The 55,594-nt window shown below is 71.0% G+C and carries 56 protein-coding genes and 1 pseudogene (2 of these 57 cut by a window edge); 21 read left to right on the top strand and 36 right to left on the bottom strand.

The genetic code is table 11. From position 1 onward, the window contains the following. The 3 genes from CES90_RS36205 to CES90_RS36195 all read right to left on the bottom strand — a co-directional run. Window positions 1-84 carry the 5' portion of a sugar phosphate isomerase/epimerase family protein gene (locus CES90_RS36205; protein ID WP_189787624.1) on the bottom strand. The gene continues 765 nt to the left of window position 1, outside the view, so only the first 84 of its 849 coding nucleotides appear in the window; it begins with the start codon at window positions 82-84; its stop codon lies beyond the left edge, outside the window. A gap of 76 nt (window positions 85-160) precedes the next feature. Then, window positions 161-1,162, bottom strand: coding sequence for an SCO3242 family prenyltransferase (locus tag CES90_RS36200; RefSeq protein WP_229914378.1), 1,002 nt, complete (start codon window positions 1,160-1,162; stop codon window positions 161-163). A 144-nt stretch (window positions 1,163-1,306) separates the two neighbouring features. Beyond that, on the bottom strand, window positions 1,307-2,719 hold the full coding sequence (locus CES90_RS36195; RefSeq protein WP_189787623.1) for a phytoene desaturase family protein: 1,413 nt from the start codon (window positions 2,717-2,719) through the stop codon (window positions 1,307-1,309). 97 nt (window positions 2,720-2,816) lie between these two features. Here CES90_RS36195 and CES90_RS36190 point away from each other — a divergent pair, with 97 nt between their 5' ends. Further along, window positions 2,817-3,416: a hypothetical protein gene (locus CES90_RS36190; protein WP_189787622.1), complete on the top strand. Its 600-nt coding sequence runs from the start codon at window positions 2,817-2,819 to the stop codon at window positions 3,414-3,416. Here the strand turns inward: CES90_RS36190 and CES90_RS36185 are convergent. Then, window positions 3,352-4,197 (bottom strand): inositol monophosphatase family protein, encoded by an 846-nt coding sequence (locus CES90_RS36185; protein ID WP_189787621.1) that lies wholly within the window; start codon window positions 4,195-4,197, stop codon window positions 3,352-3,354. The genes CES90_RS36190 and CES90_RS36185 overlap by 65 nt on opposite strands. Window positions 4,198-4,335: 138 nt before the next feature. Next, window positions 4,336-6,141 (bottom strand): gamma-glutamyltransferase family protein, encoded by a 1,806-nt coding sequence (locus tag CES90_RS36180; protein ID WP_189787620.1) that lies wholly within the window; start codon window positions 6,139-6,141, stop codon window positions 4,336-4,338. Between the two features lie 214 nt (window positions 6,142-6,355). Between CES90_RS36180 and CES90_RS36175 the strand changes: the two genes are divergently transcribed. The 7 genes and pseudogenes from CES90_RS36175 to CES90_RS36150 all read left to right on the top strand — a co-directional run bounded on the left by CES90_RS36175 (window position 6,356) and on the right by CES90_RS36150 (window position 8,996). Continuing rightward, window positions 6,356-6,820: an SRPBCC family protein gene (locus CES90_RS36175; protein ID WP_189787619.1), complete on the top strand. Its 465-nt coding sequence runs from the start codon at window positions 6,356-6,358 to the stop codon at window positions 6,818-6,820. Further along, entirely contained in the window at window positions 6,817-7,155 is a 339-nt protein-coding gene (locus CES90_RS36170; protein WP_189787618.1) for an ArsR/SmtB family transcription factor, read from the top strand. Before CES90_RS36175 ends, CES90_RS36170 begins: the two co-directional genes overlap by 4 nt. An 85-nt stretch (window positions 7,156-7,240) precedes the next feature. Further along, entirely contained in the window at window positions 7,241-7,681 is a 441-nt protein-coding gene (locus CES90_RS36165) for an SRPBCC family protein (protein ID WP_189787617.1), read from the top strand. Between the two features lie 98 nt (window positions 7,682-7,779). Continuing rightward, window positions 7,780-7,881: pseudogene (locus CES90_RS50300) on the top strand (substrate-binding domain-containing protein); the annotation flags it as partial. A 115-nt stretch (window positions 7,882-7,996) separates the two neighbouring features. Beyond that, the gene (locus tag CES90_RS36155) at window positions 7,997-8,362 is read left to right on the top strand and encodes an SRPBCC family protein (protein WP_189787616.1); all 366 of its coding nucleotides are present in this window, start codon (window positions 7,997-7,999) and stop codon (window positions 8,360-8,362) included. After that, window positions 8,359-8,490: a hypothetical protein gene (locus CES90_RS51405; RefSeq protein ID WP_269801973.1), complete on the top strand. Its 132-nt coding sequence runs from the start codon at window positions 8,359-8,361 to the stop codon at window positions 8,488-8,490. Before CES90_RS36155 ends, CES90_RS51405 begins: the two co-directional genes overlap by 4 nt. After that, window positions 8,487-8,996 carry a DinB family protein gene (locus CES90_RS36150; RefSeq protein ID WP_189787615.1) on the top strand — a complete coding sequence of 170 codons (510 nt, stop codon included), beginning with the start codon at window positions 8,487-8,489 and terminating at the stop codon, window positions 8,994-8,996. The genes CES90_RS51405 and CES90_RS36150 overlap by 4 nt, the downstream gene beginning before the upstream one ends. Here the strand turns inward: CES90_RS36150 and CES90_RS36145 are convergent. Further along, window positions 8,993-9,430: a hypothetical protein gene (locus tag CES90_RS36145; protein ID WP_189787614.1), complete on the bottom strand. Its 438-nt coding sequence runs from the start codon at window positions 9,428-9,430 to the stop codon at window positions 8,993-8,995. The two genes, CES90_RS36150 and CES90_RS36145, sit on opposite strands and share 4 nt — an antisense overlap. Window positions 9,431-9,599: 169 nt before the next feature. Here CES90_RS36145 and CES90_RS36140 point away from each other — a divergent pair, with 169 nt between their 5' ends. Together CES90_RS36140 and CES90_RS36135 are read left to right on the top strand one after the other, a co-directional pair. Further along, window positions 9,600-10,193, top strand: a complete 594-nt coding sequence (locus CES90_RS36140) for a redoxin domain-containing protein (protein WP_189787613.1) — start codon at window positions 9,600-9,602, stop codon at window positions 10,191-10,193. Between the two features lie 21 nt (window positions 10,194-10,214). Then, window positions 10,215-11,108: a cytochrome c biogenesis CcdA family protein gene (locus CES90_RS36135; RefSeq protein WP_189787612.1), complete on the top strand. Its 894-nt coding sequence runs from the start codon at window positions 10,215-10,217 to the stop codon at window positions 11,106-11,108. 112 nt (window positions 11,109-11,220) lie between these two features. On the opposite strand, the gene CES90_RS51400 is transcribed toward CES90_RS36135, so the two are convergent. From CES90_RS51400 to CES90_RS36115, 5 genes are all read right to left on the bottom strand, one after another. Then, window positions 11,221-11,355, bottom strand: coding sequence for a hypothetical protein (locus CES90_RS51400; protein WP_269801972.1), 135 nt, complete (start codon window positions 11,353-11,355; stop codon window positions 11,221-11,223). A gap of 214 nt (window positions 11,356-11,569) precedes the next feature. Next, complete coding sequence (locus CES90_RS36130) at window positions 11,570-12,649, bottom strand: S1 family peptidase (protein WP_189787562.1); 1,080 nt, start codon at window positions 12,647-12,649, stop codon at window positions 11,570-11,572. 264 nt (window positions 12,650-12,913) lie between these two features. Next, a complete protein-coding gene (locus CES90_RS36125) occupies window positions 12,914-13,312 on the bottom strand; it encodes an SPFH domain-containing protein (protein WP_373313596.1) in 399 nt (132 codons plus the stop codon). Between the two features lie 105 nt (window positions 13,313-13,417). Beyond that, entirely contained in the window at window positions 13,418-14,320 is a 903-nt protein-coding gene (locus CES90_RS36120; RefSeq protein WP_189787563.1) for a S1 family peptidase, read from the bottom strand. Between the two features lie 434 nt (window positions 14,321-14,754). Further along, complete coding sequence (locus tag CES90_RS36115; protein ID WP_189787564.1) at window positions 14,755-15,993, bottom strand: DUF5685 family protein; 1,239 nt, start codon at window positions 15,991-15,993, stop codon at window positions 14,755-14,757. 296 nt (window positions 15,994-16,289) lie between these two features. Here CES90_RS36115 and CES90_RS36110 point away from each other — a divergent pair, with 296 nt between their 5' ends. Continuing rightward, window positions 16,290-16,733 (top strand): cell division protein SepF, encoded by a 444-nt coding sequence (locus CES90_RS36110; RefSeq protein WP_189787565.1) that lies wholly within the window; start codon window positions 16,290-16,292, stop codon window positions 16,731-16,733. 73 nt (window positions 16,734-16,806) lie between these two features. Here the strand turns inward: CES90_RS36110 and CES90_RS36105 are convergent, their stop codons facing one another. Beyond that, a complete protein-coding gene (locus CES90_RS36105; RefSeq protein WP_189787566.1) occupies window positions 16,807-17,976 on the bottom strand; it encodes an acyl-CoA dehydrogenase family protein in 1,170 nt (389 codons plus the stop codon). A 258-nt stretch (window positions 17,977-18,234) separates the two neighbouring features. Then, window positions 18,235-19,845 (bottom strand): MFS transporter, encoded by a 1,611-nt coding sequence (locus CES90_RS36100; RefSeq protein ID WP_189787567.1) that lies wholly within the window; start codon window positions 19,843-19,845, stop codon window positions 18,235-18,237. 325 nt (window positions 19,846-20,170) lie between these two features. Between CES90_RS36100 and CES90_RS36095 the strand changes: the two genes are divergently transcribed. Further along, entirely contained in the window at window positions 20,171-21,400 is a 1,230-nt protein-coding gene (locus CES90_RS36095; protein ID WP_189787568.1) for a mannosyltransferase family protein, read from the top strand. 238 nt (window positions 21,401-21,638) lie between these two features. Beyond that, window positions 21,639-22,691, top strand: coding sequence for a phosphatase PAP2 family protein (locus CES90_RS36090; RefSeq protein WP_189787569.1), 1,053 nt, complete (start codon window positions 21,639-21,641; stop codon window positions 22,689-22,691). Window positions 22,692-22,847: 156 nt separating this feature from the next. Here the strand turns inward: CES90_RS36090 and CES90_RS36085 are convergent, their stop codons facing one another. Beyond that, window positions 22,848-23,063, bottom strand: a complete 216-nt coding sequence (locus tag CES90_RS36085; protein ID WP_189787570.1) for an I78 family peptidase inhibitor — start codon at window positions 23,061-23,063, stop codon at window positions 22,848-22,850. A gap of 403 nt (window positions 23,064-23,466) precedes the next feature. On the opposite strand from CES90_RS36085, the gene ctaD reads away from it, so the two are divergent. Further along, on the top strand, window positions 23,467-25,197 hold the full coding sequence (gene ctaD / locus CES90_RS36080; protein ID WP_189787571.1) for an aa3-type cytochrome oxidase subunit I: 1,731 nt from the start codon (window positions 23,467-23,469) through the stop codon (window positions 25,195-25,197). Window positions 25,198-25,242: 45 nt separating this feature from the next. Here the strand turns inward: ctaD and CES90_RS36075 are convergent, their stop codons facing one another. The 4 genes from CES90_RS36075 to CES90_RS36060 all read right to left on the bottom strand — a co-directional run bounded on the left by CES90_RS36075 (window position 25,243) and on the right by CES90_RS36060 (window position 29,315). Continuing rightward, entirely contained in the window at window positions 25,243-26,073 is an 831-nt protein-coding gene (locus tag CES90_RS36075; RefSeq protein WP_189787572.1) for a hypothetical protein, read from the bottom strand. After that, complete coding sequence (locus tag CES90_RS36070; RefSeq protein WP_189787573.1) at window positions 26,070-27,335, bottom strand: glycosyltransferase family 4 protein; 1,266 nt, start codon at window positions 27,333-27,335, stop codon at window positions 26,070-26,072. The genes CES90_RS36075 and CES90_RS36070 overlap by 4 nt, the downstream gene beginning before the upstream one ends. Before the next feature lie 182 nt (window positions 27,336-27,517). After that, window positions 27,518-28,834, bottom strand: coding sequence for an ABC transporter substrate-binding protein (locus CES90_RS36065; RefSeq protein ID WP_189787574.1), 1,317 nt, complete (start codon window positions 28,832-28,834; stop codon window positions 27,518-27,520). Continuing rightward, window positions 28,809-29,315 (bottom strand): hypothetical protein, encoded by a 507-nt coding sequence (locus CES90_RS36060; RefSeq protein WP_189787607.1) that lies wholly within the window; start codon window positions 29,313-29,315, stop codon window positions 28,809-28,811. The genes CES90_RS36065 and CES90_RS36060 overlap by 26 nt, the downstream gene beginning before the upstream one ends. Window positions 29,316-29,786: 471 nt before the next feature. Here CES90_RS36060 and CES90_RS36055 point away from each other — a divergent pair, with 471 nt between their 5' ends. From CES90_RS36055 to CES90_RS36045, 3 genes are read left to right on the top strand one after another with little or no spacing between them, the layout of a single operon-like run. Then, on the top strand, window positions 29,787-30,281 hold the full coding sequence (locus CES90_RS36055; RefSeq protein WP_189787575.1) for a hypothetical protein: 495 nt from the start codon (window positions 29,787-29,789) through the stop codon (window positions 30,279-30,281). After that, complete coding sequence (locus CES90_RS36050; protein ID WP_189787576.1) at window positions 30,281-33,019, top strand: branched-chain amino acid ABC transporter permease/ATP-binding protein; 2,739 nt, start codon at window positions 30,281-30,283, stop codon at window positions 33,017-33,019. Before CES90_RS36055 ends, CES90_RS36050 begins: the two co-directional genes overlap by 1 nt. After that, window positions 33,019-33,657: an ABC transporter ATP-binding protein gene (locus tag CES90_RS36045; protein ID WP_189787608.1), complete on the top strand. Its 639-nt coding sequence runs from the start codon at window positions 33,019-33,021 to the stop codon at window positions 33,655-33,657. Before CES90_RS36050 ends, CES90_RS36045 begins: the two co-directional genes overlap by 1 nt. A gap of 296 nt (window positions 33,658-33,953) precedes the next feature. Here the strand turns inward: CES90_RS36045 and CES90_RS36040 are convergent, their stop codons facing one another. Beyond that, window positions 33,954-34,619: a LysM peptidoglycan-binding domain-containing protein gene (locus tag CES90_RS36040; RefSeq protein ID WP_189787577.1), complete on the bottom strand. Its 666-nt coding sequence runs from the start codon at window positions 34,617-34,619 to the stop codon at window positions 33,954-33,956. Window positions 34,620-35,153: 534 nt separating this feature from the next. Between CES90_RS36040 and CES90_RS36035 the strand changes: the two genes are divergently transcribed. Together CES90_RS36035 and CES90_RS36030 are read left to right on the top strand one after the other, a co-directional pair. Beyond that, the gene (locus tag CES90_RS36035; protein WP_189787578.1) at window positions 35,154-35,924 is read left to right on the top strand and encodes a hypothetical protein; all 771 of its coding nucleotides are present in this window, start codon (window positions 35,154-35,156) and stop codon (window positions 35,922-35,924) included. A 151-nt stretch (window positions 35,925-36,075) separates the two neighbouring features. Then, window positions 36,076-36,426 (top strand): hypothetical protein, encoded by a 351-nt coding sequence (locus CES90_RS36030; RefSeq protein ID WP_189787579.1) that lies wholly within the window; start codon window positions 36,076-36,078, stop codon window positions 36,424-36,426. Between the two features lie 58 nt (window positions 36,427-36,484). Here CES90_RS36030 and der read toward each other — a convergent pair whose 3' ends face one another. The 5 genes from der to aroH form a co-directional block, all read right to left on the bottom strand. Next, the gene (gene der / locus CES90_RS36025; RefSeq protein ID WP_189787580.1) at window positions 36,485-37,945 is read right to left on the bottom strand and encodes a ribosome biogenesis GTPase Der; all 1,461 of its coding nucleotides are present in this window, start codon (window positions 37,943-37,945) and stop codon (window positions 36,485-36,487) included. 109 nt (window positions 37,946-38,054) lie between these two features. Then, window positions 38,055-38,645 carry a lysophospholipid acyltransferase family protein gene (locus CES90_RS36020; RefSeq protein ID WP_229914377.1) on the bottom strand — a complete coding sequence of 197 codons (591 nt, stop codon included), beginning with the start codon at window positions 38,643-38,645 and terminating at the stop codon, window positions 38,055-38,057. Between the two features lie 71 nt (window positions 38,646-38,716). Further along, window positions 38,717-39,394 carry a (d)CMP kinase gene (gene cmk, locus CES90_RS36015; protein WP_229914376.1) on the bottom strand — a complete coding sequence of 226 codons (678 nt, stop codon included), beginning with the start codon at window positions 39,392-39,394 and terminating at the stop codon, window positions 38,717-38,719. A gap of 443 nt (window positions 39,395-39,837) precedes the next feature. Further along, on the bottom strand, window positions 39,838-40,923 hold the full coding sequence (locus CES90_RS36005; protein WP_189787582.1) for a prephenate dehydrogenase: 1,086 nt from the start codon (window positions 40,921-40,923) through the stop codon (window positions 39,838-39,840). Then, window positions 40,920-41,282, bottom strand: a complete 363-nt coding sequence (aroH, locus tag CES90_RS36000) for a chorismate mutase (protein ID WP_189787583.1) — start codon at window positions 41,280-41,282, stop codon at window positions 40,920-40,922. The genes CES90_RS36005 and aroH overlap by 4 nt, the downstream gene beginning before the upstream one ends. A gap of 681 nt (window positions 41,283-41,963) precedes the next feature. On the opposite strand from aroH, the gene CES90_RS35990 reads away from it, so the two are divergent. Together CES90_RS35990 and CES90_RS35985 are read left to right on the top strand one after the other, a co-directional pair. Then, the gene (locus CES90_RS35990) at window positions 41,964-42,362 is read left to right on the top strand and encodes a Rieske (2Fe-2S) protein (protein WP_189787610.1); all 399 of its coding nucleotides are present in this window, start codon (window positions 41,964-41,966) and stop codon (window positions 42,360-42,362) included. 23 nt (window positions 42,363-42,385) lie between these two features. Then, window positions 42,386-43,156: a nucleotidyltransferase domain-containing protein gene (locus tag CES90_RS35985; protein ID WP_189787584.1), complete on the top strand. Its 771-nt coding sequence runs from the start codon at window positions 42,386-42,388 to the stop codon at window positions 43,154-43,156. Here the strand turns inward: CES90_RS35985 and CES90_RS35980 are convergent. From CES90_RS35980 to CES90_RS35925, 12 genes are all read right to left on the bottom strand, one after another. Beyond that, window positions 43,073-43,834, bottom strand: coding sequence for a nucleotidyltransferase domain-containing protein (locus CES90_RS35980; protein ID WP_189787585.1), 762 nt, complete (start codon window positions 43,832-43,834; stop codon window positions 43,073-43,075). The genes CES90_RS35985 and CES90_RS35980 overlap by 84 nt on opposite strands. A gap of 24 nt (window positions 43,835-43,858) precedes the next feature. After that, complete coding sequence (locus tag CES90_RS35975; protein ID WP_189787586.1) at window positions 43,859-44,881, bottom strand: ADP-ribosylglycohydrolase family protein; 1,023 nt, start codon at window positions 44,879-44,881, stop codon at window positions 43,859-43,861. Beyond that, window positions 44,881-45,633 carry an NUDIX hydrolase gene (locus CES90_RS35970; RefSeq protein ID WP_189787587.1) on the bottom strand — a complete coding sequence of 251 codons (753 nt, stop codon included), beginning with the start codon at window positions 45,631-45,633 and terminating at the stop codon, window positions 44,881-44,883. The genes CES90_RS35975 and CES90_RS35970 overlap by 1 nt, the downstream gene beginning before the upstream one ends. 211 nt (window positions 45,634-45,844) lie before the next feature. Further along, window positions 45,845-46,927 (bottom strand): pseudouridine synthase, encoded by a 1,083-nt coding sequence (locus tag CES90_RS35965; protein ID WP_189787588.1) that lies wholly within the window; start codon window positions 46,925-46,927, stop codon window positions 45,845-45,847. Further along, window positions 46,927-47,601, bottom strand: a complete 675-nt coding sequence (gene scpB, locus CES90_RS35960; RefSeq protein WP_189787589.1) for an SMC-Scp complex subunit ScpB — start codon at window positions 47,599-47,601, stop codon at window positions 46,927-46,929. Before scpB ends, CES90_RS35965 begins: the two co-directional genes overlap by 1 nt. Beyond that, entirely contained in the window at window positions 47,598-48,698 is a 1,101-nt protein-coding gene (locus CES90_RS35955; protein WP_189787590.1) for a segregation and condensation protein A, read from the bottom strand. Before CES90_RS35955 ends, scpB begins: the two co-directional genes overlap by 4 nt. A gap of 18 nt (window positions 48,699-48,716) precedes the next feature. After that, entirely contained in the window at window positions 48,717-49,313 is a 597-nt protein-coding gene (locus CES90_RS35950; RefSeq protein ID WP_189787591.1) for a hypothetical protein, read from the bottom strand. Next, window positions 49,298-50,434 carry a ParA family protein gene (locus CES90_RS35945; protein ID WP_149823374.1) on the bottom strand — a complete coding sequence of 379 codons (1,137 nt, stop codon included), beginning with the start codon at window positions 50,432-50,434 and terminating at the stop codon, window positions 49,298-49,300. The genes CES90_RS35950 and CES90_RS35945 overlap by 16 nt, the downstream gene beginning before the upstream one ends. Before the next feature lie 487 nt (window positions 50,435-50,921). Then, window positions 50,922-52,046 carry an alanine dehydrogenase gene (ald, locus tag CES90_RS35940; protein WP_189787592.1) on the bottom strand — a complete coding sequence of 375 codons (1,125 nt, stop codon included), beginning with the start codon at window positions 52,044-52,046 and terminating at the stop codon, window positions 50,922-50,924. Between the two features lie 166 nt (window positions 52,047-52,212). Beyond that, entirely contained in the window at window positions 52,213-54,321 is a 2,109-nt protein-coding gene (locus CES90_RS35935; RefSeq protein WP_189787593.1) for a tetratricopeptide repeat protein, read from the bottom strand. 171 nt (window positions 54,322-54,492) lie between these two features. Beyond that, window positions 54,493-55,119 carry an NUDIX domain-containing protein gene (locus CES90_RS35930; protein WP_189787594.1) on the bottom strand — a complete coding sequence of 209 codons (627 nt, stop codon included), beginning with the start codon at window positions 55,117-55,119 and terminating at the stop codon, window positions 54,493-54,495. A 96-nt stretch (window positions 55,120-55,215) separates the two neighbouring features. Then, a protein-coding gene (locus tag CES90_RS35925; protein ID WP_189787595.1) for a CTP synthase crosses the window boundary here: on the bottom strand, window positions 55,216-55,594 show its end. It continues 1,286 nt past the right edge of the window; 379 of the gene's 1,665 nt are visible here — the last part of the coding sequence; the start codon falls outside the window, past its right edge; its stop codon occupies window positions 55,216-55,218.

Raw genomic sequence — 55,594 nt, 5'->3', positions numbered from 1 at the left:
GACCGCGAGGACGTCGCTCAGCCGGTGGTTGGTGAAGCCGTTGGTGCCGTAGCCTAATCGGAGGGGGGTGGGGGGCGGTTTCATTCCGGGGGCTCCTCCGGCGGAGGTCTCTTCTGGTTCAGCGGAGGTCTGTGCTGGTTCAGCGGAGGTCTGTGCTGGTTCAGGTAGGGGACACGCGCCGGGCGAGCCGCCGGGCCAGGGGGTGTACGACACCGAGGGCGGCTGCCGCGACCGTGGCTCCGCTCCGCGCGGTCAGCGCCGCCTGCAAGGGCATCAGCCCGAGGATTCCGGCCCCGACGGCCCGTCGTACGTTCTCGCCCGAGGGCTCCCGTACGGCGCGGGCCTGGGCTGTTCCGTAGCTTCCCAGGTAGGCGAGGGCACCGGCGGCGACCACGGCGGCGCGGGTGACGGCGGTGGCGCCGGGGCGCCGTGCGGGCCGGCCGACGATGGTGGTGGTGCCCCGTCGGGTGGCGGCGACCACAGTGCGGACAGCGGGGAGTGCCGTCGCGAGGGCGGTGGTCGTGGAGGCGGCGAGGGTCGTGGCGGGCAGCCGAGCGGGGGCGCCCGAGATCTCGTGCCGACTGAGGGCGGTCAGGGTGTAGGTATGGGCACCGACCAGGGCGGCGGGGACGGCGCCGCGCAGCAGAGCCTTGCCGGTGCCGCCCCGGCGGCCTGCGGCCAACGCGCCCGCGAGGACGTCCAGGGCACGGGCCGAGGCCATGGCGGCGGGTCCCGCCGGAGTGGACTTGAGCTTCAGGTCGTACGCCCAGACGGCGCCGGCCAGGGGGAACGCTCCCAGGAGGCTTCGGCGGCCTCCGGAGGCGGCGGCGAGGCCGAGGCCGCCTAGGGTGAGGGCACCGGCGACGGTGAGGGCGGTGCGGCGGGGGACGCGACCCGAGGGGACCGGGCGTTCGGGGCGCTCGACGGCGTCGATCGTGGCGTCGGCGTAGTCGTTGAGGGCCATGCCGGCCCAGTAGAGGCAGACGGACGATCCCATCACGCCGAGGGTCCGCGCCCCCAGCGGATGCCCGGCAGCAGCGGCGCCCGCGAGGACGTCGCCGGGCACGCTTAACGCGGCCGGTGCGCGAACGAGTTGAGCCAGGTCAGCGAGGTCCGGCATGGGCCGGGACCCGGAGCGGAGTTGCGCTCTCCGATCTCTCATGGCCGCAACCTACCGCGTTGCTTGAACATTTATGCACGCAATACGTAAAGACCTTTCTCTGTTCGTGACTTGACTTTGGTCACACCTGAACCGCGTTGGTCATGCTTGAACTTGCTTTGAACACTCTTGACTACGAGGCAGACTTCAGCGCTCCTGGCGCAGCCTCCGCCACACCGCCTTGGCCGCGTTGTGACCCGACATTCCGTGTACCCCCGGGCCCGGCGGGGTGGCGGAGGAGCAGATGAAGACGGCGGGGTGCGGGGTGTGATACGGGAAGAGCGAGAGCTTGGGGCGCAGCAGCAACTGCAGACCAGAGGCGGCGCCGCAGGCGATGTCGCCACCGACGTAGTTCGCGTTGTGCGCGGCGAGTTCGGGCGGACCGGCCGTGGCGCGGGCGAGGACGCGGTCGCGGAACCCCGGGGCGAAGCGTTCCAGTTGCCGCTCGACGGCGTCCGTCAGGTCTCCCGTCCAGCCGTTCGGGACATGGCCGTACGCCCAGAAGACATGCTTGCCCTGGGGTGCGCGGGTCGGGTCCACGAGGCTGGGCTGCACGGTGATCAGGAACGGCGCGTCGGGAGCGCGGCCCCGGCGGGAGGCGTCGTCCAGGGCGGCGCCGATCTCCGCCTTGCTCGCCCCGACCTGCACCGTGCCCGCGCTGCGCGCCTCCTTGGCGGTCCAGGGCACGGGGCCGTCGAGCGCGTAGTCGAGCTTGAAGACGCTGGCACCGTACCGGTACGACTCGTAAGAGCGCCCGAAGCCGGCGATCCGGGCCAGCGCGGTGGGCGAGGTGTCGAAGACGTACGCGCGCGCGGGCGGCAGATCGTCGAGCCGCTTGACCTCGTAGTCGGTGTGGACGGTGCCGCCGAGGTCCTTCAGATACGCGGTGAGCGCGTCGGAGATGGCCTGGGAGCCGCCGCGGGCGACCGGCCAGCCGGCTGCGTGCGCGGCCAACGCGAAGACCAGGCCGACGGCGCCGGTGGCGAGGCCGCCGAGCGGGGCGATGACATGCGCGACGAGCCCGGCGAACAGTGCCTTGGCCTTCTCGTCCTTGAAGCGGCGCATCAGCCAGGTCGAGGGCGGCAGACCGACGAGGCCGAAGCGGGCGAGGGTGACCGGGTCGCGGGGCAGCGCGGACAGCGGCAGTGACATGAAGTCGCGGACCAAGGTGTCCCACTGGGGCAGGAACGGCTCGACCAGTCTGCGGTACGCGCCCGCGTCGCGCGGCCCGAACGAGGCGGCCGTCTCCCCCACCGAGCGCGCCAGCACGGCCGCCGTGCCGTCGAGGAACGGGTGCGCCATGGGCAGGTCGGCGTGCAGCCACTCCAGGCCGTAGCGGTCCAGCGGCATCGCCTTGAACGCGGGCGAGTTGATCCCCAGCGGGTGCGCGGCCGAGCACGGGTCGTGGCGGAAGCCGGGCAGGGTCAGCTCGGCGGTGCGGGCGCCCCCTCCCACGGTGTCCTTCGCCTCGAACACGGCCACGGAGAATCCGCGGCGGGCCAGCTCCACGGCAGCCGTCAGGCCGTTCGGCCCCGCCCCCACCACTACCGCGTCGAGCATCGACGGCACCTTCGGACTCCTTCGTCAGCCGATGGCCATTCGGGATCAGGATATGCCCGGCCACCGACAGTGCCCGGGCACGGGTAGGCTCCGCGAAATGACGCGCCGGTTCCGTTTCACCGATCCCGACGACGACACCTGGTGCTGGTTCGAGGTGGGGGACGACGGGCGGGTGCTGCGGCAGATCGTCTTCCGTGGCGAGGAACAGACGGCCGCTGTCGCCGCCGACACGGCCGAACTCACGCAGGTGGGGCGGCTCGGCGGGGAGCTGGGGCACGAGCTGTACGAGGTCGTGTACGGAACACCGGTCCGGGGACCGGTCACGGAACCACCGGGTGCCCTGCCCGTCACCGAAGAGGATTTCAGCCTCGCCTGGGGCCGTGCCCGCTCGTACCGCCAGTGTGACGTGCGACACGACTCCGGGCCGGTCCCCGTCGGCGCGCGCCTGCCCGGCACGTTCACCGTCTCCCCCTGGGGTCCCGGTGTCACCGGAGTGTTCGTCGATCTCGGACTGCCCCTGCCGGGCTTCGTGGACGCCCTGATCCTGCTGCGGGCGGAGTGCGAGTGGCCCCGGGAGGGCACCCCCGCGGAGTTCGAGGTGATCGACATCCGCGTGAGCGGCTCCTTCCAGCTCAGGCTCCGCCCGACAGCAACCCCACCACCCGGCGAGCCGTGGCCGCGTCCCGTGCCGCGGTGAACGGCAGGGCGTTGCCGCCGGTTATGCGGAACGGCTCCCCCGCCAGGGTCAGATGGGCGCCGCCCGCCTCCTCGACCAGGAGGAGACCCGCCGCGTGGTCCCAGGCGGCCTCCCAGGAGAACGCCGTGGCGTCCAACCGGCCCTGGGCGATGGCGAGATACTCCAGCCCGGCCGAACCGCACGCGCGCGGGGCGACGCCTTCCGTCCAGAGGCCTAGCAGCGCCGCCTTCTGGTCCTCCGTGGTGTAGTCCGGGTGGGAGGTGGCCACTTCGAGGTCACGGCCGGGCTCCGGCGAGCCGGCACGCAGGGGCTCACCGTCCAGGGTCGCCCCCTGGCCCCGTATCGCCACGGCGAGCCGGTCGAGGGCGGCCGCGTACGTCCAGGAGGCGCGCAGGACGCCGCCCTGGGCGAGGGCGACGAGGGTGCAGAAGCCGGGCTCGCCGCGCACGAACTGCCGGGTGCCGTCCACCGGGTCGACGATCCAGACCGGCGCGTCGCCCCGGATCGCGTCGTACGACGCCGGGTTGGCGTGCACCGCCTCCTCGCCGACCACGACCGAGCCGGGCAGCAGCGCCGAGAGCGCCTCCGTCAGATACAGCTCGGCCTTGCGGTCGGCGTCGGTCACCAGGTCGTGCGGGCCGCTCTTCTCGTCGACCTCGTGCGCGGCGAGCTGCCGGAAACGCGGCATGATCTCCGCGGCGGCGGCCTTGCGGATCGCTTCCTCGACGTCGGAGGCGTGCCGGGCGAGAAACTCGTCGATGGTTTCGCTGTCTTCGATCATGCCTCCATGACAGCACGCGCCACTGACAATCCCCGCCCGGCCGGTGTATTTCGCATGGAATCGCCGTGAATGCCTGGGGCCGGCCACATCGGGAAACCGCGGGAATCGCCGAGGGCAGCCAGGGATCGGCCACCCGCCTCAGCGCCCGACCGCGTAGCCCTGCATGCCCCGGGGATTCGCCGCCGCCGACAGCACCCCGGTCTCCGGGTCGCGTGCGACCGCGCAGAGCCGGCCCTCGGACCAGGGCGCGCCCACGGTGACGTCGTGGCCGCGCCGCCGCAGCTCCGCGACGACCTCCGGTGGCGTGTGGGGCTCCACCGTGACGCTGCCGGGGCGCATGCCGCGCGGGAAGAAGGAGCCGGGGAAGCTGTCGTTGTGCCAGTTCGGGGCGTCGATCGCGCCCTGGAGGTCGAGGCCGCCCCGGACCGGCGGGCGCAGGGCCACGGCCAGGAAGAAGTGCAGCTGCCACTGGTCCTGCTGGTCGCCTCCGGGCGTACCGAACGCCATGACGGGCACCCCGTCGCGCAGCGCGAGCGACGGGGTGAGCGTGGTGCGCGGCCGGCGTCCGGGGGTGAGGGAGTTGGGCAGGCCCTCGTCGAGCCAGGCCATCTGCAGCCGGGTGCCGAGCGGGAAGCCCAGCTCGGGCACCACGGGGTTGGACTGCAGCCAGCCGCCGCTGGGCGTGGCCGCGACCATGTTGCCCCAGCGGTCGACGACGTCCAGGTGGCAGGTGTCGCCCCGGGTGCCCCCATGGGACGCGACCGTGGGCTCACCGACCCCCAGGGGATTGAAGCCGGGCTCCGCGAAGCCGTGGCCGGGCTCTGAGGAGGCCACCACGCGCGCGTGCGCGCTCAAACTCGGGGTGCGTCCGCCGGGACTGCCGGGGCGCAGCTCGTACGACGCCGTGTCACCGACGAGCGCCCGCCGCCCGGAGTTGTACTCGACGGACAGCAGCTCCGCCAGCGGTACCGGCGCCGCGTCCCCGTACCAGGCCTCCCGGTCCGCCATGGCGAGCTTGCAGTTCTCGACGAGGAGGTGCGTGTAAGCGGCGGACCCGTACTCCGGCAGTTCGGGCGGCAGCAGGGCGAGTTGCTGGAGGAGCACCGGCCCCTGGCTCCAGGGGCCCGCCTTGCACAGGGTCCAGCCGTTCCAGTCGTACGTCGCCGGGGTCTCGTAGGAGGCGGACCAGGCGGCCAGGTCGGCCATGGTGAGCGTGCCGGTGTGCCGTTCGCCGCTGGTGTCCATGGTGGGCCGCCCGGCCTGCCGTACCAGGGCTTCCGCGATGAAGCCGGAGCGCCACACCTGACGCGCCGCCTCGATGCGGGTCTCGCGGTCCCCCGCCCCCTCGACCTCGGCGAGCAGCCGCCGCCAGGTCGCGGCGAGCGCCGGATTGCGGAACAGCTCGCCGGGGCGGGGTGCCTTCCCGCCCGGCAGATACACGTCCGCCGACGAAGTCCACTCCTCCTCGAAGAGGACACGCACCGACTCGACGGTCGCCCCGACGTTCTCCACGGGCGCGTGCCCGTCCTCCGCGTACCCGATGGCGTACTTGAGGACGTCGGCGAGGTCCTTGGTGCCGTGATCACGAAGGAGCAGCATCCAGGCGTCGAACGCGCCCGGCACGGCCGCCGCCAACGGTCCCGTACCGGGTACGAGATCCAGGCCGAGGCCCCTGTAGTGCTCGATCGACGCCCCCGCGGGTGCCACGCCCTGTCCGCACAGGACCCGGACCTCGCAGGCCGCCGGGGCGAGGATGATCGGCACCTCGCCCGCCGGGCCGTTGAGGTGCGGTTCGACGACGTGCAGGACGAAGCCCGCGGCGACGGCCGCGTCGTAGGCGTTGCCGCCGTCCTCAAGGACGGCCATCGCCGACTGCGACGCCAGCCAGTGCGTGGAGGACACCATTCCGAAGGTTCCCTGCAGGGTGGGGCGGGTGGTGAACATACGGCCTCTCTCTGCATACGTGTGCCTGAGCACATGGAATCGTCCTTCGGTGCCGCTTGTCACTGCCAGGGTTTCGCCCCAATTCCTGGGCTGCCCCGGCCGGGCGCTGAGCGCCGCGGCTGCCGACGAGCCATTAGAGCAACCAATGGTTGCGCGTTCTGAAGGATTGCCCTAACGTCATACGCAACCAAAGGTTGCGAACAGAGGAGGCGGAATGGAGTACGGCAGCATCGAGCGGGAGATCCACATCGACGCCACGCCCGAGGTGGTCTACGAGGTCATCAGCACGCCGGAACACCTGCGGGAGTGGTGGCCCGACGAAGCAGAGCTCGAGCCGGTGCCCGGCGCCACCGGGGTCATCACGTTCGGCGACCGGACCGCACCGGATGCGCAGGTCGCACCACTCACGGTGGTGGAGGCCGACCCGCCCCGGCGGTTCTCCTTCCGGTGGGTGTACGACGAGGACGAGGCCGCGACGCCGGCCAACTCGCTCCTGGTGACCTTCGAGTTGGTCCCGTCGGGTACGGGCACCCTGTTGCGCTTCACGGAGACGGGCTTCCGGGAGAAGGGCTGGGAGGCGGCCGTGCTCGAAGAGCAATACCGCGATCACGTCAACGGATGGGACTACTTCCTGCCCCGCCTCGTCACCTACGTCGCCCGGCTGGTGTCGACGCGATGAGCGTGACCGTGGACGACGAGCTCTGGTCGGCCGTGGGAGACCCCATCCGGCGGCGGATGCTCGACCTGCTGCTGACGGGGGGCGGCGGAACGGCGACCACCCTGAGCGAGCAGTTGCCGGTCACGCGGCAGGCGGTCTCCAAACACCTCGGTGTACTCGGCCGGGTCGGGCTGGTCCACGTCACTCCGTCCGGACGCGAGCGCCTTTACCAGGTCGACGAGGCCCAGCTCGCCCGCGCGGTCGCGCAGTTGTCGTCGGTCGGGGCCGCCTGGGACGCCCGGCTGCAGCGCATCAAGCGGATCGCCGAGGCGATCCAACGCGGCCAGGAGGGCTGATCCGCACGAACGCACGTCGCCCCGTCCGAGGCGGCGCTGCTGAACCGCGCCCGCATACGGGCGCCTGCATGAGAGAGGCATAGAGATGGTGGACATCCTGCACAGGATCGGAGTCACGTCGTCTCCCGACGACGTCTACACAGCCTTGACCACGATCGACGGGCTGGCGGGCTGGTGGACGCGGGACACGGACGGCGACACCGACATCGGCGGAGTGATCAGGTTCCGCTTCGAGCCCGGCGGGTTCGACATGAAGGTACTGGAGACCCGGCCCGCCGAGCGCGTGCTCTGGGAGGTCGTCGACGGTCCCGAGGAGTGGATCGGCACACGGATTCGCTTCGACCTCAAGCAGGAGGACGGCTTCACGATCGTGCTGTTCCGGCACGAAGGGTGGAAGGAGCCCGTGGAGTTCATGTACCACTGCAGCACCAAGTGGGCGATCTTCCTGATGAGTCTCAAGAACCTGGTCGAAACCGGCAAGGGCGAGCCCGCGCCGCACGACGTCAAGATCAGCAACTGGCACTGATCAGTGCTGTGACCGAGAAGGTCTGCCAGTGTGGCGGGGCCTTCTCGGTGGCCGCTGCGAGATGACGGCGGCCGTAGTCGGCGAGTGCGGCTGTTGGGGCTGTCCGGGGTGTCGCGTCCGGGGCGCTTCAGGCTCGGCGGGAGGCGGGTCGGCGAGTGCCGGACGATGTTGCGCTGACCGGCTTCGCGGACTCGCCGATCGGGGAGTCCGCGTGGGGCGGGGCTCGTAGGTGCTCGGCCAGGCGTTGTCGTACCCCCGGTGTAGCGTCCAGGCCGGAAGTCAGGCTCATGCTCTGCGGTTGACGGAGGCGCGCGGATGACGAGTACGACAGGCGAGTCCGTGGTGGTGTCCCGCCGCATCGGGGCCCCGGCGGGGGACATCTTCCGGATCCTGGCCGATCCGGGACGGCACGCGGACCTCGACGGCTCGGGGATGCTGCGCGGTGGCGTCTCGGGCGCTGTGGTCTCGGGCGTCGGGGACGTCTTCGTGATGCGGATGCACTACGAGCGCTACGGCGACGACGAGATGCACAATCACGTCGTCGAGTACGAGCCGGACCGCCGCATCGGCTGGGAGCCGAGGCCCGTCGCGGGCACCCCGACGCCGCCGCGTCCGGGGCCGCGTGGGGCCACCGGTGGATCTTCGACCTGGTCCCGGACGGGGCCGGGGCGACGGTCGTGACCGAGATATTCGACGGTTCGCGCATGCCGGAGGACAGACGCGCGGAAGTGGACAGCGGGCGCGCCTGGTGGCAAACACAAATGGAGAGCACCCTGGAACGCCTCGCCGAACTGTGCGCCGCCCGGTGAACGCGGAACTGGACGCCCCCAAGGGCGCCCTGGACCGCCAGCGCGAGCACGTCCTCGGGATCCTCGAAGGGCTCTCGGAGGAGGATTTACGGCGGCCGGTACTGCCCAGCGGCTGGAGCTGCCTGGCATTGCTGCGCCACCTCACCCTGGATGTCGAACGCTTCTGGTTCCTCGGCGTGATCGCGGGCGAGCCGGATGTGGCCGGACAGCTCACGGCAGGCGCGGAGACGCACTGGTACGTGCCCGAGGGGATGAGCGCCGAGGAGGTCTTCGCCGACTACCGTGCGGCCATCGCGCGCGCGGACGCCGTGCTCGCCACCCCCGCGCCCGAACAGGAGCCCGCCGCTTGGCCCGTGGAGATCTGGCCGACCTGGCGGATGCCTGACGTGCGGCACATCGTGATCCATGTGCTCACCGAAGTCGCCTGCCACAGCGGACACCTGGACGCGGCGCGCGAACTGATCGACGGCACCACCTGGCTCGGCGGAAGCCCCTACGCCGGCTAGGGCGTGTTGCGAAAGTCCCGCCTGCAGCCCGACGCCTGGCACGCTCCTCCCCCACTCCCGGCGTCTCCCCCACTCCCGGCTTCGCTCGAGCGGGAGGGGCCCCCATGAGCGGGAGAGGCCCCCACCGCCGCACCGGGCACAGGAAGGGCGCAGATGCGCGGCACTTGAGCGATGTCCGGGTAGTCGCTCTGCCGTACGCCTCCCCCGCTCCGGAACGCCTCGGTCAGCTGCTCGTACGGTGCCAGGGCGGCGGGCATCATCTGGTGGACGCCGTCGAGGAACATAGGCCCTTTCTCGTCGGCCAGGGCGGGAGCGTGCTCGGCGGGAAGGGTGAAGCGCCCGGGTTCCGGTTCCTCCAGACAGCCCGCGGCCGTCAGACCGCGCAGCCGCTCGCGTACGTACCTCTCGTTCAGGTCCTGGGCGAGTTTGCCCAAGGGCTCGCGCCGGCCGTCGTGCTCGGACTGGCTTACGGTGCCGGGTGGTGGACCGTCGGCGACTCAGGGACGCGTCGGCTGACGTCACGAAACCGTAAGCCCACCGCACCCTGCCCGCCGGGCTCATCGGCTCTAGAGTCGCAGCCGGTCCAGACCCACAGGAGTCCCCATGCGTGCCCGCACTCTCCTCCCTGCCGTCCTGGCAGCCACGCTGCTCACCGTCACCGGCTGCGGCGCCGACGCCGGTTCCGATTCCGGCAGCGACGGCCAGGCCGCACCGCCGAAGGCGACATCCTCCGTCCCGGAGTCCGCTGGCTCGGGCGAGGGCGAGGGCGAGGGCGAGGGCGGGTCGCAGGTCCCCGAGGCACTGAACTTCACCGGAACCACGGTGGACGGCAAGCCCTTCGACGCGACGACGCTCGCGGGCAAGCCCACCGTGCTGTGGTTCTGGGCCCCGTGGTGCCCCAAGTGCCGCGCCCAGGCCGGCGAGACCGCCAAGGTCGCCGCCGACTACACGGGCAAGGCCAACGTCCTCGGCGTCGCCGGCCTCGACAAGAACGACGCCATGAAGGAGTTCGTCTCCCAGACGGGCACCGACGCCTTCCCCCACCTCTCGGACGAGACCGGCGAGGTGTGGAAGCGGTTCGAGGTCACCGAGCAGAGCCGCTACGTCATCCTCGACGAGGACGGCAGGACCGTATACGAGGGCGTGCTGCCCGGTGGCGAAGGGCTGGCCGAGAAGGTCGCCGGGCTCACCGGCTGACCGGCTGACCGGCTGACCGCCATGACCGATCTGCCTCTGGCTCTCGCGATCGGCGCGGGCATGCTCGCCGCCGTCAACCCGTGCGGCTTCGCCCTGCTCCCCGCCTACCTGTCGCTGCTCGTCCTCGGCGACGACTCCCCCAGCCGTGTGGTCGCCGTCGGCCGGGCACTGACCGCCACCGCGGCGATGACCGCCGGGTTCGCCGCGCTCTTCGGCGTCTTCGGGCTGGCCGTCCAGCCCGTGGCGGGGCAAGTGCAGGAACACCTGCCCTGGTTCACCATCGTCTTCGGGCTGCTGATGGCGGGCGCCGGGGCTTGGCTGTCGGCCGGGCGTCAACTGCCCACCCTGGCACCGAAGCCGCGCCGCGCCCCGGCCGTGACCCGTTCGCTGCCCGCCATGGCGCTCTTCGGAATGGCGTACGCGACCGCCTCCCTCGGCTGCACCATCGCCCCGTTCCTCGCCATCGTCGTCTCCGCCTTCCGCAGCGGCTCGACCGGTGAGGGCATCGCCCTGTTCGCCGCGTACGCCGCCGGGATGGGCCTGATCGTGGGTGCCGCCTCCCTGACCGTGGCCCTCAGCCGTGCGACCGCCGTGCCCCGCCTGCGTCGACTCGGTTCCGTGGCGCCCCGGCTCGGCGGCGCGCTGCTCCTGTGCGTGGGCGCGTACGTGGCGTACTACGGCTGGTACGAGATCCGCGTCCAGCGCGATCCCACCGTCCAGGATCCGGTCGTCGACGCGGCCGGCACCGTCCAGCGCGCCATCGCGGAGTTCCTGGAGACTGTCGGCCCCGCCGCCGTCGCGGTCCTGCTCGCGGTACTGCTGGTCACGGCGGCAGCCATCACCGGCCGACGGCGGGCACGCCGGGCACGCGCCACGGAAACCGGCGGCCGACCCGCGCCCGGCCGCTCCTCCTGACGCGCTCGGCGAAAGTCATGGTCACAAGAGCTGCCGCCTGCTCCGGCTCGGCCGTCGATGCGCCCCACGCTGCGTACACCCGACGAGCCGAGCCGGCGAGATGGCCGATACATCAGACGGCGAGGGTCGTGCCGTCGAACCGGCTGAGGGTGAACACGGCATCCTCCAGGGTGACTTCCTTCGCCTCGCGCAGCACGCCGATGGCGATCTCCTCACCCAGCCGCACCGCCTCCGTGAAGTCGGTCACTTCCCCCAACCTCACCCCGGGAAGCTGCCCACAATCAGCCGAGATCACTCAACGTAACGAAGCACTACTAGGGCCTGTCGTTTGGATCACGCCGGCTTCGGGCTACGGCGCCTCGATGCCCCGCGACCCGGGCAACGGCGGGGGCCGCCATCACCGGGGTGATGGCGGCCCTGACGAAGGAGCCGGAGGGCCGGGCCTTCCGGCTCTTCGGAGCTCAGCCGATCTGTGTGCCGGTCGCCGACAGTGCCTCGGTGACGGGCTGGAAGAAGGTCTCGCCGCCCGAGGTGCAGTCGCCGCTGCCGCCGGAGGTGAGGCCGATGGCCTTGTCGCCCGAGAAGAGCGAGCCGCCGCTGTCGCCGGGCTCGGCGCAGACGTCGGTCTGGATGAGGCCGTTGACGATGTCACCGTTGCCGTAGTTCACGGTGGCGTCGAGGCCGGTGACCTTGCCGCTGTGGACCTGGGTGGTCGAGCCGCTGCGGGTGACCTCCATGCCGACGGTGGCCTCGGCGGCGCCGCTGATGGCCTGGGCGGAGCCGTTGTAGAGGTTGACCTCGCTCGGGTGGTCGACGTCGGCGGTGTACTTGACCAGGCCGTAGTCGTTGTCCGGGAAGCTGGAGACCTCGTTCGCGCCGATGACCTGGCCGTCGGCCGACCACTCGGAGATGCCCTCAGTGCAGTGACCGGCCGTCAGGAAGAACGGCTCGCCGCCCTTGACCACGTTGAAGCCGAGGGAGCAGCGGCCGCTGCCGCCGGTGATGGCGTCACCGCCCGCGACGAAGGGCTTGAACTCCCCCTTCGTGCGCCTGAGTTCGGCCTTGGCGCCGAGGTCGTCCACGACCTTCGTGAGTCTCGCCAGCTCGGCCTTGGAGACGGTGCGGTCGGCGGTGACGACGACCTTGTTGGTGGTCGGGTCGGTGGCCCAGGCGGTGCCGGGGATGGCGGCGTCCTCCTTGAGGGTCGTCCGGGCGCTCTTCAGCTCACCGAGGGAGTTCTCGACGATGCGGGCCTTGGCGCCGGCCGCCTCGACGGTCTCGGCGGCGGCCTCGTCGAGCACGTTCACGACGAGGAGCTTGCTCTTCGCGTCGTAGTACGTTCCCGCCGCGTCGGCGCCGAGGTCCGCGCCGAGGGTCGAGGCGAGCTTTCCGGCCGCCGTGATCGAGAGCGCTTTCGGCTCGGCGGTCGGCGCGGTCTCACTCGCGTTCGCAGTCTGGAAGGTCACTCCCGCGGCGACGAGTGCGGCGATGCCCGCACCTGTCACGACGGCACGGCGCCTGGTTATGCGTCGGTGCTTCAACTCACGTCCTCCTGTGGGGGGTTGGCCGGAGAGGGTGATGGGGACCCCCGCCGGCCGGAAGGCGTACGGGCAAGGAGGCGACGGACAACAAAAACGCCGCGTCCATGCCAACTCTGCGGCGCCAACTATTCCTAGCCGCACAGGGGGCACACAAGGTCGACTTCAGGCCCCGCATCCGACCGCGAGCGCCGCGCCGGCGCACGCCCCCGCATTGTTACTGTCCGGTATCGCGCCATGTGAATTCGCACTTCGGACCAGGCGAATTCACACTGCAAACACGCGACGCGACGACCCCCTCAGCAGCGGGTGAGGTCTAGTCCTGTCCGAAATCCAACCCCTCAGGATCCGAATCCAAACGGGGCGCCCGACACGGAAGTTGCTCCTGCACCGGTTGCCGGTCGACAGTCGGCTGCGGCGGGGGACCTGCTGAGCCTGCCGCGAGGGTGCCTGCTGGGCCCGCTCCAGGAACCGCAACAGCTCCACCGGGAAGGGCAGTACGAGCATGGGATTCTTCTCCGCCGCCACCGCCACCACCGTCTGCAGCAGCCGCAGTTGGAGTGCGGCGGGTTGCTCGGACATCCCCTTGGCGGCTTCCGCGAGCTTCTTCGACGCCTCCACCGCGGGGCTGTCCGCCGCCCGAACGAGGGCGAGCCCCTCGCACACCTGGTGTGCGAGGGGCTCGCCTGCTGCCGGCCGCAGCTGTGCTCGGGGCGGGGTGCCGGGAGGAAGAGCACCGGCTCCGAGTGGAACTGACGGTCAGTAGACCTGTCAGTAGACAGCGACGCCGTAGGCGCTCAGTGCCTCCGTGACGGGCTGGAAGAAGGTCGTGCCACCGGACGTGCAGTTGCCGCTGCCGCCGGAGGTGAGGCCGTACGCCACACCGTTGCTGCCGTAGAGCGGGCCGCCTGAGTCGCCGGGCTCGGCGCAGACCGTGGTCTGGATCATGCCGTAGACGATGTCGCCGCTGCCGTAGTTCACGGTCGCGTTGAGGGCGGTCACGCGTCCGGTGCGGGTACCGGTGGTGGAGCCGGTGCGGATGACATTGGTGCCCACGCTCGGGGTGGCGGCGCTGGTGATGTCCACGCTGCCCGCGGTGCCGTCCTTGGGGATGGACGTGTTGCTGTAGCGCACGATGCCGTAGTCGTTGGTCGGGAAGCTCGACCCGGCGGTCGGGCCGAGGACCGTCGTACGACCGGAGTTGGAGTACCAGGTGCCCGCGCCGTCCGTGCAGTGACCGGCGGTCAGGAAGGAGTAGGTGCTCCCGTTGCGGACGTTGAAGCCGAGGGAGCAGCGCCAGCTACTCGCATAGATGGCGTCGCCGCCCTTGATCAGCTTGTTGAACTTGCCCGGGGTCCGCTTGATCGTCAGGGCGCCGGCGTTGTCGCCCGCCGCCTTCTTGATCTTCGCGAGCTCCGCCTGGGAGACGGTGCTGTCGACGGTGACGACGACCTTGTCCGTCGCCGGGTCGATCGCCCAGGCGGTGCCCGGGACATCGGCCTTGAGCACCGATGAGCTGGCGCTCTTCAGCTCGGCCGCGCTGAAGGTCTGGGTGCCGGCCGCGCTGGCGGTGGGGACCGTGACGGCGGCTGCGGCCACGAGTCCGGTGGTCACGGCGATCAGCCGGGTCCGTCTCGTTATGCCACTGCGGGGGGTGGTGCGCTTGATCCTCACTGTTCGTTCCCTCCTAAAGGGAAGTCGGGGGCCCGCGTGGGGTCGGGGCCCGTGAGGCGCAGATCAGGGGCACTGGTCAGGATTCCGAACACGCCGTGCCCCTGACAAGGCGCTGCCGGGAAGTATTCGGTGGTACGGCCGATGCCCGCAAGAGGGCCTTTCGGTCGCACGAAATCCAACCGGCGTGCCACCCAGGGCGGTTGATCCCATCAGGGGGTATGTGCGGGTTCTGTGTGAATCCCGAGGGCGTTCTCGGCGTCGGCCGCCGCCGACCTGTCCAGGCCGAACGCCGGCTCCCCGCCGACGGCCGTCCGCCCTTCGCGTCGGCCGCCGACAGCACCGTCGGATACTTCGCCTACTGCCCGGCGATGTCCGGAAGTCTCCCCACCGGACGGTCCACAAGCCGGGGGCGACGGGGCGATCCGGCCGACGCTTCAGCAGTTGCAGTCGCAGCCACAGCAGTCGCACCCCTCACAGCAGTCGCAGTCACAGTCCCGACAACAGCCCTCGCGCCGCTTCCGGGACCACGGGCCTTCGTACTCCTCGGCGCAGCACAACTGGCAGGTGCAGCACAGCAGCGAGAACATCCCGCAGCCCGCCCAGAACCCCCGCCGCTGCGGCGGCTGCGGAGACGGCACCCCACCGAAACCGCCGGACCCGCCACCGCCGGATCCGCCACCGCCGGACCCGCCACCGCCGTACGCCCCACCGCCCCCGGCGTACGGGTTTCCGCCACCTCCGGCGTACGGATTCCCGCCACCCGCATACGGATCGCCCTGCTGCGGCGGCCCGCCGTGCTGATGGGACGCGCACACCGGCACCGTCCCGAAGGTCCTGTCCACCGAGCGCCGCAGTTCGTGCGCGAGGAGCAGATGGGCCAGCTTGCCGTCCACGAACTCGACCTCGCGCAGCGCGAGCCGGATCCCGTGCAGGGCGTCGTCGGCGAGCCGCCGGGCCTCGGCCAGGGAGGTCCCGGTCGTAGTCAGAAGGTTCCACGCGCCTGCGGTGGCGTCGGCGGCCTGGTCCTCCACCGCGTCCAGCAGATGGGCGAGCCGGCCGAAGAGCCGGCCGGCCTCGGCGAGCGGTCCGGCGTTGCCGGGGCGTCCGGCCAGCACCGCCGTATGCGCGAAGGCGGCGGCGGTCGCGGTCTCGGTCGGCTCGGTGACGGTCAGCAGCGGCGTCCCCGGGCCGGCGAGCGCCTCGATACCCAGCTGCCGGTCCACCGCGTCGACCAGCACCGCCGTGTCGAACCCGACATCCGATCCCGTACGAGCGCCCGCGCGCCCCCAACTCGCCGCGACCCGGCGCGCGGTCGGCGCCACCAGCCCCCGGGCGAGCAGTCCGTCCCCGTCGGCCACGTGGTCGCGCACCTTGGCCGAGGCGAGCACCAGCGAGACGGCGGCGGCGAGCCGCGCGCCCTCGCCCCGCGCGACGGACGCGGTGCGCATCCCGCGCAGCGGACAGGGCCCGGCGGTCCGCCGCCACCCCGTGGTCCGCTCGGCCTGAGCCTCCGTCAGAACGGAGACGAGCAGGCCGTCATAGTTGGTCACGACCCGGGCGAACTGCCCATGGTCCCCGCGCAGCGCGAGACAGAGCCCGCACAGATGTGCTACCCACTGCGCCCGCAGCCCCTCACCGAGTCGATGGCTGCAAGGCCTCACTACTCCGAACAACGACACTCCCCCGTGTCCGCCGCGCAAGCACGCGCGGCTGTGGCCGCATCGTAACGCCGGACGTTCACCCGGACGCCCGACACTCACCCAAACGCCGTGAACAATATTATTTCACTCCTAGTCAGCGGACGTGTACGGCACAGCCCTTGGGGCACACGGACTCTCGACGAATTCGTTCTGCACCAGTACCGTCACGAAACCCCCGTGCGGCGTCTATCCACTTGGCGAGACATCCGCATCATGGACGACGATAGGGATGCGGAAAGAGACAAAGACCGCTGTGAGAGGAGGCGTCCATGGGATCGGTGCGCAAGGCGAGTGCCTGGCTTGGCCTCGTCGACGACAACGATGACGAGCGTTACTACGACGACGACTACGCCGATGAGCGGGAGTCCTCGTCCGGCGAGGCCTGGGTCACCGACCCCCGCGTGAAGGTCGCGTCCGAGTCCGCGCAGGAGCAGGGCCGCCGGATCGGCACGGTCACGCCGGACAGCTTCCGCGACGCCCGGCACATCGGCGAGCTCTTCCGGGACGGCGTCCCGGTCATCATGAACCTCACGAACATGGAGCCCGCCGACGCCAAGCGTGTCGTCGACTTCGCGGCCGGCCTGATCTTCGGTCTGCGCGGATCCATCGAGCGGGTGTCCAACCGTGTGTTCCTGCTGACACCCGCCGACACGGAGATCGTCAGCGGCGAGGCCGCGGGCCGTCAGGCCGACGGCTTCTTCAACCAGAGCTGAGGCAGGGCGGCTCACCCGCCCGCCTCCCGGTGTTCACCAGGTTCACGACGTCACTCGTCGAACATGTTCGTGGTCACCGGAAGGCGTCGAGACCGGTGAGCGCCTTGCCCAGCACCAGTTGGTGCATTTCGACGGTGCCCTCGTAGGTGAGCACGGACTCCAGGTTCGTCGCGTGCCGCATCACGGGGTACTCGAGTGAGATCCCGTTCGCGCCGAGGATCGTGCGGGCGGTACGGCAGATCTCGATCGCCTCTCGTACGTTGTTCAGCTTGCCGAAGCTGATCTGCTCGGGACGGAGTCGTCCCGCGTCCATGCGCCGCCCCAGATGGTGGGCGAGCAGAATCCCCTTGTGCAACTCGACCGCCATGTCGGCGAGTTTGGCCTGGGTGAGCTGGAATCCACCGATCGGCCTGCCGAACTGCTCCCGGGTCCTGGCGTATTCGACGGCGGTCTCGAAGCAGGTGCGCGCCGCTCCCATCGACCCCCACACGATCCCGTAGCGGGCGTGAGAGAGACAACTCAGCGGCCCCTTCAGCCCGGTGACCTCCGGCAGTACGGCATCGGCGGGCAACCGTACGTCGTCCATGACGAGTTCGCTGGTGACGGAGGCGCGCAGGGACCACTTGTGCTTGATCTCCGGCGCCGCGAACCCGGGGCTGTCGGTCGGCACGACGAACCCCCGGATGCCGTCGTCGGTCCGCGCCCACACGACGGCGACCCCGGCGACGGACCCGTTGGTGATCCACATCTTCCGCCCGTTGAGCACCCAGTCCCCGCCGTCGCGCTCGGCGTACGTCCGCATCGACGCCGGGTCGGACCCGTGGTCGGGTTCGGTGAGCCCGAAGCACCCAATGACCTCACCGGCGGCCATGCGCGGCAACCACTCCTGCTTCTGCGCCTCGCTCCCGAACCGGTGAATGGCGTACATGGCGAGGGAGCCCTGCACGGAAACGAGCGACCGGATCCCCGAGTCGGCGGCTTCGAGTTCGAGACACGCGAGCCCGTACTGCACGGCGCCGGCCCCGGCACACCCGTACCCGCTGAGCGACATCCCCAGCGCCCCGATGGCCCCCAACTCCCGCGCGAGCTCCCGGATCCCGGGCAACTCCCCCGTCTCGTACCACTCGGCGACATTCGGCAGCACCCGATCCGCCGCCCAACTCCGCACGGTGTCACGGACGGCGAGGTCTTCCGGCTCCAGCAGATCATCGAGGCCGAGCGGGTCGGTAGGGTCGAAACTCATGGCAGCCTCCGGCTCACGAAAACTAGCAACGCTAGTTACGATTCGACGTCGACGTTATCGCCACGCTCAGCTGTGGGCAATCGTGCCGCTGGGGCGATGGGGGCACCTCCCGCTCATGGGGGCACCTCCCGCTCGAGCGGAGCCGAGAGTGGGGGAGAAGCCGAGAGTGGGGGAGGGTGGGCGCAGCGGCACCCGGCAAGCGCCGGTGAGCGAAACCCCGCCCCGAGCTCAGCCCCGGCGCCGGGCGCCCCACACCACTCAGCGAACCGACTCCGCACCTACAGCCGGCGCGGCCGTCGCCTCCCGAGGTCCCGGCACATCCGCGGAGGTCCCACACTCCATCGCCCGAGGCAGCCGCAGCGCCATCACCGCCCCCATCACCAACAACCCCGCACTCACCAGCAACGTCACATGCAGCCCATGCACGAACGAGTCACGGGCGGCGTGCCGCAGGGCCTCACCCGAGGAACCCCCCAGCCGCCCCGCCACCTCGTACGCCTCGCCCAGCGAATGCCCGGCCGCGTTGGACGCCGAGGCGGGAACGCCCGGCACCGAGGACAGCCCGGGCGCGTACGCCGCGTTCATGACGCTGCCGAGGAGCGCGATACCGATCCCCGCGCCCAGCTGGTAGGACGTCTCGCCGATCGCGGCCGCCCCACCGGCCGAGGACGCCGGCGCCTCGCTCAGCATCGACTCGTACGCACCGAAGAGCGTCGTCTCCAGGCCGAACCCCAGCAGGACGAACCCGGCGAGCAGCAGCCCCGCGTTGTCGTGGCGCCCCATGGCCGTGAGCAGCACGACCGCCAAAGCGGTGAGGCAGAAGCCGAGCGACACCATGCGGCGCGGCCCGAAGCGGTTCAGCAGGTGGGAGCCGACGAGCCCGGCGGCCATCGCGGCGATGGTCAGCGGCAGCAGCCGCAGGCCCGTCTCCAGCGGGGACAGCCCGAGGACGAGTTGCAGGTACTGCGCCGCGATCAGTTCGAGCCCCACCAGCGCGAGCATCGCCAGCACGATGCAGCCGACCGAGGTGCTGAACGCGGGGCGTGCGAACATCCGCAGGTCCACCAGCGGATTCGCCCGCCGCCGCTGGCGTCGTACGAACGCGGCCAGCAGGGCGCCGCCCAGCAGCAGGGCCAGCACGGTGCCTGGGGCGAACGACGGGTGGCCGCTGCCGAGCCGCTTCACGCCGAGGACGATGCCGAAGAGACCGGCGGCGGCCATGAGCGCGCCGACCACGTCCCAGGGACCGTCGCGATCGCCCGTCGACTCGGGCAGCAGAAGTCGCCCGACCGGGAGGCTGACGAGCATCAGCGGGATGTTGACGAGAAAGACCGAGCCCCACCAGAAGTGCTCCAGCAGGAATCCGCCGAGCAGCGGGCCGACGGCCGCGCCGACGGCGGCGACGGCGCTCCAGACGCCGATGGCGAGCGCCCGCTCACGCCGGTCGGGGAACACCTGGCGCAGGATCGACAGCGTCGCAGGCATGATCATCGCGCCGCCGACGCCGAGCAGGGCCCGGGCCACGATCAGGAGCTGGGGGTTCTCGGCGAAGGCCGCGAGCCCGGAGGCGACGCCGAAGAGGGCGTACCCGAGCAGCAGGATCCGTCTGCGGCCGACACGGTCGCCCAGCGTGCCGAAGAGGATCAGCAGCGAGGCGCAGACGAGCGGGTAGACGTCGACGATCCAGAGCAGCTCGATGGCGCCGGGCTTGATGTCCTCGGTGACGGCGGGCACCGCCACATGCAGGACGGTGGCGTCGACGGCGACCAGCAGCAGGCTGACGCAGAGGACGACGAGGACGACCCAGCGGTTTGCACCGGCCCCGGCCTCCCGACGGCATCGCGTAGCGGCCGTGGTCGTCCCGGACATGTACGTACCTCCCAGATGCTCTCGCGTTTCGGCGGAACCGGCGGGGTGGGGACTCCCCGCGGCCTCGGCCCGGGAGGAGCGGTGTCCCGGACCCGCGCAAGGAAAGGCGAGTGAGCGGTCAGCGTACGCGAGTTCCGGCCGGTGAAGCGTGGCGGGCGTCTCATGAAAGCTTCATACGGCATGTGGTGTACGCCACGCCGCCGCCCGTCCACGGCTCCTCCATGACTCCTTCATCACTCGTGCGTGGCCCTTCCGTCACGGTCCATCACCGACCATCACGTACGCGCGTCCGGCCCGGTTCCTGGCTCCGCCGATAATCGAGCGCGTGACCGATCTTGCTACGCGCCCGGCGCCACCCCTGCTGAGCCGGGCCGCCCCCGCACTCCTCGGGTACGCCGCCGTGCGCGCCCTGGGGCTCGTCGTACTGGCCCTGTGGAGCGCGGCGCGCGACAAGAGCGCCCTGACGCTGCTGTCGGCCCGCTGGGACTCGCTCTGGTACACACGCGTGGCGGAACTCGGCTACGGCTACGAGGTGCGCCTGCCGAACGGCGACGTCCACTCGAACCTCGCCTTCTTCCCGCTGCTGCCGTGGCTGGAGCGGGCGGTGTCGGCGGTGACGCCGCTGTCGTACGCCCACGCCGGTCTCGTCGTGAGCACGCTGGCCTCGCTGGCAGCGGCCTGGGGGATCTTCGCGGTCGCCGATCATGTGTACGGACAAAAAGAAGAAGGCGCGGAGCGCGGCCTTGGAAGGGTGGTGGCGGGAGACGGGCGGGCGGGAGTCTGCGCCGTGCTGCTGTGGGCGGTGCTGCCGGTCGGGATCGTGCAGTCGATGGCGTACACGGAGTCGCTGTTCACCGCGCTGGCCGCGTGGGCCCTGTACGCCGTCCTGACCGGCCGCTGGGTGACCGCGGGCACCCTGGCCGCCCTCGCCGGGCTGACCCGTCCGGTGGGGCTCGCGGTGGTGGCGGCGGTGTGGGCAGCGGCGATCGTGTCGTACCGGCGGGACGCTCCACCCTGCGCGGGGAACCGGAGCGCGACGGCATCAGATGGCACGTCCTTCTGGATGCGCGCCCTCGGAATGCTTCTCGCGCCCCTGGGTACCGCCGGTTACGTCCTGTGGGTGGGGCACCGCACGGGCAAGGGCCCCCTCGGTTATCTCGACGTCCAGGCGGGCTGGCGCAACGGCTTCGACGGCGGGTACGCCTTCGCGCGTTTCGTCGCCGACAAGTTCACGTCGTTTCCGTCGGCCCTCGCGGGTGTCGGGCTGATCACCGGCGTCGCGCTCCTCATGTGGCTGTATGTGGTCTGTGTACGGCAGGGTCAGCCGCTGCCCTTGCTGGTGTACTCGGGGGTCGTCACCGCCCTGGCGCTGTGCGCGTCGAGCTACTTCGGCTCGAAACCACGTCTGCTGATGCCCGCCTTCCCCCTCCTGCTGCCCCTCGCCCGGGTGCTGGCCGGGGCACGAACGCGCAGGTCGGCGGCGATTCTCGGCGGTGTGGCGGTGGTCTCCGCGAGCTACGGGGCGTTCTGGCTGAATGGCTCCGGTCCCCCGTGACCGGCCCCCGGCGGAGGAGAGCGGGCGGGTAATTCCGCGCTAGCATTCGGTGAACGAATTCAAAAGGGCCGCAAAACAAGTGCTCAGCATTGGGTCATGGAATTGAAGGCCAAGCCCCACGGCGATTCGCCATTCGACAGAAATAAACATCATTCTGAGAGGAATCCCACATCACGGCGTCATCACAAAGCCGGTGATTCACGTCGCGTCGGAGCTCACTCGCTGTAACGTCGATTGAGTGCGTACCGAACCAAAGCCGACCCGTCTGGACCGGGTCTTCTCCAGACTGGACCGTGAGCCGGAACGACCGGCTCACATCGATGTCCCCGTAATGACCCGGCACCGGGTGGTGCTGTTCGCCTCCACGCTCGTCTTCTACGCGGCCATCGTGTGGGCCGTCGTCATCACGTCGTGGCTGGTGCGGCTCGACTGGCAGATCATGTTCTTCCGGCCATACCAGCAGTGGCAGGAGATCCACGCGTTACTGGACTACTACGTCGTCCTGGGCCAGCGTGGTCCCACCGCCGTGATGGTCGCCGCCTGGCTGGGCTGGCGCTCGTGGCGGCAGCACACCCTGCGTCCGATGCTCGCGCTCGGTGTCTCGCTGCTGCTGCTCAACATCACCGTCGGCGCCGCGAAGATCGGCATGGGCCGCCTCGGGCCGCACTACGCGACCGAGATCGGCTCCAACGAGATGTGGCTGGGCGGCGACATATTTCCTTCGGGACACACCGCGAACGCCGTGGTGACCTGGGGAATCCTGGCCTACCTGGCGTCGACACCGAGGGCCAGACGCTGGCTGTCGGCGCTGTCCGCCGTGATCTCGCTCGGCGTCGGCCTCACCACGGTCTACCTCGGTACGCACTGGCTGAGCGACGTCCTGCTGGGCTGGGCCGCGGGTCTGCTGATCATGCTGGCACTGCCCTGGTTCGAGCCGCTGATCGCCCGCGCCGAGGCCTGGATCTTCTCGCTGCGGGACTCCTGGCGCGAGCACCGTGCGACGCCCGTACCGGCGACACCGGCCACACCGGCTCCGACAGCCGTGGGCGCGTCCACGCTGCGCGCGCCCGGCGAGGAGCCGGCGAACCCCCGCGACACGGGCATCGCGGCCCGCACCGCCCACCCCCCGATCGTGCCGTTGCACCTGGCCCACGGAACCCATCCGCCCAGGTCGGAGCGGACTCCGGTCGCCCCGATCGCCCCGATCGCCCCGCTCGGCTCCCGCCGACCGCCGCACGCGGACCGGGTCTCGCGGAGCACGACCCCGTCCCGGCCGCTCGCGGGCGGCTGACACGAGGCAGCGGGGCCGGTACGCACACCCACCCGCGCAGGGCGAAGGCCCGGCTCGCCACGAGCCGGGCCTTCGCTCTGTCCAGAGGCGATGAGCGGGAGCTGATGAGCGGGAGCTGATGAGGGGGAGCTGATGAGCGGGCGGAGTCTCAGCGCCTCAGCCCTTCCAGGCGCGCTTCACCCGGCCGTCCTCGACCTCGAAATTCAGTCGGCCGAACCGGTACTCCATGGTGATGATCGCGCCCGGCGGCAGCTTTCTGACGGTCGACCAGCCGTGCTCGCGGGCGCGGCGCTCGGCGCTCGGCGCCTCCAGTCCGACGTATGCGTCGGGGTTGTCCCGGGGTTCTTCGGGCGGGTTGGGAATGGGTGCCATGACGGCCACGTTAGGCGGCCGGAGGGTCCGTTGTCCTCCCGTAGTCACGCTTCTGTCACAGAACCACGACACGCGTTTCGATCACCCCGACATCAGCCGTCGGCGCAGTAGGCCGTCACCCGAACGAGGGGTTCCGTATGACTTCCGCGCGCGCTCGAACGTAATTCTGGGCTGGTTCGGCACCATCGCGAATAGCCCGTCGGAATGCACGCCGGGGGTCGTATGTCCGGTGCTTGTCCGGTCTTTTCCCGCTGATTCCCGGACGGCTCACGGAAGCCGACAGCTCACGGGAAATGCACATTTCCAGCACACTTTCGGCGTATGCCCTCTGTCGGAGCGGGTGGGGCCGCGAGCATCATGGCGTGCGTCACGGGCCCAGGACGCGGCAGCGAAGGGGCGAGCGATGGGGACCGAGACCGTACAGGCGCCGAAGCGACCTGTCGGGGACGAGCCGCGGGGGCGGCTGGTGGTCGACTGGCTGACCACCACGGACCACAAGAAGATCGGCCATCTGTATCTGGTCACCTCGTTCCTGTTCTTCCTCGCCGCTGGCCTGATGGCGCTGGTGATGCGCGCCGAACTGGCCCGACCGGGCACCCAGATCGTCGACAACTTCCAGTTCAACCAGTTGTTCACGCTGCACGGCACGATCATGCTGCTGCTCTTCGCGACGCCGACCTTCGCCGGGTTCGCCAACGAGATCATGCCGCTGCAGATCGGCTCGCCCGATGTCGCCTTCCCCCGGCTGAACATGCTGTCGTACTGGCTGTTCCTGTTCGGCGGTCTGATCGTGCTGGGCTCGCTGCTGGTGTCCTCGGGGCCGGCCGCCTTCGGCTGGTTCGCCTACGCGCCGCTCAACAGCCTGGACCGGTCGCCGGGCATCGGCGCCGACATGTGGATCATGGGGCTCGCGCTGGCCGGCTTCGGCACGATCCTCGGCGCGGTCAACTTCCTCGCCACCATCATCGGGATGCGCGCGCCCGGCATGACGATGTTCCGGCTGCCGATCTTCACCTGGAACACGCTGTTCACCTCGATCATGATCCTGATGGCGTTCCCGGTGCTCGCGGCCGCGCTGCTCTGCCTGGAGTCGGACCGCCGGTTCGGCTCGCACATCTTCGACGCGGCCAACGGCGGCGCGCTGCTGTGGCAGCACCTGTTCTGGTTCTTCGGGCATCCCGAGGTGTACATCATCGCGCTGCCGTTCTTCGGGATCATCACGGAGATCATCCCGGTCTTCAGCCGGAAGCCGATCTTCGGCTATCTGACACTGATCGCGGCGACGATGGCGATCACCGGGCTCTCGATGGTCGTGTGGGCACACCACATGTTCGCGACCGGTGCCGTCCTGCTGCCGTTCTTCTCGTTCATGAGCTTCCTGATCGCCGTGCCGACGGGCGTGAAGTTCTTCAACTGGACGGGGACGATGCTGAAGGGCTCGCTGTCCTTCGAGACACCGATGCTGTGGGCGACCGGCTTCCTGGTGTCGTTCCTGCTGGGCGGACTGACCGGGGTGATCCTGGCCTCGCCGCCGATGGACTTCCACGTCACGGACTCGTACTTCGTGGTGGCGCACTTCCACTACGTCGTCTTCGGCACGGTGGTCTTCGCGACGTTCGCGGGGTTCTTCTTCTGGTGGCCGAAGTTCACGGGGAAGCTGCTCGACGAACGGCTCGGCAAGATCCAGTTCTGGACGCTCTTCGTCGGCTTCCACACCACGTTCCTGGTGCAGCACTGGCTGGGCGCCGAGGGGATGCCACGGCGGTACGCGGACTATCTGGCCGCCGACGGCTTCACCGCGCTCAACACGGTCTCGACGATCGGCTCGTTCCTGCTGGGTCTGTCGACGCTGCCCTTCCTCTACAACGTCTGGAGGACCTCCCGGTACGGCGTGAAGGTCGACGTCGACGACCCCTGGGGCTACGGCCGGTCGCTGGAGTGGGCGACCTCGTGTCCGCCGCCCCGGCACAACTTCGTGACGCTGCCCCGGATCCGCTCGGAGTCCCCGGCGTTCGACCTGCACCATCCGAAGTTCGCGGCGATCACACCGCCCCAGACCCGCGAGGGCCAGGAGCGCACCCCCCACCCGCGTTTCGGCCAGGAGCGGCCGACAGGCGGTCCCGAGGAGTCCTGAAACGGCGGTTGAGGACCGGGAATGTCCCCAACCGCCCTGCCTTCCTCAGCCCACCGCGGTGACCGTGACGGACAGGTCGTTGTCGCCCGTGTAGTGGGGCTGGGCCGTCACGGGGCCGTGCTCCGTCTCGACGCGGACCGTCGGATAGACGAAGACCGGGTTCTTGTCGACGACGTCGTCCAGCAACCGCGCGATCCGCACGCGCGGCCCCGCCTCCCCCTCCGGGCGCAGCCACAGATCCCAGGTGCCGGGCCGCAGGGCGCCGTAGGACACCGTGAAGCGGAAGGTGCCCTCCTCCGAGGTGAGTTCGGCCCGTACGAGGGGGACGTTCTCCGCCCGGTCGGTGAGTTCGGCGTACGCGTCCGGGGCCGGCTCACAGCCGTACGCCCTGGCGGTCACGGTCAGCTCGTCGGTGCCGATGTGGAGTTCGCCGGCCTCGGCGTGCGGGGAACGCTCCCAGCCGCGGACGGAGAGGTTGCCGTACTTGGTGCTGTACGGGATACGGACGGCGACGCGGTCGGCGGAGGGCGTGGGCGTGCGGTCGACGAGGGAACGCAGGTCGTTGAGGCCGGGGGCGAGCCGGCGGGGTTCACCGCCCGCCACCTGGAGGTAGGCGTCCCAGCGGCCCTCGGGGAGGTCCACGCCAACGGGCAGCGCGGCCCGCAACCGGCCGCCCGCGACCGGGGTGAGCGGCAGGCGCACCTCGTCCTCGGTGCCCCGGAGGTAAAGGAGCAGATGGGCGGGGCCGGACTCGCCGCGGTCGGCGATGTCGAAGGTCAGGCCGCCCGTGGAGTCGGCGACACAGTCGGCGCGCGGGGCCGTCGCCCTGTCCTCCCCGTCGTTGCGGTGCGTGGGCTGCTGCTGAGCCAGCGTCATGATGCGGTGCGCCCCTTCTTGAAGACGGAACGTCCGGCGTCCCGAACGGCATACGCGCCGCCGAGGAGCGCGCCCCGGGTCCGGTGGAGCGAGCCGCGCATACGGCCCACCGGTGAGGCGCCGCCACGGGCGATCAGGTCGGAGAAGAGCGTCTCGTAGCGTTCGGCGATGCGGGTCGGGTCGAAGCGCTCGGAGTCCTTGAGCGCGGCGGCCGCCATCCGCTGCCGCTTGTCGTCGTCGTTGATGAGCTCGAGGAGACCGCCGGCGATGGCCTTGACGCTGCCGACCTTGACCAGGCGGCCGTCGACGCCGTCGTCGATGATCTCGCCGGGGCCGTGCGGGCAGTTGGTGGAGACCACCGGAAGGCCGCAGCGCATGGCCTCGACGATCGTCATGCCGAACGACTCCATGCTGGAGGTGACGGCGGCGATGGAGCCCTTGGCCCACTCGGGCTCGATCGGGTTGGCGGGACCCATCAGGTAGACGTGGTTGTAGAGGCCCAACTTGTCGATGAGGGCGCGCAGTTTGTCCTTCTGCTTGCCGCCGCCGTAGATGCGCAGACGCCAGTCGGGCCGCTCTTCCCGCACCTTGTCGAAGGCCTTGACGAGCAGGTCGTAGCGCTTGACCGGCGCGAGCCGGCCGGCGGCCACGACCCACTTGCCGGTCCCCTCGGCCGGGTCGATGCCCGGCGCGGGCACCGGGTTGGGCACGGCCTGCAGGCGGACGCCGGGCAGCCGCATCTTCGAGCCGTACGAGCGGGCGTCGGCCTCGGTGGTGGTGGTGAGCGCGTCGAGCCGCGGGTACACGCCGCGCAGGGTGGCGCGCAGGGCCGGGGAGTGGCTGTCGAGCGTGAGGTGCTCCTGGCCGACGCGGATCGGGCCGCGGCGGGTCTGCCGGGCCATGTGCACGTTCAGCCCGGGCCGGGTGCCGACCAGGACGTCGGCGTCGACCGCGGCGAGGTGCTCGGCGATGCGCCGGTCGGTCAGGGCGCTGTACTGCTCGTAACGGCCCTCGGCACGCGGGAAGACCTTGGCGGGGCGCTGCAGGTCGGCGTGGTCCTTGTCGGCGCCGCCCTCCCGTATGTCGACGAGGGCGCGCAGCCGTACCTTCGGGTCGACGGAGAAGACGGGCTCGTCGCGGTGGCGGAAGACGGAGACGATCTCGACGTCGTGCTGTTCGGCCAGGGTGTTCGCAAGGTTGTACGTCGTGCGGATCGTCCCCCCGATCCCGTACGCGTTGTGTATGAGGAAAGAGATGTGCATGCGTCCCCCGAACTCCCTGTCTTCCCTGGTTTCCCTGATGGTCCGTCAACAAGCGGTTCTGGTTCACCGCTGGATGGTCAGACCCGGAATTCGGGGGAATGGTTGGGCTTCATCATCAACTTGTTCTGCAACAGTTGCCCGATCGGTAGCCGGACGAGGGAACCGTTCCGCCTCGAAGCGCCTCAGGGCCGGTAGGGAAGCTGCGGTACGTGGAAGCAGTTGTCGTTCATGTCCCCCTGGCTCACCCATCCCTTCTCGTCCTGCCAGCGGGCCACCGACAGACACGTTCTGCGGGTCTTCGGGGGTTCGGCGAGCCGTTCGAAGCGGACGGGGACGAGCAGTCCGTCGGCGGTGTAGGGCTCGTCCCGGTTCATGAACCGGTCGACGCACGCGCGCGTGACACCGTCTTCGGTGCCGGCGCAGGATCGCGCCGCGTCCGTGAACCACATGGCGGCCGCCCAGCCCTCCAACTGCCACTGGGAGTGCGTCTTCAGGTCCTTCGTCGCGTCCCGGAACTCCCGTACGGCCTCGTCGCCGGTGTCCGCGTGGTTGCGGCTGGAGCCGGTGGCCCACAGGGCGTTGCGGCAGCGCGGGGCGTCCTTGTAGTCCTCGGCGACCGCGGAGGTCCAGTTCTGCACGTTGGTGACCTTGGCGGTCACCTCGGCGCCGACCTCGTCCATCGCCTGGCAGAGCCGGGCGTTGCCATGGCTGTCGATGGCGTCGAAGACCAGGTCGGCGCCCTGTTCCTTGATGTCGGCGGCGGCCGCGCGGAAGTTGGGCAGCGCGAAGTCGACCTGCTCGGTGACCACCTCGTACCCCTCGGCCTTCAGCCCCTGGACGACCAGACGGGCGTACGCGGCCGACGCGGACTGGTTGTACGCCACCACGGCGGCCGTACGCGCCCCGTGCTCGCGCTTGAAGTAGCGGTAGACCTCGGTGCCGCCGTACTGCTTTTCGTCCCAGCCGGTCGTACCGTTCCGGGGCGCGAGGCTGCCGTAGATGCTGTAGAGGTGCGGGTAGGTGTCGTACGCCGGGCCGATGGGCTGGCCGCCGATGTCGGGCACGCGCGCGTGGGCGACGCGTGAGGCGCCCGCGTAGTCGAGGGCGGTGGTGGCGACGAGGGCGACGACCTCGTCCTCCTCGACCAGCTTGTGCACGCACTCGTTGTTGCCGACGCCGCTGCCGCCGTCGTCGCACTCGCGGACCTCGACCTCGCGGCCGTCGATGCCCCCGCGCGCGTTGAGGGCGTCGAAGTAGGCCTTCGCCCCGTCGCGCGGCCCGGTGAACGCGGCACCGCCGACCGGGCTGGTGACGCTGGTGATGATGCCGACCCGCAGCGGCTCACGGCTCTGCGGGGCGGTGGGGGTTTCGCGGCGCTCGAAGTCGCTCTCCGGGAGCCGGCTGCCGCAGGCCGTGGCCAGGAGGAGCAACAGGCCTGCGGCGACAGCCTTGGCCCGCGGGGCGGCGCCGGCCTCAGCAGCCCGGAAGCGGTGACTCATTGCCGCTCAGCGCGACCAGCCCGCACAGCGTCTTGACGGAGACCTTCCAGGTGCCGTCCTCCTCGACGGCCGTCCCCGCCGCGTCGGGCAGGGCGGTGGCGCCCTCCAGGAGCAGTGTGTACGTCACGTTCGCCTCGGTCGGTGAGGTGAACTCGACCTTCTCGACCTCGGCCTGTACCTGTCCGCCGCGCTCGTCGCCGCTGAACGCCGCCAAAACCGGGCCCATCAGCTCACCGTTCTCCAGAACGGCCTGCTTGTCCTCGGTGGAGGTCTTCGGGTCGAAGAACTTCCGCCAGTTCTCCCTGATCTCCTTCTCGGCCGCCGCCGTGTCCGCGGGCCCGCTCGGGCTCTCCTCGGCCGGCTCGCCCGTCGTCCGCTCGATCGACGGGGTGGGGGGCGTCGTGCCGCCGCCACCGCCGCCGTTGTCGTCGCCGCATGCCGCGAGGGCCGGGGCGAGGAGGAGAAGCAGGGCGGCGGCCAGTGCCGTGCCCCGTCCTCGTGTCCTGGGGCGTGTCGCGAAAGTCCCGTCGTCCGCCCGAAGGGCGGGCCGAGCGGCGTCATGGGGGTCCCCCCGCTCGAGCGAAGCCGAGAGTGGGGGAGCGTGCTCTCGGCGTGCCGGGCGGAAGGCCCCGTAGATGGACCGGATGTACTTGGGCTTTCGCCCGGTGCGGCGGTGAGGGCCCCTCCCGCTCGAGCGAAGCCGAGAGTGGGGGAGCGTGCCAGGCGTCGGCAGGCAGGCGGGACTTTCGCGACACGCCCCAGGGCCGCGGCCCCGCCGTTCGTCCGCCCGCCGTTCGTTCGCCCGCCTGAGGTCGCTCCCGAGAACCATCTGGCTCACCACCGGGTGTCGGTCCGGGCGGTAGGCGCCCGGTTCTTTCAGGGTCAGCTTCCAGAAGGCATAGTGCAAGCCAACGGCCGGCATGCACAGACACACGACGTGTGGGAGCCCCGGATGCGGACAACCCGACTGCGGACCGTGCACCCCGTCCTCTGGGCCGGCTGGGCCGCGCTCGCCGGCGGCGCCGTGCTGTGTGTCGTCGGCTGGTACGGCATCTCCGGCGAGCGTTTCGCGGAACGGCAACTGCCGTACCTGGCCTCCTGCACGATCCCCGGCGCCGCCCTGATCATCGCGGGCGCGGTCCTCCTCACCCAGGGCAGGAACGCCCTGGCCGCCACGCGTGTCGAGGAGTTGTACGGCCTGCTGGTCGCCACCGAGCCCGCCGGCGCCGACGAGTCCGGGCAGGCGGCGGCCGCGCCGCTCGCCACCAGCGGCAAGCTGCTGATGGTGCCCGGCGGCACCCTCTGGCACCGCGCGGACTGCCCGTTGGTGGCCGGCAAGGCGGAGGCGGTGCCGGTGGACTCCCGGGTGCTGGCGAGCGGGGAGCTGCGGCCGTGCCCCGTCTGTGAGGCGCCTGCCTCGGGCTCCGGTGAGCCCGAGGAGGGCTGATGGCGTCGCTGACGTACGACCTCACGCTGGCCGGGCTGTCTGTCGGCAGCGCGGCGGCCCTCACCGGAATCGGCCTGATCGTGACGTACCGGGCCACCGGTGTGCTCAACTTCGCGCACGGGGCGATCGCGATGGTGTGCGCGTATCTGCTGCGCCAGTTCACCGTGGAGTGGGGCCGGCCGCTCTGGTTCGGTGCCGCCGTGACCCTGCTGGTGGTGGCCCCCGCGATCGGACTGGTCCTGGAACGCTTCGTCTTCCGCCCGCTCGCCGTGCTGGGCGGCGACCCGGCGCAGACCCTCGTGGCCTCCCTCGGCGTCTTCGTCCTCCTCGTCGGCGGGGCCGCGCTGCTGTGGGGCCAGGGGGCGCGGGCGGACGCGCCGACGCTGGTGGCGGCGGACCCTTGGGGGCAGCTCGCGGTGGCCGTGGCCATCGCGGCGGCCGTGGGCGCGGTCACGCGGTGGACCCGCTTCGGGCGCGAACTACGAGCTGTCGTGGACGACAGATCCCTCGCCGTCCTCGGCGGCATCGACGCCGACCGGGTCGCCGCCGCGGGCTGGGCGTTCGGCTCGTTCACGGCGGGCCTGACCGGCGTACTGCTGGCCCCTTACGTGCGCCTCGACCCGTACGGCATGCCGCTGCTCGTGATGGAGGTGGTCGCCGTGGCGGTCGCCGCCCGGATGCGCAGCCTGCCGGTGGCCGTGGTGGTGGCGCTGGGCATCGGCGTCGCCCAGAGCCAGCTGACCAGGCTGCACCCCTCGGGCTGGGCGGAGCCGTTGGTCCAGGCCGTGGGCGCCAACCTCTTCGTGGTGGCGCTGCTGATCGCGGCCCTGGTCCTGCCCGGCGTCGGCACACGGGACGCCCTGCCGCGTACGGCGACCGCGCGGGCCGAGACGCCGGCGGGTGCCTGGACCGTGGCGGTGATCCTGTTTCTGATCCCGCTCGGCTTCGCGGGCCGGGACCTGCACACGTCCGTCCAGGTCCCGGCCCTGGGCGTGATCCTGTTGTCCCTGGTCGTGGTGACGGGCCGGGGCGGCCAGATCTCCCTCGGCCAGGCGGCGTACGCGGGCCTGGGCGCGCTGTTCACGGCGCTGCTGGCGGCCGGCCGTTTCCCGTTCCTGCCGGCGCTGCCCGAACTGACCGCGCTCCTGGCGGCCGTACTGCTCGTGGCTCCCCTTGGCCTGCTGACGGGCTGGCCCGCGATCAGCCGCCACGGCCTGGCGCTGGCCCTGGCCACGTTCGCGGTGGGTGTCGGGGTGAGCCGCTTCGTCTTCGCCCAGCCGTACGCGACGTCCGGTCTCACGCTGTCCCGCCCGGCGGGCTTCGCCGGCGACCGCGCGTACTACGTCCTGGAGTTGGGGTTGCTGGCATGCGCGCTGACGGCCACCGGCCTGCTCCGCCGGGGCCGCACCGGCCGGGCCCTGGCGGCCATGCGGGACCACGAGTCGGGGGCCTCCGCGGCAGGCGTACCCGTCCCCTCCCTCAAGCTGACGGCCTTCGTCGCGGGCGCCGCCCTGGCCGCCCTCGGCGGCGGCATGCTCGCCATGGGCGTCCGCGCCTTCGACCCCGCCGCCTACGACCCCGTCCGCGGCCTCCTCTGGTTCGCCGCGATCGTCGTCCTGGGCGCCGACAACACACTGGGCGCCCTCGCCGCGGCCGCCCTGCTGGTGGGCCTGGACGCGGGCGCCAGGGGCGGCGTGGCAGCCGCGCTGATCGGCGTCCTGGCACTACTGGTGGGCCGCTTCCCCGCCGGACCGTACGAGACGGTACGCGCGGCGGTCGTACGGCTGCGGTCGGGGCGCCGCGGGGTGTTGACGCCGCTGGGGGCGGGGGTACGCGGCAGGCTCCGGGCACGGGAAGCCGCGGCGGGCGCGGGTGCGGAGCCGCCGCGCCCCGCATCCGGTGCCCCAGGACCGCTGGAGCCGATGGAACACGCCGACCAGAACGACGGTTCGCCGGGCACGGCGCAGTACAGCGGTCGAAGCAGGGGACTGTTTCCCTCACTTTCTTCTCCCCCTCCCCCTCCCCCTCCCCCTCCCCCGCACACCCTCCGCGCGCGCCGGCTCCGCGTCGCCTACGGCGGTTTCACCGCTCTCGACGGTGTTGATGTCGACGTCCTCCCGGGCCGGGTCAGCGCGGTCGTGGGGCCCAACGGGGCCGGGAAGAGCACACTGTTCCACTGTCTGGCCGGGACGCTGCGGCCCGATCAGGGGTCGGTCCGCCTCGGGGAGCGGGATGTCACGCGGCTGTCCGCGCATGCCCGTACCCGGCTCGGTGTCGCGCGGACGTTTCAACAGCTGGCCGTTTTCCCCTCATTGACCGTGGCCGAAAATGTTCGGGTGGGCGCTGAACAGGGGTGGGTCGCCGACCCCGGGGCCACCGAGCGGGCACTGCGGTTGTTCGGGCTCGACGGGCCGATGCGGGCGTCGCCCGCGGCCGGGCTGCCGACCGGGACGCTGCGACGGGTCGAGCTGGCGCGGGCGTTCGCCGGGAGTCCGCGCGTGTTGCTGCTCGACGAGCCCTCCGCCGGGCTCGACACGGGTGAAGTGGCCGCCCTCGCCCGCGTGTTGCGTGCCCTCGCGGCGGACGGGACGGCCCTGCTGGTCGTCGAGCACGACCTCGACCTCGTCGCGGACCTCGCGGACGTCGTGCACGTCATGACGGCGGGCCGGATCGTCACCTCCGGCCCCGCCGACCAAGTTCTGCGCACGCTCGACCCGCGCGACACGGCGGTCGAATGATGACCCTCGTCTCCCTCCGGCACGCCCGCGTCCGCTACGGACCTCTGGAGGCCCTGCACGGCGTCACTCTCGCCGCGCCGGGCCCCGGCCTGACCGTTCTGCTGGGCCGCAACGGCTCCGGCCGTACGACCGCGCTGCGCGCCCTCGCCGGCACGGTGCCGCTCTCCGGCGGGGCCGTGGTGTGGGACGGGACCGACGTCACCCGGGTGCCCGCGTACGAGCGGGCCCGGCGTGGCCTCGTCCTCGTCCCCGAACGGCGGGCCGTCTTCGGCTCGCTCACCGTGCGCGAGAACCTCGAACTCACCGCGCCGGACTTCTCGTACGCCCTGGACGCCTATCCACCGCTCGAACCGCTCCTCCCCCGCCGCGCCGGCACCCTCTCCGGCGGCGAGCAGCGCATGCTCGCGCTGTCTCGCGCCCTGCCTGCACGCGCGCGTGTCGTGCTCGTCGACGAGCCCACCCAGGGCATGTCGCCGATGGTCGCGGCCCGCACGTACGAACTACTGAGGGGACTCGACGCCTGCGTGGTCGTCGCCGAACAGCGCCTGCCACCGGGGCTGCGCGGGGCGTCGGCGCTCGTGTACGAACTCCGGCGCGGGACGGTGGCGTTCAGTGGCGAGGCGGCCGAGCTGCCGTGAGGTCCGGATGACGGACGCGGGTCCCACCCGGTCGGGGAGCCGGGTGGGACCCAGGGGGTGTGGTGAGAGTCCTGTGCGGTGCCCGCGCCCGCCGCGGCAGCGGCTGGCGTCACAGCCGGTGCGTGCCCTCGGCGTGCCGGACGAAGGCCCTCGATGGGGCCCCCGCTCGAGCGAAGCCGAGAGTGGGCGACAAGCTACTTGGGCGTTTGGCCGGTGCGGCGAGGGTGCCTGCCGGGCGCCGTGGGTGCTGTGCGGGACTCTCACCACACCCCCTGGCCCGGGCGTCGGAGGAGCGCTCAGAGGTCGAGTCGCTGCCCGGGCACGATCATGTGGGGATCAGCGCCGATGACGGCCCTGTTGGCGGCGTAGACCTGCCGCCACGTGGTCCCGCGGCGGGCGGCGATGCCGCTCAGTGTGTCGCCCTGGCGGACGGTGTAGTCGCCGCGGGACGAACTGCGGTCCGGGTGGCCGGTGGAACGCGACGGAGCCGACCTGGTGGACTCGGTGGACTTGCCGGACCCCGAGTCGGTGGCGGGCGCGGCCGGTGCGCTGCCGTACGCTCCGGCGCGCGCGGCGCACACGGGCCACGCGCCCCAGCCCTGGCCGCGCTGGACTTTCGTGGCGATCGCGATCTGCTGGGACTTGGAGGCCTTGTCGGCGGTGGCCGCGTAGGCCGTGCCGCCGTAGGCGCGCCAGGTGGAGGCGGCGAACTGGAGGCCGCCGTAGTAGCCGTTGCCGGTGTTGATGTGCCAGTCGCCGCCGCTCTCGCACTTGGCGATGCGGTCCCACACTCCGCTGTCGGCGGCCGCGGCGTTGCCGGTGACGGTCAGTAGTCCGAGCGGGGCGAGCAGCGCCGCCCCGGCGAGGACCGCCGTCGTACGCATCCTTCGGACGTCTTGCGTCCTGCGGGCGCCCTGCGTCTTGCGAATGTTCTCGCGTGCGTTTTCGGCACATGCGAACATGCGTTTCCCTCTCGAAGGACTCGGGGTCCCCCAGGGCGGGGCGCGACTCCCGTCGCACAGGACGCGGGTGACGCGCTCGGCCCCGTCCGTCGGCAGTGGTGCTTGAGCTGGCTGTGGTGCGGCCGGCGGACGTACCCGAGCGGTGCTCGTTGCACACGGCTGGGAATCTATGGAGCTTGACTGGCCGTCAGCAACCAATCGCTTGTCGTTCGAGGCCAGTTCGCCGTTACCAGAAGTAGCGACCATTTCCGGCCACCCACTTCATTCCCTGATTTCGGGATTTGTCGACCAGGCGCCCGGACAATCTGTGACCCACCTCACCGGTCCAACTTCCTCGGAAATCCGAGAAGTTGGCACGGAGTAACTGATTCCGCGTACGGACTCACCCTGTGCGTCGGTTGGTTCGATTCCCTTGCTCGCCGGGCGTGACCCCGGCCACAGATCGCCGTTGTCCTTTTTATGAGCCGGAACCTCCGCGCTCATGGGCCGGGAGCCACCCGGCTCCGACACGCACCGCATCCCGAGGAGCCACCCGTGCCGCGCATGCTCGAGGTCAGCGACGAGGTACGCGCCGAGATCGGCAACGAAGAAGCCGACCGGCTGCTCGCCGGAGAGAACGCCCCCGGCGGCTACGACTGCACGTCGTGCCGCACCCCCGGCGACTCCGAGCAGGAGCGCACCAGCACCGTCCTGTTCGTCGGCGACGAGACAGCCGTGCTCGCCTTCGCCCACGCCACCTGTCTGCCCTCCCAGGTCGTCCAGGTCACCGAGGAGCAACTGCAGGGCGCCGCCCGTTCCATCGCCGGCGACACCCCGGTCCAGGCCGCACCCGAGCAGGCCGTGCTCGGTGTCACCAGCGGACTGATCCTACTCAGCGGCGAGTTGCACCCCGCGCTCGTCGTGGAGCCGACCGCGCCGATCGCACGGCCGGGCACGACCGGCGCCGGTGACGACTTCCTGCCGCTGCTCATCGAGCAGGGCTTCATGCCGCTGCCCCAGATCGACTCCGTACCGCCCGTGCTGCACGGCTGGTCCGTCCTGCTCGCCATGGGCCAGCTGCACGCCATCCTGCAGCCGGGTACCTCCGGTGGGTCGCCGGTCGCCTGGTGGCAGGCGCATCAGGCGCTTCAGGTCGCCGACAGTTGGCGGGCGGCCGCGAACAAGCACCAGCAGGTGTTGATGTTCGCGGCGCCGGTGGGGTCGATCGGGCGGCAGCCGCGGGAGGATCTGCTGCGGGAGGCGCTCGACAAGGCGGCCGCCTCCGGCAAGTTGGTCGCGGCTACGTTGCCGCTGGCCGGCACCTGAGTTCCTCACATCGCACAGCTCCCCGCGCCCCTTCAAGGCGACCGGAGGCTGAATGGTGTACCCAGCGCATCCGTTGGGCCGTGGGGTCGTTGGCAGAGACGTGCACGCATATGACGTTCCCCGCCGCCAGTCCTACCAGTCGCTCTCCTCCATGCGGCCGACTCAGGATCCTTCGGGCGGCCCATCGGCCACGCCGATCTACGACACGCTCTACGCCGAGTGGGTCCGGAACTACCGGGCCCTGCCGGGCGACCGGAACGGTGAGGAGGAGCTGGGCTTCACGGGTTTCGGGAACCTCAGCCACGGTTCGGGCGGTCGCGGAACGGGCTCGTACAGCGCCCGGCACGCGGCGGGGCACCTCGCCACCCAGCGCGAGTCCCAGTCCGGCACCACGGCCACGACGACCACCGGGTGGCAGCCGGTCGGGCGGATCCCCACCGGGCACACGGGGATGCACCACATCCCGTCCCCGCTGACACCGAACCCGCGCCGGGGTCTTTGAAGCGGGCACACGAAGAGGCGGCCACCCGGAAACCGGGATGGCCGCCTCTTCGTTCGCGCTACTTCTTCTTGCCGCGCTTCTCGCGCACCCTCACCGAGATATGGATCGGCGTCCCCTCGAAGCCGAACTCCTCGCGCAGACGGCGCTCGATGAAGCGGCGGTAGCCCGCCTCGATGAAGCCGGAGGCGAAGAGCACGAAGCGCGGGGGCTTGGTGCCGGCCTGGGTGCCGAAGAGGATACGGGGCTGCTTGCCGCCCCGGATCGGGTGCGGGTGGGCGGAGACCAGCTCGCCGAGGAAGGCGTTCAGGCGGCCCGTCGGGACACGGGTCTCCCAGCCGGCGAGAGCCGTCTCGATCGCGGGGACCAGCTTCTCCATGTGCCGGCCGGTACGCGCCGAGACATTGACCCGGGGCGCCCAGGCGACCTGGCCGAACTCGGTCTCGATCTCCCGCTCCAGGTAGTAGCGGCGCTCCTCGTCGAGCGTGTCCCACTTGTTGTACGCGATGACCATCGCCCGGCCGGCCTCGACGGCCATCGTCACGATGCGCTGGTCCTGCACCGAGATCGACTCGGAGGCGTCGATGAGGATGACCGCGACCTCGGCCTTCTCGACGGCGGCGGCCGTGCGCAGCGAGGCGTAGTAGTCGGCTCCCTGCTGGAGGTGGACGCGCTTGCGGATGCCCGCCGTGTCGACGAACTTCCAGGTGACGCCGCCCAGTTCGATCAGCTCGTCGACCGGGTCACGGGTGGTGCCCGCGATCTCGTTGACGACGACGCGTTCCTCGCCCGCCACCTTGTTGAGGAGGGAGGACTTGCCGACGTTCGGGCGGCCGATGAGGGCGATGCGGCGCGGACCGCCGACCGCCGTGCCGAAGGTCTGCTCGGGGGCCTCGGGGAGGGCCTCCAGAACGGCGTCCAACATGTCGCCGGTGCCGCGGCCGTGCAGCGCCGAGACGGGGTGCGGCTCGCCGAGGCCCAGGGACCACAGGTAGGACGCGTCGGCCTCGCCGCTCGGCCCGTCGACCTTGTTGGCGCACAGCACCACGGGCTTGCCGGCCTTGCGCAGCAGTCGTACGACGGCCTCGTCGGTGTCGGTGGCGCCGACCTTGGCGTCGACGACGAACACGACGGCGTCGGCGGCCTCGATGGCGTACTCGGCCTGGGCGGCGACGGAGGCGTCGATGCCGAGGACGTCCTGCTCCCAGCCGCCGGTGTCGACGACCTTGAAGCGGCGGCCCGCCCACTCGGCCTCGTAGGTGACGCGGTCGCGGGTGACGCCGGGCTTGTCCTCGACGACCGCCTCGCGGCGGCCGATGATGCGGTTCACGAGCGTCGACTTGCCGACGTTCGGGCGGCCGACGACGGCGAGGACGGGCAGCGGGCCGTGGCCCGCCTCCTCGATCGCGCCCTCGACGTCCTCGAGGTCGAAGCCCTCTTCCGCGGCGAGCTCCATGAACTCCGCGTACTCGGCGTCGCCAAGCTCTCCGTGCTCGTGCTCGGAGGGAAACTGGTCGTTCATGAAGTCCGTACCTCTGTCGTTCATCGTGGTGATCGGTGGAGCACCCGGCTTCTCGTCCGGCTGATCCACTACTCAGTGTCGCCCGGCGCCCGTTCGGACGCCCAGCGTTTTACGTGCGGCCGGTGAGCCGCCTGGCGTTTTCCAGGTGTGCGCCAAGGTGCTTCTGGATGCGCTCGGTCGCCTCGTCGAGGGCCTTGCGCGTACGTCGTCCGCTGCCGTCGCCCGCCTCGAACGGGTCACCGAAGACGACGTCGACGCGGGAGCGCAGCGGGGGCAGCCCCTTTATCAACCGGCCGCGCCGGTCGGAACTTCCCAGTACGGCGACCGGGACGATCGGTGCGTTGCCGCGTACCGCGAAGTACGCGAGCCCGGCACGCAGTGAGGCGAAGTCGCCCTCGCCCCGGGTGCCCTCCGGGAAGATGCCCAGCACACCGCCGTTGTGCAGGACGGCCAGCGCCTGGGTGATGGCGGTGCGGTCGGCGGTCGAGCGGTCCACCTTCACCTGGCCCGTGGCGCGCATGAAGGAGTCGAGCGGACCGACGAACGCCTCCTTCTTGACCAGGAAGTGCGACGGCCGGGGCGCCACGCCGATGACCATCGGGCCGTCGATGACGTGGGAGTGGTTGACGGCGAGGATCACCGGGCCGGTCGCGGGGACCTTCCAGGCGCCCAGGACACGCGGCTTCCACAGGCCGTACATCAGGCCGACGCCGATACGCCGGCCCACCTCGGCACCCCGTGCCGAAGGAGCCTGGACCGAAGAGGTCTCACTCACTTCGCCGCCCGCTTCTCCTCGATGAGCGTGACCACGCACTCGATGACCTGCTGGAGGGTGAGGTCCGAGGTGTCCACCTCGACCGCGTCGTCCGCCTTGGCGAGCGGCGAGGCCTTGCGGCTGGAGTCGGCCGCGTCCCGCTTGAGCAGGGCCTCGCGGGTCGCGTGGACGTCGGCGCCCTTCAGCTCGTTGTTGCGGCGGGCGGCGCGGGCCTCCGGGGAGGCGGTGAGGAAGATCTTCAGGTCCGCGTCCGGCAGCACGGTCGTCCCGATGTCGCGGCCCTCGACGACGATGCCGTTCTCGGAGCCCGAGGCGATGGAGCGCTGGAGCTCGGTGATCCGCGCCCGCACCTCCGGTACGGCACTCACCGCGCTGACCTTGGAGGTGACCTCCTGGGTGCGGATCGGCCCGGCGACATCCGTGCCGTCAACGGTGATGGTCGGCGCGGACGGGTCGGTCCCGGAGACGATCTCCGGCTTCCCGGCCACGGCGGCGATCGCCGAGGGGTCCTCTATGTCGATGCCGTTGTTGACCATCCACCACGTGATCGCCCGGTACTGGGCACCCGTGTCCAGATAGCTCAGCCCGAGCTGCGCGGCCACGGCCTTCGAGGTGCTCGACTTGCCCGTGCCGGAGGGGCCGTCGATGGCAACGATCACTGTGGCGCGTTCCACTGGGGAGCACCTTTCCTGGTCCGAGGTGGGTGAGGCGGGACGGAAAGCGCCCCGGACAAGGGTACTGGGTGCCGGTCACTCGTCCGGCCGCACCATCCAGCCCGTCCGGCGTCTGAGGACGAGGCCGTTCAGGCCGAAGCGGGGCCTGGGGACTCACCCCCCCAGAAGCGGGGTCGAAGGGGCGGCGGAGGCGAGAAACCCCCTCTCCAGCACGGCCCGCCCCGTCACTGCCGAATCGCCCAATCCCGCTCCCGCAACGCCCCCGTCAACACCGGCACCGCCTTCGGCTCCACCATCAACTGCACCAGACCGGCCTGCTGCCCGGTGGCGTGCTCGATGCCCACGACCAATCCTCGACGCCCCCCTCACACCGCTCGGCGCGAGGGCGCCTCCCGGGCTTCGGGACGGCTGCGGCGGCCTCCGACCGCCCCAGACACCCGGCACTACTGCCGAATCGCCCAACCCCGCTCCCGCAACGCCCCCGTCAACACCGGCACCGCCTTCGGCTCCACCATCAACTGCACCAGACCGGCCTGCTGCCCGGTGGCGTGCTCGATGCGTACGTCCTCGATGTTGACGCCGGCCATCCCCGCGTCCGCGAAGATGCGGGCCAGCTGGCCGGGCTGGTCGTCGATGAGGACGGCCACGACCTCGTAGACCCGCGGAGCGGACCCGTGCTTGCCGGGGACCCGGATCTGGCCGGCGTTGCCCCGGCGCAGGACGTCCTCGATGCCGGTGACGCCCTCGCGGCGCTTGACCTCGTCGGAGGCCTGGAGGGCGCGCAGGGCCTGGACGGTCTCGTCGAGGTCGGCGGAGACGTCGGCGAGCAGGTCGGCGACCGGGCCGGGGTTGGCGGAGAGGATGTCGATCCACATGCGCGGGTCGGAGGCCGCGACGCGGGTCACGTCCCGGATGCCCTGCCCGCACAGCCGTACGGCCGACTCCTCGGCGTGCTCCAGGCGCGCGGCGACCAGGCTGGAGACCAGGTGCGGCATGTGCGAGACCAGGGCGACGGCGCGGTCGTGGGCGTCCGCGTCCATGACCACCGGTACGGCCCGGCAGTGCGAGACCAGCTCCAGGGCCAGGTTCAGGACCTCGGTGTCGGTGTCCCGGGTGGGGGTGAGCACCCAGGGGCGGCCCTCGAAGAGGTCGGCGGTGGCGGCCAGGGGTCCGGACTTCTCACGGCCCGACATCGGGTGCGTACCGATGTACGCCGACAGGTCGAGGCCGAGTTCCTCCAGCTCGCGGCGCGGGCCGCCCTTGACGGAGGCGACGTCGAGGTAGCCGCGCGCGACGCCCCGGCGCATGGCGTCGGCGAGCACCCCGGCCACATGCGCGGGCGGGGCGGCGACGATCGCGAGGTCCACCGGGCCCTCGGGTGCCTCGTCGGTGCCGGCGCCGAGCGCGGCCGCCGTACGGGCCTGCTCCGGGTCGCGATCGACGAGGTGGACGGTCACGCCGCGCTGAGCCAGGGCGAGGGCGGCGGAGGTGCCGATCAGGCCCGTGCCGATGACGAGTGCGGTTCTCACTGGGCGATGTCCTTGCGGAGTGCGGCCGCGGCGCCCAGGTAGACGTGCGCGATCTCGGAGCGGGGCTTGTCGGATTCGATGTGCGCGAGGATCCGTACGACCCGGGGCATCGCGCCCTCGATGTCCAGTTCCTGGGCGCAGATCAGCGGCACGTCGACGATGCCGAGCTTGCGGGCGGCGGCGGCCGGGAAGTCGCTGTGCAGGTCCGGGGTGGCCGTGAACCAGATGCTGATCAGGTCGTCCGGCGTGAGGCCGTTGCGCTCCAGGACCGCGGTGAGCAGCTCGCCCACCTGCTCGTCCATGTGCCCCGACTCGTCCCGCTCGAGTTGGACGGCGCCCCGGACCGCTCGTACCGCCACGGCTGTGCTCCTCGCTGATGTACATCCCGACGCTTTGCACATCCAGCCTAGTGAGCCGGTGTCGGGCGGGTGCGCGGCGCCCGTCTGCCGAGACGCCCGGACCCGCACCCGCCCGCGCCCCGGTGCCTTCGGTATCCGGCCTCAGATCCTGACAATGTCACGCGAACGCCACTGTCCTGCCACTTGGGGTGAAACGCCTCCGTGCACCTCCGGACGTCCCGCGTGTCCGCTTGCATGGGGGAGGCCGTCCGCGCCACGCCTCGGGGGAGGCTCGTATGAAGCGCTCCGGACCACTTCTCACGCTCCTGGTGGTTCTCACGCTCCTGGTGGACTTCTGCCGGCCCTGGTGACGCTGTCGCTCAACGCGACGACAGGGACACGCTCCACTCATCGCCGTCGCCCAGCCCGACGCCCGCCCCGCCGCCGAACGCCGACTACGCGGGCCGTACCGACGACGACTCGGCGGCGATCGCCGTGTCGCTGCGCGACGGCAAGGCGGTCGCGTATTTCTGCGACGGCCGCGACAAGGAGTCCTGGCTCAAGGGCGACGTCGAGGACGACGGCGGCATGAAGCTCACGAGCAAGGACGGCGCCGAGCTGAACGGCACGCTCAACGGCGGGAGCGTTCGCGGCACACTGGACATCGGCAGCCAGGAGTACGGCTTCACCGCGGACAAGGCGATGGGTTCGACGCGGCGCACGGTTCTGGCGACCGGGGCGGCGGCCACGGCGGCGCTGCTCGTGGGGTGCGGCGAGTATGGGGACGAGGGCGGCGACACCGGCGGCGACACCGGCGAGGAGCTGGCCGGCACGGCCGACATCCCGGTCGGCGGCGGCACGATCTTCAAGGACCGGAAGGTCGTCGTGACGCAGCCCGAGGAGGGCGACTTCAAGGCCTTCTCGGCGGTCTGCACCCACCGCGGCTGCATCGTCAGCAGCGTCTCGGACGACACGATCAACTGCGCGTGCCACGGCAGCAAGTTCAGCATCACCGACGGCGCGGTGGAGAACGGTCCCGCCACCGCGCCGCTGCCCGCCGAGCAGATCACGGTCTCGGGAAATTCGATTCGGCTGGCCTGAGCCCACCCCGTACGCTCCCGGGCATGCAGCCCCCGCAGCCCGTGCAGCCGCACGCCCTGGTCCTCGACCACACGATCTACGCCTGTGTGATGGGTTCGCGCGCCTTCGGTCTGGCAACGGACGACAGCGACACGGACCGGCGGGGTGTCTTCCTGGCCCCCACCCCGCTGTTCTGGCGGTTCGAGAAGCCGCCGACGCATGTGGAGGGGCCGGCCGAGGAGCAGTTCAGCTGGGAGCTGGAGCGCTTCTGCGAGCTGGCGCTGCGCGCCAACCCGAACATCCTGGAGTGCCTGCACTCCCCCTTGGTGGAGCAGGTCGACGTCACGGGCCGCGAACTGCTCTCCCTGCGCGGGGCGTTCCTGTCCCGCCAGGCCCATGAGACGTTCGCCCGCTACGCCCTCGGCCAGCGCAAGAAGCTGGACGCCGACGTCCGTACCCACGGCGCCCCGCGCTGGAAGCACGCCATGCACCTGCTCCGTCTGCTGATGAGCTGCCGTGACCTGCTGCGCACGGGCGAACTCACCGTCGACGTCGGCGATCAGCGCGAGCCCCTGCTGGCGGTGAAGCGCGGCGAGGTGCCGTGGGCCCGGGTCGAGACCTGGATGGCCCGCCTCGCGGCCGAGACCGAGGAGGCCGCGGCCCGCTCCCCGCTGCCGCCGGAGCCGGACCGGGCCCGGGTCGAGGACTTCCTCGTCCGGACCCGGCGCGCCTCAGCCCTTCGGTCCGTCGAGGCGGACCCGGACCACGAAGTCGTGCAGGGCATCGTGGGCGGACGTGTTCTCCGGCAGCACTGACAGGGCCTGCTCCTCGTCCAGCACACCCTGGAGCCGCTCCACGTCCTCCGCCACCCGCTCCTGGTCCACGTCGGCGGCGCCGTGCTCCCGCTCCGCCTTCGCGGCGATCAGCTCCGGCAGATACGCGGGGGCCTCGGCGATCTCCGGCAGCAGACCGGGCAGATGGGCCTGAACCTCGCCGCTGCGCATGAGATGGATGCCGGTCAGCAGCACCCGGAACGTGTAGAGCAGCGGCTTGAGTTCACCGGTCTTCTCGAAGAGCCGCCACTGCGTGATGGCGAACCCCCGGTAGTGATGGGCATGGTGGCGGGTGAGGACTCCGGGGGCGAGCGCGATGAGCTCGCGGTGCGCCTCGCCGGTGTGCACGACGAGCGGGGAGAGCAGCTGCTCCAGCACATAGCCGTTGCGGCGCAGCATCAGCCGTACGAACTTGCGCAGGTCGTGGGTGACGAGGTCCATCTCGACGCCGTCCCGGTCCCACATCCTCGACCGGGTCTCCTCCGGCTCGCGCAGCCCGACCAGTTCGGCCGTGGGCAGCACGTGCACGCCGCGCAGGTCGACGTCCGAGTCACGCGAGGGGAAGCCGTACAGGTGGGCTCCGGAGACGGTCGCGAACAGCAGGGGGTCGGGCTGTTCGGCGACCACCGGGGTGAGGTCGATGTCGAGGGCGTCCGTCATCCCTCAAGCGTCCCAGAGGAGCCCTCAAGCGTCCCAGAGGGCTCCCAGCGACACGAGGTCACCCTGGTATTCGATGCGGTCGGCCCACTCGACGGGCCAGGCGTCCGGGCCGTGGTAGGCGCCCGCGAAGGCACCGGTGAGGCAGGCGATGGAGTCGGAGTCACCGGAGGTGCAGGCGGCACGGCGCAGCGCGGTGACGGGTTCGTCGACGAAGAGCAGGAAGCACAGCAGCCCGGTGGCGAGGGCCTCCTCGGCGATCCAGCCCTCCCCGGTGGCCAGGCAGGGATCCGTCTCGGGCGACGGCTGTCGCAGTGCCTGCTGGAGGCGGTCCAGGGCCCCCAGGCACTCGTCCCAGCCGTGGGAGATGTACTGCTCGGGCGAGGGGTCCTCGCCGTAGGTCCACAGGTCGCCGAGCCAGCGCGCATGGTAGCGGGCCCGGTTCTCGTACGCGTACGACCGCAGCAGGCCGACCAGGCCCATCGGTTCGGCGCCCTGGGCGAGCAGCCGTATCGCGTGCGCGGTGAGGTCGGCGGCGGCGAGCGCGGTGGGGTGGCCGTGGGTGAGGGCGGCCTGCAACTGGGCGGCGCCCGCGCGCTGTTCGTCGCTGAGCGGGCCGATGAGGCCGAGGGGCGCGACCCGCATATTGGCGCCGCAGCCCTTGGAGTACATCTGGCTGGCGAGCTGCCAGGGCCGGCGCTCCGACTCGAGGTGGCCGCAGGCGACCATGCAGGTGACGCCGGGGGAACGGTTGTTCTCCGGGGAGCGGGACCACTCGACGAACTCCTTGCGGACGGCCCGCTCCAGGGCCTCGGGGCCGAGCGACCCGCGGTCCATGGCCGTCCGCAGCCCGTGCCCGAGCGCCAGTGTCATCTGGGTGTCGTCGGTGACGATCGCCGGCCGCGGCAGCTCCATCCTCCGCCAGGGGCCGCACTTGGCGAGGATCGACGGTACGTCGTTGAACTCCGTGGGGAAGCCGAGGGCGTCTCCGAGGGCGAGGCCGAGCAGGGATCCGGTGGCGGAGCGCTTCGTACGTAGTGTCATGGTCATCAGGGCCGTCCTTCCGTGGTGGGTCGGAGCAGAGGCGGGTGCAGGGCGGTGGCCCCACCCGCGCGGTACAGCGCGGCGGGCTTGCCGCGGCCGCCGGTCAGTCGGGCGGCGCCGGGCACCTGTTCGACGAAGCCCGGCGTGGCCAGCACCTTGCGCCGGAAGTTGGGCCGGTCGAGCGGAGTGCCCCACACGGTCTCGTAGACCTGCTGGAGCTCGCCGAGGGTGAACTCGGGCGGACAGAAGGAGGTGGCGAGACAGGTGTACTCGAGCTTGGCGCCGACGCGTTCGTGGGCGTCGGCGAGGATGCGGTCGTGGTCGAAGGCGAGCGGGCCGATGGCGTTGAACCGCAGCCACTGGGCCTGGGCCGCGTCACCACCGCCGTGCGGAACGGGCGCGTCCGGGAACAGCGCGGCGAACGCCACGGTGACGACCCGCATCCTCGGGTCCCGCCCCGGCTCGCTGTAGGTCCGCAGCTGCTCCAGGTGGAGCCCGGGGACGTCCGTGACACCGGTCTCCTCCGCGAGTTCGCGCCAGGCGGCCTCCTCCGCGGACTCGTCCGGCAGCACGAACCCGCCGGGCAGCGCCCAGCGTCCCGCGTACGGCTCCTGTCCGCGCTCGACGAGCAGCACCTGGAGGGTGCCCGCGCGGACGGTGAAGACGGCCAGGTCGACAGTGACGGCGAAGGGTTCGTAGGCGTACTTGTCGTAGCCCTCGGGCGCGTTGCCGTTCGATGCGCCGACGGGTGCGGTCATGTCCGCCACCCCCTTAACAGTCACCCCGACTAACAGTCACCCCGACTAATAGTCACTACGACTAATAGTCACTACGACCATAAAGGGGGTGGGCTCCGGGGTACAACCCTTTTACGGGGAAAGGAACGCCAAGAGCGGGGCCGGGAACGGCAAAGGGCCGGCCCCGAAGGCAAAGCCGGGGTCGGCCCACTGCTCGAACGTGGCGGAGGCTCTAGAGGTCGACCTCCTGCATCAGCATCCCGACCTCGGTGTTCGACAGGCGACGCAGCCAGCCCGACTTCTGGTCGCCGAGGGTGATCGGGCCGAAGGCGGTGCGGACGAGCTTGTCGACGGGGAAGCCGGCCTCGGCCAGCATCCGGCGCACGATGTGCTTGCGCCCCTCGTGCAGGGTGACCTCGACGAGGTAGTTCTTGCCGGTCTGCTCGACGACCCGGAAGTGGTCCGCGCGCGCGTACCCGTCCTCCAGCTGGATGCCGTCCTTGAGCTTCTTGCCCAGGTCACGCGGGATCGGACCCACGATGTGCGCCACATACGTCTTCTTGACGCCGTACTTGGGATGGGTCAGCCGGTGCGCCAGCTCGCCGTGGTTGGTGAGCAGGATGACGCCCTCGGTCTCGGTGTCGAGGCGGCCCACGTGGAAGAGCCGGGTCTCGCGGTTGGTGACGTAGTCACCGAGGCACTGCCGGCCCTCGGGGTCCTCCATGGTCGACACGACACCGGCGGGCTTGTTGAGGGAGAAGAACTGGTACGACTGCGTGGCGACGGTCAGACCGTCGACCTTGACCTCGTCCTTCTCCGGGTCGACGCGCTTGCCCTGCTCCAGGACGATCTCGCCGTTGACCTCGACACGGGCCTGCTCGATCAGCTCCTCGCAGGCGCGCCGGGAGCCGTAGCCGGCCCGCGCGAGCACCTTCTGCAGCCGCTCGCCCTCCTGCTCGGCGCCCGGGAAGGTCTTGGGCAGCTTGATGTCCTTCTTGCCCGCGTACCGCTCCCGGTTACGCTCCTCCGCCCGCGCGTCGTACTCGCGCGAGGTCGCCGGAGCCGAACGGCCGCGCCCTCGCGGCTGCTGGGACTGCTTGGGGCCACCCTTGGCACCGCCGCGCGCGGAGGCACCGCGCCCGGACTTCGGCCCGTCCTGCGTCGCCCCGGGCCCCACGTCGTAGCGGCGCTCCTCGGGACGGGGCTTACGGGGACGCCCCTGTCCGCCGCTCTGCTTCTGATCCCGGTTGTTGCCGGCACCGCGATAGTTACCGCGCCCGCCGCTCTTGCCACTACCGCTGCCGCTGCTTCGCATCAAAGTTCCGTCGTCGTCGTGTCAGTCATGGCCGACGTGGGACCGTCGTCCGCGTCCGGAGCATCCGGATCGAACGAGGGTACGGCTTCCTGGGTCTCGGCCTCGATCGCCTCCGCCTCGGGGAGGAAGGGCGCGAGCTCCGGGAGCTCGTCCAGGCCGCGCAGGCCCATCCGCTCCAGGAAGTAGTTCGTCGTCCTGTACAGGATCGCACCTGTTTCGGGTTCCGCGCCCGCCTCCTCGACCAGCCCGCGCTGGAGGAGGGTGCGCATGACCCCGTCGCAGTTGACCCCGCGTACGGCCGAGACCCGGCTACGGCTGACCGGCTGCCGGTACGCGACCACGGCCAGCGTCTCCAGCGCGGCCTGGGTGAGCCGGGCCTGCTGCCCGTCGAGCACGAACCGCTCGACGGCGGCCGCGTACTCGGGCCGGGTGTAGAACCGCCAGCCCCCGGCGATGACCCGCAGCTCGAAACCGCGCCCCTGGATCGCGTACTCATCGGCCAGTTCCCTGAGCGCCTTGCCGATCTGCCGCTTGGGCCGCTCCAGGACCTTGCTCAGATGCTCCTCGGTCGCGGGCTCGTCCACGACCATGAGGACGGCCTCGAGGGCGGGCTTGAGGTCGAGGTCGGCGACGGTACGCAGACCCGCGGGCACCTCGGTGGTCTCCTCGCTCACGCCTTCTTCTCCTCCTTGGGCAGTTCGGGCGGCCGGTCGAACTCGTCCGTGACCACGGGCTCCGCGCCCCCGTCGCCACCGGTCCACCGCACGATCAGATCGCCGAGAGCGGTCTCCTGGTCGAGAGCCACGGCCTTCTCCCGATAGAGCTCCAGCAACGCGAGGAAACGGGCGACGACGGTGAGGGTGTCGTCGGTGTCCTCGACGAGCACACGGAAGGACGCCTCCCCCAGTTCCCGCAGCCGGGCCACCACGATCCCGGCCTGTTCCTGCACGCTGACGAGGGGCGCGTGGATGTGATCGACGTACACCTGAGGCTTCGGCTTCGGCTGCATCGCCTTGACCGCCAGCCTGGCGAATCCTTCCGCCCCGATGCTGATGACCACCTCGGGCAACAGCTCCGCGTGGTGCGGCTCCAGCCCGACGGTACGAGGGTAGCGCCGGGCCTCGTCGTCCAGCCGCCGATTGAAGATGTCCGCGATCTGTTTGTACGCCCGGTACTGCAGCAACCGCGCGAACAGCAGATCCCGGGCCTCGAGCAACGCGAGGTCAGCCTCGTCCTCGACCTCGGCGGCGGGCAACAGCCGGGCCGCCTTCAGATCGAGCAGCGTGGCGGCGACGACCAGAAACTCGGTCGTCTCATCCAGATCCCAGTCCGGCCCCATCCCCCTGATGTACGCCATGAACTCATCGGTGACCTTGGACAGCGCGACTTCGGTGACGTCGAGCTTGTGCTTCGAGATCAACTGAAGGAGAAGATCGAACGGCCCCTCGAAGTTGGCGAGCCGAACTTTGAAGACCCCGTCGTCGGCTTCTGCTTCTTCTGCTTCTGCTTCTGCTTCTGCTTCTGCTTCTGCTTCTGCTTCTGCGGGAACGACAGCGGAGGGCGCGTCTTCGGCTTCCGCAGCGTTGTGGGCAGTCGTTCCGCAGGGCGGAACGGGTGGGCACAACGCCCCACCGGCCTCAGCCGCAGAACTCTCCTCAGCCAGCGACTCACTCTCGACCGGCGGAGCCGGGTGCGCCGCCCCAGGCCCCCGCCCCAGCGCACGCCGACGACCGGCCGAACCGCCGGGGGCTGGGGTGTCGTACGAGGTCATAGCCCCCGAAGGCTACCCCTACCGCCCGCGCAGCCGACGTACGAGGATGCTCGCGTCCCCCCGGGCCTCCAGGTCGGCCAGTACCACGGCGACGGCCTCCCGTACGATCCGCCCGCGGTCGACGGCCAGCCCGTGTTCCCCGCGCAGCACCAGCCGGGCGTGCTCGAGATCCATGAGCTCCTCGGCGGACACGTACACGGTGATCTTCTCGTCGTGCCGCTCCCGCCCACTGGGCCGGCGCCCGGCGGCCCGCCCCCGCTTGCGTGGTGCGGCACCAGCGGCGGCTCCCGCGGCAGAACCTTCCTGCGCGGCTCCCTGGCGGCGCGCGGCGGCCGCCCGCTCGGCCCCCGCGGCGGCGGAGCGGCTGCGCGGCTGATCCCCGGCCTCGGACTCCGCGTCCGCGGCCACGTGCTCGGACCCCTCGCCGTCACCGCCCTGTACGGGCACGGACGGCGGCGCGTCCTCCGCGGCGGCGGCCCCGTCGCTGTCCCCGGCGGGAGCGGGCACCCGGGCTTCTCCGTTGGCCCCCCGCCGGGGAGTGGACGGCTGAAGCGCCATTCCCCCTGTCGTACGGAAGAGTTCGTCGGCCCCCGGCAGACTCACTCGGCGTGACACCGGGCGAGCACCTCCCTGGCGAGCTGGCGGTAGGCGGCGGCACCGACGGAGTTGGAGGCGTAGGTGGTGATCGGTTCACCGGCGACCGTGGTCTCCGGGAAGCGGACCGTGCGCCCGATGACCGTGTGGTAGACGTGGTCGTCGAACGCCTCGACGACACGCGCGAGGACCTCACGGCTGTGGACGGTGCGCGAGTCGTACATCGTGGCGAGGATGCCGTCGAGCTCCAGCTCGGGGTTGAGCCGCTCCTGGACCTTCTCGATGGTCTCCGTCAGCAGCGCGACACCGCGCAGGGCGAAGAACTCGCACTCCAGCGGCACGATCACCTTGTGGGCGGCGGTCAGCGCGTTCACGGTCAGCAGACCCAGTGACGGCTGGCAGTCGATCACGATGTAGTCGTAGTCCGCCATGAGCGGCTTCAGGGCGCGCTGCAACGTCGATTCACGCGCGACCTCGCTCACGAGCTGGACCTCGGCCGCAGACAGGTCGATGTTGCTCGGCAGCAGGTCCATGTTGGGGACCGCGGTCTTCAGCAGGACCTCGTCGGCCGACATGCCCCGCTCCATGAGCAGGTTGTAGACCGTGAGGTCGAGCTCCATGGGGTTCACGCCGAGGCCGACCGAGAGGGCGCCCTGCGGGTCGAAGTCGACGAGCAGGACCCGGCGGCCGTACTCCGCGAGCGCGGCGCCCAGGTTGATGGTCGACGTCGTCTTGCCGACGCCGCCCTTCTGGTTGCACATCGCGATGATCGTCGCGGGACCGTGACTGGTCAGCGGACCCGGGATCGGGAAGTACGGCAGCGGTCGGCCGGTAGGGCCGATGCGCTCGCGTCGCTGACGCGCCGCATCGGGCGCGAGCGTGGCCGCGTACTCCGGATCGGGCTCGTACTCGGCGTCGGGGTCGTAGAAGTGCCCGTCGGGCAGCTCGTCGTAGTCGGCGAAGTGGTTGTGGACCCCGCCACTTCCGTCGCCGGCCATGGCGTTCACGTGTTGGCCATCCATGCTCTGGTGTGCTGGCTGAGTCACCCCTGAGGACTGGTGACCCTGGTGGGCTGCGAAGGTGCGGACTGCGACGGAGCCGACAGCCGCGAACCCCGTGGGTCCCGAGACCCGCGCAGGCATTCCTGGTTGACCACCCCCGGGAGTAAATGTCGACTCATTCACAAGTCGTCTTACCTCCTTGGTGACCAGGAAACTTCTAGATAGGTCAGCGTGGCACCATGCCGACGGTTGGCGACTCTATGGCGTGTCGGCGGTCCGCAGCAACACAATCCACCGGACCCGGCCCGATGTGTCGGCAATGAAACATGCGGCTGTCAAGGGCGTAGGGCCGTCGCACAGCAGGTTTCACCGGTGCGTGAAACATCCGAAGCGTTACGTTCGAGGCGAGTTGCGCGAGTGTCGCAAAGTGACCATACACACATCCGGCCGGACCTTGTCGGGCAAGATCCGGCCGGGAAGGTGCTGTTGACGACCTGTGTTGACGTATCGCCTTTTACCGAAAGGTGACTTAAAGCAGCCGGTCAGCGGTCGGTCGACGGCCTGCGCGGTCGGTGTGCGGCTTTATCGACCGCCTGCGCGGTCGGTGTGCGGCTTTGTCGACCGCCGGTCAGCCGAGGAGCGACGCCAACTCGACATGCTCCAGGCCGTGCGCCTCGGCGACCTCGCGGTAAACCACCTTGCCGTCATGGGTGTTGAGCCCCTTGGCCAGCGCCGGGTCGCGGCGCAGCGCCTCGGCCCAGCCGTGGTCGGCGAGTTCGACGATGTACGGCAGCGTGGCGTTGGTCAGCGCGTAGGTGGAGGTGTTGGGCACCGCGCCGGGCATGTTGGCGACGCAGTAGAAGACCGAGCCGTGGACCGGGAAGGTGGGTTCGGCGTGCGTGGTGGGTCGGGAGTCCTCGAAGCAGCCACCCTGGTCGATCGCGATGTCGACAAGGACACTTCCGGGCTTCATGCGCGACACCAGCTCGTTGGTGACCAGCTTCGGCGCCTTGGCGCCCGGGATGAGGACCGCGCCGATGACGAGGTCGGCCTCCACGCAGGCCTTCTCCAGCTCGAAGGCGTTGGAGACGACGGTCTGGATCCTGGTGCCGAAGATCTTGTCAGCTTCCTTGAGCTTGTTGATGTCCTTGTCGAGCAGGGTCACGTGGAAGCCCATGCCGATGGCGATCTGCGCGGCGTTCCAGCCCGACACACCGCCACCGATGACGACGGCCCGGCCCGCCGCGACACCCGGGACACCACCGGGCAGGACACCGCGGCCGCCGTTGGCCCGCATCAGGTGGTACGCGCCGACCTGCGGCGCGAGTCGGCCGGCGACCTCGGACATGGGGGCGAGCAGCGGGAGCGCGCGACTCGGCAGTTCGACGGTCTCGTACGCGATCGCGGTCGTGCCCGACTCGATGAGGGCGTCGGTGCACTCCTTGGAGGCGGCCAGGTGCAGGTAGGTGAAGAGCGTCTGGTCCTTGCGGAGGCGGTGGTACTCCTCGGCGATGGGCTCCTTGACCTTGAGCAGCAGGTCGGCGGTGGCCCACACCTCGTCGGCGGTCTTCAGGATCTCGGCGCCGGCGGCGACGTACTCGGCGTCCGGGATCGACGAGCCGACGCCGGCGCCCTGCTCGATGACGACCTGGTGGCCGTGGCGTACGAGCTCGTGCACGCCGGCGGGGGTGATCGCGACTCGGAACTCGTTGTTCTTGACCTCGCGGGGGATGCCGACCTTCACGTCGATCACGGTCCTTGACTCGGAGGGGAGTGGGGGTGCGCGCACACAGGCGGTACATGCCCCCGCAATGCAGGACATACCCGTATGCATGGGAACGCACCGGGAGACACCGCAGGAGAAGCGGCGGCGCAGCCAGTCTAATGAAGGTATCCCCGCTGTCTAGCCTTTCAATGCATCAATCTTTCGCGGATGCGCTACGGATTTCGCAGGCGTTAGCGTCGTGTTCCGCATCGATCTCATGGGTTTCGCCGGTCCCGTCGGCCTCGGTGTCCGGAAACTCCGGACCGAGCAGACGCCTGGCGGCTTCCCGGTGCAGCCGGGCGGCCGCGGGGTCACCGAGCCGTTCCAGGGTGTCGGCGAGCCGCAACTGGAGCGCGGCCTGCAACCGGGAGTCGTCGGCGCGCCGCGCCCACTCCACCGCCTCCTGACAGGTGCGCAGGGCCTCCTCGGGGCGCCCCGCGTACTCCTGGACGCGCGCCATCTCGCTCAACGCCCTTGCCTGACCGCCCACATCGCCGAGTCTGCGGTAGCCGGTGAGCGCCGAGCTCCAGTTCCGCAGCGCCTCCCCGTAGCGGCCCGCGTAGGTGTGCGCGGAGGCGATGCGGCCGTACAGCCGGGCGGCGTCCTCGCGCTCGTCCCGGGCGAGCCGCTGGGCGAGCGCCCTGCCGTACCAGTCGGCGGCCCGTTCGTAGTCCTCCAGCTCCTGGTGGGCGCCGCCTACGGATTCCATCGCGCGGCCGGTCGCGTACGGGTCGTTCGCCCGCCGTCCGGCGTCGAGCGCGGCTCGATAGCGGGCCAGCGCCGCCTTCGTACGGCCGGTCCGGGCGTCCAGATCGCCGAGGTTCAGCAGGGCGGCGGCCCGCTCGCGGGGCAGGTTCCGGCGCTCGGCGACGTCCAGGACGAGCCGGTGGATGTCGTACAGGTCGGCGGCCGCGGCCTGCGTACCGAAATGCGCCACCATGGCCCGCACCAGCTGGGACATCAGGCGCCGGGCCAGGGTGTCCAGCTCCCCGTCGGCGACCGCGAGCCGGGCCGCGGCGAGCAGCGCGGGCCGGCGGACACGCAGCCACTCCTCGGCGGCCCGGGGGCTCGAGAACCGCAGCGCCTTGGGCATCCCGAGGAGCTTCTCGCGAGCCAGCGGGCTGTCGGTCTCGGTGATGGCCCGGCAGGACTGCAGCAGCCGTACCGTCCGCTCCAGCATCCGGGCCCGGGCCAGCTGCAGCTCACCCGGGCGTTCGTGGCTCTCGGCGAGGGACCACAGCAGCGGCTGGAGGCAGCCGGGGACCTCGTACTGCGGCAGGGGCGAGTCGAGCCGGTGCAGGACGCCCAGAGCCACGAAGTCGTCCAGCGTGGTGCGGGCCGCGCCGACCGAGCAGCCGGCGAGCCCGGAGGCGACGTGCGGGTCGACCAGGCCGGCCGGGGCGAGCGCGAGGAGGCGCAGTATCCGGGCGGCGGGCGCCGGCAGGGAGGCGTACGACAACTTGAGGATCCGGACGAGCACCGGGCTGTCGCCGTCTTCGGCGCGCAGTTGTTTGGCGAGGTCGGAGACGGCGGCCGTGGGCCGGGCGGCCAGCCAGCCACCGGCGAGGCGCAGCGCGGCGGGCTGGGCGGCGCACACCTCGGCGAGCCCTTCGGCGGAGCGCGGATCGACGGTGATGCGCACCGAGCCGGTGAAGCGTTCCAGCAGCGCCACCGCGGACTTGGTGTCCAGTCCGCCCAGGGTGCACGGGCGGACGTCGGAGATGCCTGTCAGCGGCCCCTCGGAGACCGCCACGACCAGGGAGTCGGGGGTGTCCGGCAACAGCGCGTCGACCTGCTCGGCGTCCACCGCGTCGTCCAGCAGCAGCACCACCCGGCGGTCGGCCAGAGCCTCGCGCAACGCCTCGCTGAGATCGTCCTCGTCGGCACCGGCAGGGGCCGGCCGACCCAGTTCGCCGAGCAGTTCCCGTGCCGCGCGCTCGACCGGGACACGGGTGCCGTCGGGCTCGGACAGCCGCGCGCGGAGCACCCCGTCGGGGTAACCATCGGTAACCTGCCGTACGAGTTCCTCGGCGAGCGCGGTGCGGCCGAAGCCGGGCCGGCCCGCAATGAGCAGCACGCGCGCGTGGGGAGCCTTGCGGCCGGCGAGCGTGTTGAGCCCCGCGCGGCCGATGTCCGCCCGGAGCTCTTTCAACTCCCTTGTGCGGCCGAGGAACTGACTGTCCGTGGGGGCGGCCTCGACAGCCGGGGGCCGCCCTGTTCCGGACGCCCGGGTCCCCCCGGTGTCCACCGCCTGATCCGCCACGGGCCACACTCCCGTCCCACTGCACGAGCAAGCCCGCCGGGACTCCGGTTCGGGCGCTACCCGAGCCTAGTTCACGCTCTGCGACGATCTGGGCGGAGCACCGCGGGCAGGTCGCTCGATCGGATCAGCAGATCGTAGGACTGGTGGTGCGAGGCTGCCATGCGGAGGGGTTCAGGACTCGAACGGCCGCGCGGGCCATGGCGCCTCGGCCGGCCGCAGCGCCTCCACGCCATCCCCGCTCCGCGCCGCCACCAGCGAAAGCACCCCTACCACCAGGCAGTTGTTGTGCAGCTCGCCGGCGAGGACACCCCGTACCAACTCGTCCACGGGAACGCGGGCCAACTCCATGTCGACCTCCTCGTCCTCCACCTCGAAACGCTGCCCCTCGGCCTCGGAGAGATCGCGGGCCAGGAAGACGCGTACGGCCTCGTCGCAGCCGCCGGGGGTGGTGTAGACGTCGGTCAAAACCCGCCAGTCCTCCGCCTTGACGTGCGCCTCCTCGTACAGCTCGCGCTGGGCGGCGTGCAGCGGATTCTCGCCCGGTACGTCCAGGAGCCCCGCCGGGATCTCCCACAGCTTCTGGCGCACGGGGTGGCGGTACTGCCTCAGGACCAGCACCCGGTCCTGGTCGTCGACGGCGAGGACCGCGACGGAACCGGGATGTACCTGGTAGTCGCGGTGGACGACCGAACCGTCGGGCATGACCACGTCGTCGGTGCGCACGGAGGTCTTGTTGCCGACGAACGGCGTGCTGCTGCCGCGGACCTCCCACTCCTCGGCGCTGTCCTTGATCGTCATGTCGACTCGTGCCTCCCACCGTGTGCAAAGAAACCGGGGCACGCATCCCGAAAGACGCGCACCCCGGCCACCGTACAGCTCTCGTGTCCCTCGGTTTTACTTACCGGTCTTGCGCTCCACGGCGGCCTTGACCAGGCCCGCGAACAGCGGGTGCGGCCGGGTGGGACGCGAGCGCAGCTCGGGGTGCGCCTGCGTCGCGACCAGGTACGGGTGCACCTCGCGCGGGTACTCGACGTACTCGACGAGCTTGCCGTCCGGCGAGGTTCCGGAGAACTGCAGGCCCGCCTTCTTCTCCAGCTCGGCGCGGTAGGAGTTGTTCACCTCGTAGCGGTGACGGTGGCGCTCCTCGACGTACTCCTTGCCGTCGTACACCTCGCGCACGATCGAGCCCTCGGCCAGCTTCGCCGGGTACATGCCCAGCCGCATCGTCCCGCCCATGTCGCCCTCACCGGCGACGATGTCGAGCTGCTCGGCC

This window comes from Streptomyces capitiformicae (assembly GCF_002214185.1).
In the GTDB taxonomy this organism is placed as follows: domain Bacteria; phylum Actinomycetota; class Actinomycetes; order Streptomycetales; family Streptomycetaceae; genus Streptomyces; species Streptomyces capitiformicae.
The sequence above is the reverse complement of the archived record's forward strand: the minus strand, read 5'-3'. Positions and strand labels throughout refer to the sequence as shown.

What these genes read in the sequence shown, in the direction of transcription:
- CES90_RS36050 (WP_189787576.1), top strand. Translation starts at nt 30,281, where the DNA reads ATGGCGTCGCTGACGTACGACCTCACGCTGGCCGGGCTGTCTGTCGGC.
- CES90_RS36045 (WP_189787608.1), top strand. Translation starts at nt 33,019, where the DNA reads ATGACCCTCGTCTCCCTCCGGCACGCCCGCGTCCGCTACGGACCTCTG.
- CES90_RS36155 (WP_189787616.1), top strand. Translation starts at nt 7,997, where the DNA reads ATGACGAGTACGACAGGCGAGTCCGTGGTGGTGTCCCGCCGCATCGGG.
- CES90_RS35970 (WP_189787587.1), bottom strand. Translation starts at nt 45,633, where the DNA reads ATGACCGCACCCGTCGGCGCATCGAACGGCAACGCGCCCGAGGGCTAC.
- CES90_RS35985 (WP_189787584.1), top strand. Translation starts at nt 42,386, where the DNA reads ATGCAGCCCCCGCAGCCCGTGCAGCCGCACGCCCTGGTCCTCGACCAC.
- CES90_RS36135 (WP_189787612.1), top strand. Translation starts at nt 10,215, where the DNA reads ATGACCGATCTGCCTCTGGCTCTCGCGATCGGCGCGGGCATGCTCGCC.
- CES90_RS35945 (WP_149823374.1), bottom strand. Translation starts at nt 50,434, where the DNA reads ATGCCTGCGCGGGTCTCGGGACCCACGGGGTTCGCGGCTGTCGGCTCC.
- CES90_RS36190 (WP_189787622.1), top strand. Translation starts at nt 2,817, where the DNA reads ATGACGCGCCGGTTCCGTTTCACCGATCCCGACGACGACACCTGGTGC.
- CES90_RS36075 (WP_189787572.1), bottom strand. Translation starts at nt 26,073, where the DNA reads ATGACGCTGGCTCAGCAGCAGCCCACGCACCGCAACGACGGGGAGGAC.
- CES90_RS36065 (WP_189787574.1), bottom strand. Translation starts at nt 28,834, where the DNA reads ATGAGTCACCGCTTCCGGGCTGCTGAGGCCGGCGCCGCCCCGCGGGCC.
- CES90_RS36020 (WP_229914377.1), bottom strand. Translation starts at nt 38,645, where the DNA reads ATGTACGGCCTGTGGAAGCCGCGTGTCCTGGGCGCCTGGAAGGTCCCC.
- CES90_RS36165 (WP_189787617.1), top strand. Translation starts at nt 7,241, where the DNA reads ATGGTGGACATCCTGCACAGGATCGGAGTCACGTCGTCTCCCGACGAC.
- CES90_RS35975 (WP_189787586.1), bottom strand. Translation starts at nt 44,881, where the DNA reads ATGACCATGACACTACGTACGAAGCGCTCCGCCACCGGATCCCTGCTC.
- CES90_RS36040 (WP_189787577.1), bottom strand. Translation starts at nt 34,619, where the DNA reads ATGTTCGCATGTGCCGAAAACGCACGCGAGAACATTCGCAAGACGCAG.
- CES90_RS36055 (WP_189787575.1), top strand. Translation starts at nt 29,787, where the DNA reads ATGCGGACAACCCGACTGCGGACCGTGCACCCCGTCCTCTGGGCCGGC.
- CES90_RS35990 (WP_189787610.1), top strand. Translation starts at nt 41,964, where the DNA reads ATGGGTTCGACGCGGCGCACGGTTCTGGCGACCGGGGCGGCGGCCACG.
- CES90_RS36195 (WP_189787623.1), bottom strand. Translation starts at nt 2,719, where the DNA reads ATGCTCGACGCGGTAGTGGTGGGGGCGGGGCCGAACGGCCTGACGGCT.
- CES90_RS35965 (WP_189787588.1), bottom strand. Translation starts at nt 46,927, where the DNA reads ATGCGAAGCAGCGGCAGCGGTAGTGGCAAGAGCGGCGGGCGCGGTAAC.
- ctaD (WP_189787571.1), top strand. Translation starts at nt 23,467, where the DNA reads ATGGGGACCGAGACCGTACAGGCGCCGAAGCGACCTGTCGGGGACGAG.
- CES90_RS35955 (WP_189787590.1), bottom strand. Translation starts at nt 48,698, where the DNA reads ATGACCTCGTACGACACCCCAGCCCCCGGCGGTTCGGCCGGTCGTCGG.
- CES90_RS36110 (WP_189787565.1), top strand. Translation starts at nt 16,290, where the DNA reads ATGGGATCGGTGCGCAAGGCGAGTGCCTGGCTTGGCCTCGTCGACGAC.
- CES90_RS36175 (WP_189787619.1), top strand. Translation starts at nt 6,356, where the DNA reads ATGGAGTACGGCAGCATCGAGCGGGAGATCCACATCGACGCCACGCCC.
- CES90_RS36180 (WP_189787620.1), bottom strand. Translation starts at nt 6,141, where the DNA reads ATGTTCACCACCCGCCCCACCCTGCAGGGAACCTTCGGAATGGTGTCC.
- CES90_RS36030 (WP_189787579.1), top strand. Translation starts at nt 36,076, where the DNA reads ATGCGGCCGACTCAGGATCCTTCGGGCGGCCCATCGGCCACGCCGATC.
- CES90_RS36140 (WP_189787613.1), top strand. Translation starts at nt 9,600, where the DNA reads ATGCGTGCCCGCACTCTCCTCCCTGCCGTCCTGGCAGCCACGCTGCTC.
- CES90_RS36105 (WP_189787566.1), bottom strand. Translation starts at nt 17,976, where the DNA reads ATGAGTTTCGACCCTACCGACCCGCTCGGCCTCGATGATCTGCTGGAG.
- CES90_RS35930 (WP_189787594.1), bottom strand. Translation starts at nt 55,119, where the DNA reads ATGACGATCAAGGACAGCGCCGAGGAGTGGGAGGTCCGCGGCAGCAGC.
- CES90_RS36085 (WP_189787570.1), bottom strand. Translation starts at nt 23,063, where the DNA reads ATGGCACCCATTCCCAACCCGCCCGAAGAACCCCGGGACAACCCCGAC.
- CES90_RS35980 (WP_189787585.1), bottom strand. Translation starts at nt 43,834, where the DNA reads ATGACGGACGCCCTCGACATCGACCTCACCCCGGTGGTCGCCGAACAG.
- der (WP_189787580.1), bottom strand. Translation starts at nt 37,945, where the DNA reads ATGAACGACCAGTTTCCCTCCGAGCACGAGCACGGAGAGCTTGGCGAC.
- CES90_RS36200 (WP_229914378.1), bottom strand. Translation starts at nt 1,162, where the DNA reads ATGAGAGATCGGAGAGCGCAACTCCGCTCCGGGTCCCGGCCCATGCCG.
- CES90_RS36070 (WP_189787573.1), bottom strand. Translation starts at nt 27,335, where the DNA reads ATGCACATCTCTTTCCTCATACACAACGCGTACGGGATCGGGGGGACG.
- CES90_RS36170 (WP_189787618.1), top strand. Translation starts at nt 6,817, where the DNA reads ATGAGCGTGACCGTGGACGACGAGCTCTGGTCGGCCGTGGGAGACCCC.
- CES90_RS36100 (WP_189787567.1), bottom strand. Translation starts at nt 19,845, where the DNA reads ATGTCCGGGACGACCACGGCCGCTACGCGATGCCGTCGGGAGGCCGGG.
- CES90_RS36185 (WP_189787621.1), bottom strand. Translation starts at nt 4,197, where the DNA reads ATGATCGAAGACAGCGAAACCATCGACGAGTTTCTCGCCCGGCACGCC.